The sequence below is a fragment of the Rhizomicrobium electricum genome, from assembly GCF_011762045.1.
GTDB classification, from domain to species: Bacteria; Pseudomonadota; Alphaproteobacteria; order Micropepsales; family Micropepsaceae; genus Rhizomicrobium; species Rhizomicrobium electricum.
On sequence record NZ_JAASQS010000001.1, the window covers coordinates 1 to 55594 of the forward strand.

A 55594-nucleotide genomic window follows, 5' to 3' on the forward strand; every position below is an offset into this window, starting at 1 on the left:
TGTTCGAGTTGGTTGACCAGATCGACCAGATTGAAGAAGCGCCCCCTGGCGCGGCTGCGGATCACAGCGGAAGCCACGGCAATGCACAGATGGGTTTTGCCGGTGCCAGTACCGCCGATGAAGATGGCGTTGCGCTTGGCATCGAGGAAGGTGCCGGTGGCAAGTTCGCGGACCAGCCCTTCATCAACCGTGGTGTCGGCGAAGACAAACGCATCAAGGTCCTTGAGCACCGGGAACTTGGCGCCGGTGATGCGGTAGCTGATGGAGCGGGCCTGACGGTGAGTGCGCTCGGCCCGGATCAGGCTGGCGATCAGGGGATAAATCTCATCGCGCCGGGCAAGGCCCTTGCCGGCAACCTCGTCGAAGCTGGCGCGCATGCCGTAAAGCTTCAGTTCGCTCATGGCTTCCAGAATCTCGTGACGTTCCATCAGGCGATCTTCCTTATGCTGTCGTAGCGGCCACAATCGGCCAGGGGTTCGATCTTCAAGCGCAACGCATCGGGCGTGGTGATGCTGGGCGGCGGCGCGGGCTGGCGACGGCGTGCCAGCACGGTGAGGATCACGTCGCCGCTTGCGATCCCGGCCAACAGGGCCTCGTCGCAGGCGGCCTCGACGGCCTCCAGCCCGTAATCGGGCACAGCGCCCAGCACCTTGACGAACTGGCGGTCGCCGTCGGCGTGGCTCTTCAGCTTGGCGCGGACTTGGCTCAGCGCGGGCGGCAGCGCCCAATCTTTGAAGGGAGCGCCGTTGCGCAAGGCGCCGGGCTTCTTCATCAGGACCGGCAGATAATGCCAGGGATCATAGACAATCTGGTCGCGCCGGAAGTTCCGCGGATGATCGGCGACAATCTCGTCGCCGAGCAGCACGACGATGTGTTCGGCGTGGGTGCGTACCAGCACCATCCGGCCTGCAGCCCGCGCATCGACGCTGTAGCGATTGTGATCGGCCATGATCAGGCAGGTGGTGGTGGCGCGTACCGCCTTCTCGACAAAGCCGTCGAAGGGGCCGCGCAGTTCCATCAGGCTGGCGCGCTCTTCCTGGTACACCTCCCAGATCGTGCGGTCCTTGAACTCCGGATGCTGGTTGCGCTTGGCGTAGGCGATGCATTGATCTTCCAGCCAAGCGTTCAACTCGGCCAGGCTCTTCACCCGTGGCTTGGGCCGGAACAACTGGTCGCGCAGATTACCGACCTGGTTCTCGACCTGGCCCTTCTCCCAGCCCGAGGCCGGGGTGCAGGCCACCGGCTCGATCAGGTGATGCGAGCACATCTGCAGGAAGCGGCGATTATACTGGCGCGCTTTGCCGATGAAGATCGCCTCCACCGCCGTCTTCATATTATCGTAGATGCCGCGCCGGCAGACCCCGCCATAAAACCGGAACGCCTTGTCGTGGGCGTCGAACACCAACTCCTGGGTCTCCCGGAAGTAGACGCGCACGAACGGCATGCGGCTGTGCGATAGCTTCATGTGCGCCGCCTTCACCGTGACCGGAAGGCCCTGCAGCGTGATCACCTCGTGGCTCCAGTCGAACTGGTAGGCCTCGCCGGGCGCAAAGCTCATCGGCACATAGGCGTGCGCGGGAACTCGGGCGCGCTCGTTGCGCCAAGCCTTCACAAAGCGATGCACGCTGTCGTGGGCGCCGTCGTAGCCGCGACCGCGTAGCTCTTCGAACAGGCGCTGGGTAGAACGCCGTTCCCGGCGCGGCAGCTTGGCTTCCTTCTCCAGGATCGCCGTCAGAACCTCGACCCACTCGCCAAGCTTCGGCGTCGGCTGGATCTCGCGCTCGTATTTGAACTCTGTCTCGTGGCCGCGGATGACCTTGCGAACCGTGCCGCGCGATACCGACAGCGTGCGCACGATCTCTTTGATCGGGCGATGTTCCTCAAAATACGCGCGCCGGATCGCCCCGATCATGTCCACGCCGATCATCCCCTCCAGTCCTTCCCGGCCTCAATGGCCTGCCGGAAGGACGCTGACACAATTGGTCAGAGGGGTCGGTTTTGGACGCGAAAATCACCCCTCAGGGGGTCAATATTGCAAGCGATTTCACAGGCTGACCTGTTCCAAAAAATGCTGAAAGCGATCCCGGCCTAAGGACTGGGCCATCGCCTGCTCATTGGCCGGTAATGGCGGCGTGATGCCGAGTTCGTAGCGGATGAAAAGTGCCAGACTCTCGATGGTGACGTGCTGGTTGCGCTCTAGCCGGTCGAGGCACTCGTTCATCCGCTCCAACCGCATCCGAAACATCCGCTCCAACTCGCTCGCGCCCTTCGCCGCGAAATAGGATCGGAGCGCGGCATTGACGATCGCCGAACGGGTCGTCCCCGGCTCGCGACACAGCCGGTCGAGTTCTTCTTGAATCGGCGGGTCGAGATAGAATTGATGGCGCGGTTTCATGGTTGTCCTCAAAAATCGGGAAGTAGGTCGTCATTGGCCCGGCGATGGCCATCGCCTTCGTTCATGGCATGCGCGACACCGATCACTCCCAGCCCGCGAATGCCCGCGCTGTCCGATGCCGGATCATCAGCGGGCTCAAGCTCATCGGGTCCGGCGGCTCCGGCTCCGTCACCTTCTGGAGCGGGAGATTGTTCGGGCAGGCCAGGATGGCGCTGTTGCTGCAGACCGCCCTCTTCCGCGAACAGTGGACCGGGATCGCTCGCGCGCTCCTCCAATACCGGGGCGGTATGGCGGACCTGGCCTGTCCAATCGTCTGGGCGCGCTGGTGGCCGGTCGCGATATGTACCGTCCGCCAATGTTGGGGCCGGGAGCACGCGTTTGGTGAAGTTGCGGTCGACGTAGTAGCGCAGCTTTTTCGCCCGGATCGGTGGCTGACCGGAGACCAGGACCAACTCGTCGCTGTGCGGCAGCTGCATCACTTCGCCGGGCGTCAGAAGTGGCCGCGCCGTCTCCTGGCGGCTCACCATCACATGGCCAAGCCATGGCGAAAGACGATGGCCAGCATAGTTACGTTGGGCGCGAAGTTCGGTGGCGGTGCCCAACGCATCCGATATGCGCTTGGCCGTCCGCTCATCATTGGACGAGAACGCGATGCGGACATGGCAGTTGTCCAAGATGGCGTTGTTCTCGCCATAAGCCTTCGAAATCTGATTGAGGGATTGGGCGATGAGATACGCGCGGATGCCGTAGCCGGCCATGAACGCAAGCGCGGTCTCGAAGAAGTCTAGCCGCCCCAAAGCCGGAAACTCGTCCAGCATCATGAGGAGTTTGTGCTTCCGTCTCTTGGCCGGATCGCCTTCCAACCGCTCCGTCAAACGTCGGCCGATCTGATTGAGGACGAGGCGGACCAGCGGTTTGGTGCGCGAGATGTCCGACGGCGGGATCACGAGGTAGAGCGAGACTGGGCGCTGCGCATCCACCAGATCGGCAATCCGCCAATCGCAAGCTGCCGTGGTGCGCGCAACGGTGGGGTCACGGTAAAGCCCAAGGAATGACATCGCCGTCGACAAGACACCGGAGCGTTCGTTCTCGGATTTGTTGAGGACTTCGCGAGCGGCCGAGGCCACGACGGGATGAACGACCGGGTGCTCGGGCGTGCCGAGATGGTTCGTCGCCATCATGGCGCGTAGCGTGTGCTCGAATGAGCGCAGCGGATCGGAGAGAAAGCTCGCCACCCGCGCCAGCGTCTTTTCTTTCTCGGCATAGAGGACATGCAGGATCACGCCAACGAGAAGCGAATGGCTGGTCTTGTCCCAATGATTGCGCCGCTCCAGCGCGCCTTCCGGGTCGACCAGAATGTCGGCGATGTTCTGGACATCGCGGACTTCGTTCTGGCCTTTGCGTACTTCCAAAAGCGGATTGTAGCGGGCGCTTTTGTCCTCGGTCGGGTTAAACAAAATGCAGTGCGAGAACTTGGCGCGCCAACCGGCGGTCAAATGCCAGTTCTCGCCCTTGATGTCGTGAACCACCACACTGTCGGTCCAGGAGAGCAGCGTCGGCACGACCAAACCGACGCCCTTACCGGATCGGGTTGGTGCGAATGCCATGACATGCTCGGGGCCATCATGACGGAGATAGTCTTCGCGGTAGCGGCCCAGGAACACGCCCGCCGGGCGGAAGAGACCGGCCGCTTCGATGTCCCGCGCATTGGCCCAGCGCGACGAGCCGTAGGTCGTCGATAGGCGTGCCTGCCGAGCCCGCCACAGAGAACCGATCACGGCCGCGATACAGCCAACGATCCCGCCGGCTGCAACCATCATTCCGGCTTTGTTGAAGATGCTCGGCGCATAGGCGTCGTAGGCATACCACCAGCCGAACAGCGACCACGGGTGATAGACCGGATGTCCAATGAACCCGAACCACGGTGCACCAAGTTGCGGCTGATAGCCGAGTTTCCAGGCTGCCCATTGGGTCGCAAACCAGAGGCCACTGACAACAATCGTCAGCACGATCAGGATCTGGCCGAGAAGGAATTTGGTTGGCGTCATCCGCGTCTCCTCACGGATGAGCTTCAGCCATCGTTCCCGGATTCCAAATCGCCTTTCTGCACACAAACGCCGCCAAACACCGCCACTGGCACTACGGTGGGGGCTTGGCCGGTCGACAATCGTCGCCTAGACTCGATTTTGGAAGGGAGCTGACTGCGCACGGTCGAGGCCAAAGAAGGCCTCGATCAGGAGTGATCGGCGATGATCTTGGCTCTGTTGGGCATAGGCATCTTCTGCCTGCTGCTGGTCCGGTTTGCGATTTACGCCTTGCCGGCTTTTGTTGGGATCAGTGTCGGCTTTTGGGCTCTCAAGACAGGAGCTGGAGCGCTCGGCGCGATTTGTGCAGGTATTCTTGCGGGTTCTATTGCCTTCGGCATAGGGCAAGTAGTTTTCACCACTAGCCGTTCGATGGTGACGAGAACCGTGGTGGCCGGGCTCTATGTCATACCTGCGATTTGGGCTGGCTACAGCACAATACTTCAACTTTCAGAATTAGCAGGTACTACATCAAGCCTCTGGCGGCATGCCTTCGCCATCGTTGGCTCTCTCAGCATCGGCTACATGGCGTTTACCAGACTCGCCACACCGCTGGACGATATGCCCGCGCCAATGGCCAGTCCCCCGCCTCCACCAATGGAACCAGAAACACCTATCACGAAATTGACGGCCCGCCACGCTGACGCCCGAACGTCCAGGAGATGGTCTCGTCGCGCATGATCCCTGAGACCGGCTTGTTGACGGCGCGCTGAAGCACCGGGCGCCACGGCACCAGCGTGAACTCGCGGCTCTTCTCGATCACCGCAAACCGGCCGCTTTCAAGATCGATATGGCGACGGTAAATGCCGTCGATCCGCTCGCCAGACTTTGCCTCGGCATACGGCGCACCCAACTCACCCATCAGCGCCGTTCCTGCCCGCGTCAGCTCCCGCCGGCGGAGTTCGGCGAGGAGCCGCGCCCGATACACCGTCTGTCCTTGCTCCTCCCGAGCCAGTCCCTGCTCGATCAACCATTGCCGGCGTTGCTGAAGCGCTGCGGTCACCTCCCGCCCAAAACCCGTGTCGCGAACAGGCAGTTGGCTATCGCCGACCAGCTCGCGGTCAAGCCAAGTTGCGGCCACAACCCGCGCCTGATGGTTGGGCGGGGTTCGGGCTATGGTCTCGATGATGACCGGTGCGGCGCGCGACCGTCGCGCCTCCAATTCCCCCACCCGCTTGAGGTAATCCGGTGGAATGAACCAATTTCCATCGGCGTGGCGTTCAACAACGCCGGCCCGGCGCAAATCTTCGAGGCGGCGGACGTGGGCCTCGATATAGCCAGCCCGGGCTCGCGGATCGTGGTCGCGGTGTAGGTCGGCGCTGTAGGTTCCGTCGTGGTGTCCGGCGATTTCGGCAATCACCCTATCGGCTCGCCGGGGGCCGGTCTCCCGCGGCTGGACCGCCACCACCGTTCCCTCGCGCGCTGGCTCGTCGCGGTCGGCTTCGCCGATGTCGACATAGTGAGCGCAGCCATCGACGCCATCGACAATGAGGTAATAGCGGTCCTTAAGCTCGTCCGCCAAGCCGCGCGATACCACCCGGCCAACCACGGGGCTGGCGGTGTCGCCCTGCACCGCATAGCTCTCGAACGAGCGCTCCAGCCCTTTGGCCTTCATCTCGCGATGGATCGTCTTGATGATGTCGCCTCGCTCGCCCAAATCCCGGAGCGCACGTTCCATCCCGCCGTCGAGACGCCATGTCCCCGGCGCGGTCTCTTCGGCCAACCCCAACCGTTCCAACTTCTGCAGCCGGCCGATCCGCACTGCGGTGCGGAAGGAATCCCGGCCGGCGGCATTCACGAGCCCGTTCTCGTCCCGGTCCCGTAACAGCTCCCGGTCGATGCTGGTGAGGCGTTCCTGGTCGATCTCCTGGCGCAGGCGGTTCTCGATCTCTCGGTCTGTGCGCAGCCCCAAATCGAGCGAGACGATCTCGACAGCCCGCTCGCGCATTCCATGGGCGATGTATTCTCTGGCGATGACGAGGTCCTCACCACGGTCATCCTTGCCGCGCACGACCACATGGGTATGGGGGTGACCGGTATTCCAGTGATCGACCGCCACCCAATCGAGCCGGGTGCCGAGATCCTTCTCCATCTGCTCCATCAGCCGGCGGGTCACCGGCTTGAGGTCGTCATAGGACGCACCATCCTCGGCCGAGACAATGAACCGGAACTGGTGACGATCGCCCTCGCCCCGTTCCAAAAATTCTCGGCCCTCCGCACGGTCGTTCTTGGCGTCATAGAGCTCACCAGCGAGCCCCTCTCGGGTGACGCCGTCCCGCTGAAGATAGCGAAGGTGCATCCGCGCCGCATTGAGCCCCGAGGCCTTAAGGCGGATGACACGCGCCTGGATCACGACGCGCCGGCCTCGAAACGCACCGAACCGATCGCGGGACTTGAGGATGCGCCCTGTCCCGCTGCCCCGCCCGATCCGGCTGCCGTCAAACTGAACGCCCTTGCGCTTCGTCGTTCCCGTCGTCCGCGCCACACCCCGGAGCACGCCGCTCAGATAGCGGTCCTTCGGAGCGTTCGACCTGATACGACCGAGCCGCGGTTCGAAGTCGTCGTCCTTCGCCATGTCAGCCTCGCTATGATTGCGCACCCATCAGAAGACGGTATGCAGCACAGATTCGCCATTGGCGGCATCAAATTGGCGGAATTCCGCGCCTTTCGCGGGTCATGGCGGCAGGCGTTAAGCGCATGCCGCCAAACATTGAGATGTGCAGACAAGGAGATAGGCGCCCTTTGCCGCCATCGCTTTTATCTTGCCGACCATCTCTCTCCCGCCGCTAACCGCCATCTCTACGCTTCTCTACGATTGTCAGTTTTCCGGCTTGTGCAGATCGCGGCTCAAAGGCACGAACAAAACCGCCTCTGCTCGCGTGTTTTTGACCTGAGTTGGCGCTGTCACTTCTACATTTTCTGATGCGCTGCGCGCGCCAGATTGAACGAAAAACAGGGCGTGTTTCCCACCCGTTTCGTCCTTCTTGATCTTCGAAACCGGGAGCACTGGATCGGGTTCAAACGGGTGAACTTTGCCGTCCAAACGGACGCCGGGCAGAATCTTTTCGACGTAAGCGCGCGTCTCGGATGGGAGGGGCTTACCGGTCTTGAGATAGGCGTTAAAGCGTCCCGGTCCCGCACTATATGCCTCGAACAAATGCGGATATCCGTAGCGCTCATACATCTGCCGCAGATAGGCTGCTCCGGCGGTGATATTGTCATGCGGATCGTAAGGATTGGTGCCAAGGCCATAGCGCTGGCGCATATCATCATAGGTGCGCGGCATAAGCTGCATGAGCCCCATGGCCCCTGCTGCCGAGGTGATTGGCCGCCCATTCAGCGTCGTGTGGCCGCCGCTTTCCGCTCCCATGACGGTGCCGATCCAGGCCTCAGGCATGCGAAACTGTTCCGAGGCCTGCGCAATCTCGCCTTGCCATTTCGAGACGCCCGATTGGCCGTTGCCCACCGTAAGTTGGCGCTGACTGGGGGCTGATGCCTGCAATGATGAAGTGGCGCAACGAAGCCCCTCCGGTCCCGGCTGAAAAACTAGCGAGCAGGCCGTGAGGAGGCTCAGCGGGTCCATAACGGCACCAATCGTCCTTTGATTGTCGTAACTGGAAGTGGACCGAAATACCGCCCATCGAAAGAGCCCGGCACGTTCTCCATGGCCAAAAAGACTTCACCAGAGCCGAGACGATGACAGCCTGACCACGATGGCAGAGGCAGGAGTTGCCCATCCAGGCGTCGGCGTTTCAGGAACACTCTGCCGTCAATCCTGACGGTGTCGCCCGCGCCGCAGATAGTGCTTCCCGAGAGCGCCATCACTCGCTTGATGAGCGACACTCCGAGGGGAAGATAGTGCCGTTTATCCGCAAACCGGGCCAAGTTGCGTGGTGGCTCGACCAACACAAGATCACCGAGAGATACCGCGCTCTCATCCCCGCGAATATAAAGTCCGACGGGCGCCGACGCGCTGGCATTCCAGACCAAGAGCGGCCGGGGGCTGGCGTAATTTCTGCAAATAGCGGCGGCGAAGATGCCTGCCGATGCCAGCGCTACGACCGTCAACCATCGCCTCGATCCCTGTGAAATCGCGGGTGATGAAAGAGCGTCACGCACGACGGCGCTCATTATCACCACCGGGATTGTTGCTGGTCGAGTTACGCCTCTGCTCGGCCGACCAGATATCCAAATCGACGATGAGATAACGAACACTATTGCCGTGTTTGCAGTAGGCCGGGCCACATCCGAGCGTGCGCATGCGCTCCAAGGTGCGTGGCGAAAGGCCCAAATAGTGGGCTGCTTGGCCGGTGTTGAGATAAGGGCTGCCGGTCCGCGCTTGGGCCGCGCGGGCGCTGAGATCGTCCATACGCCTCTCCATTGTCGGGAAGCGCGGGCTAGGTCTTCGCGCCCCCAGCTAAAGAATCATGTGCGTAAATCTGGCGGCGCGGGACGGGCGAAAACGGCAATTGGCGATTTCGCCCGTCCGTGTACGGATAAGACCCAGCGCACCTTGCGATGCGCTGGGTAATCGGGTGTCAATCGGGCGGATTCCAGATGACGGCGAAGACGTTTTCATCGTCCTGACCGGCGGCCTGACCGAGATTGGCGAAGAGCTTGCGGCCACCAAAGGCGGGATCGGCAAGACTGAGACTGACGTAATCCTTGCCGGAGCTTTCTGCGGTTTTGATCCAGCCGGCGCCGATTTCGACGGATTGGCTGAAGATGCGGAAGTCGGGCTGGGCGTCGGCGGTCTTGGCGGTATTCGGCAGGATTTCAATCGGGGCGCGTACCGAAAGCGTCTTGATCTGGCCCTTGTACGACTTGCCGTCCTTGGATTTCGTGACGTAACCGATAGCTGGCATTGCTGGCTCCATTGAATTGCGGGAGACCATTCTCCCTTGCGATGGCAGACCGTTGTTGGGCGGCGGACGGGCACCCGAACCCGAAAGGGCCGCAGCATCGCGAAGGACCGGAGCGGCGGGAAATTTGAAGCGAAGCGGCCCGCGAGGAGCGCGTGAAACGCGCGGGGAAATTTCCCGTCCGCGATGGTTTCGGCAGGACCGGGCCCGCCCATAGGTCTTCGCACCAGAGCAAAGGGGAATGGGCACAAGCAGGCATTGGACCAGCAATTTGCGAAGAGACGGCGCGCTCCAATGGCAAGGAAGTTAAGGCAGCCAAGCACGCCCGCGCTATGACACAACTCATACAGCAACACCTGCTGCGTCGCTGTACGTCAAGCACCTTATGGAAATCACCACCGGATGAGGCGCACCAACAGCATCCGGCTCGCCAGTGTCACCCAGGCTATCGGCAGGCCATAGGCGACAACCACGAAGCTCGGGCTGTCGATCGGACAGTGGATGGAATAGCCGACAGCCCCAGCCGCGGCGGCGGCAAATCCGATGGCAGCGGCGGCGCGGCGCTCGTCGGCCGGGGCGTAGAACCGCATCAGTCCCGTCAAAGCACCGGCGGCAGCCGCGCCATAGATCGTCACCGCACCGAGGCAGAATGGAAAATTCGGCAAGACGAACGAATGCAGGATCGCGGTCGGCGCGGCGTGGCTCCATTCCCAACCGAGCGAACCTGCCACCAGTAAGGCGAACAGGACCGCAGCGATTACGCCCTGGCCCGCCGTCGCGACGGGACGGGCAACGCGCGCCAGTATTCCACCCGCTATCACGGCAAGCGTCAGCAGCACGACACTCTTGTAGGCCATCGATAGCGGCGGCATCGCAATATCGGGCCGCAATCCCAGCACCAAGGTGTTCACGACCATCGTCACCGCGATCGCGACTACGACAGCGAGGGATAACCGCAGCGGCGGCCGCCGCGGCGGCGTCTGGCTGAGAAGCGTGATCAAATCATCCGTTCGCATGATCAGGCGCGCTCCTTTGCCATCATCTCGGCGAGGCGGCGTAATCCGCGGTGAACAACGATCTTGATATTGCTTTCGCTCATGCCGTATTGCGCGGCCAAGGCCTTGACCGATGCTCCTTCCACTTTCAATGCCTGAATGATCTCTCCGGCGGGCGGCTTCAATTGCGCAAGCAATTGCGCCAGATCGCGCTGTGCCAGCGGAGCCTCGCCACCGCCATCGACGACGTCTGCCGCTTCTTCAAGCGGCACGTGATGCATGCGCTCACGGCGCAGCGCATCGATGATCTTGTGCTTGGCAACAGCATAGAGCCAAGCGAGGAACGGCATGGCGTCGTCATAGGTATGCAGTTTCAGATGCACCGTCAGCATAATTTCCTGCACCATATCCTCGGCCCAATCGCCACGGCCGTACCGCGCCAACTGCGAGGCGCAATAGCGGCGGAGGAGCGGCACCAGTTCAGTGAGGAGAAGGCCCATCGCTGCGCCGCCGCCTGCAGCCGCTATGGCCAGGGCGCGCCAGCGCGCGTTGCCTCTCTCGTCGGTGTCGCTGCCTGACATGATGACGTTGCGTCGTCCGTAACGGTTACATCGCGGCCAAAAATAAGTTCCAGCCGTAACTTTGTAACAGAGCCCTTCGTAATGCACAGCAGGAGATCACACGATCGTCCTCTGAAGTCATCCAAACTGGAGAATTGTCATGTTCACGCCCAAACTCTTTCCCCTGTTCGCCGCGGCGTTCCTGACCTGTGCGTATGCCGTGCCGGCCAGCGCCAACGACAGCATGGCGACACCCGTAGCCCAATCATCGGCGATGACCGGCGGATCGGCACCGATGAAGGCTGCAGCGATGCCCCATAAAAAGAAGACCACCAAACCAATGGCCAAGGCCGGCGCGATGTCGACCTCAGCCGGCATGTCAACGGGCGCGATGGGCAGCATGTCGTCCGATCATATGGCGACCAAGCCCGCCGACACCGCAATGAAAAGCGACATGTCCTCTCATTGACTTGTGCCGCGGTGGTGCCGCTGCCGCGGCCGCATTCGTCGGAACATACGCAGCATGCGTGATGCCGGTTACAGCCGACGGAAATAAATATTCCAAGGGCCGGGTGGAACTGCACGACGCACCGGCCGTAGCAAAGACGCACTGAATTCAACAGGAGGTGGAACGTATGGCACATCGAAAATTACTAGCTGCAGCCGTTGCAACGATTGCCTTGGCACTCGCACCGGCGGCACACGCCGGTCAGATCAAAATCACCATCCGCAATCTTTCGGCGGTGGGGGGCGTAAACCTCTCACCACTATGGGTCACGCTGGGGAACGGGTCGTTCGACGTCTTCAATGCCGGCTCCTCGGCGACGCCGGGTCTCGAGCCGTTGGCCGAGATGGGCAATCCAAGCGGTCTCGCGGCACGACTGGCATCGACCGATCCGGGCGCCGTCACCGGCTTGATCCCTGTCCCCGGCGCGAGCGGACTGGCGCAAATCGAACCGGGCGAAACCGGCACCATCATTCTCAACGTCAATCCGAGTACCAACCGCTTCTTCAACTTCGCGGCCATGGTCGTGCCATCCAACGACGCCTTTACCTCGCTCGACAATGCCCTCGCCTTGTTCGACAGCGCCGGGCATTTCCTGGGTGATAAGACCCTGACCCTGACCGGCAACGACATTTGGGATGCCGGCACCGAGGTGAACCAGTTGTTTGGCTCAGCCTTTGTCGTCGGCCAGAATGCCGGGCTCGGCGACACGGAGAACTTGGCGGTCGGATTACACCCTGGCTTTGGCACCTTTGACGGCCAGATCGAGCCCAACGGGCACACCTTCAATGCGGCCGATGCCGACGTCGCCAAGCGGGGCGGCTTTACGTTCGCCAGCATTACCATCAGCGAGGTGCCGGAGCCGGCGAGTTGGACGCTGATGCTGGCCGCTACCATGCTGGGCGGCTTTGCTGTCAGCCGTCGCCGTCGGCGAAACGGGAGGCAAGACGCCCACGCGGCTTGACCAACATCGCAACGACTACGAGGCGGCCGGGCACCTGCTCGGCCGCTTTTTTGGTCTGCCAACCAGCCACCATCACTACTTACCGTAGCGTGGAGGGCTGCAATCGTCGGCTTCGCTCTTTCCTCGGCAGGCCAAAGGTCCTCAAATAGGCCCCGACGAAGCGGGGGCTTTCATGATCGCGTTGTGCGGCTTTGCCGTCAGCAACTACTACAACAAACTCAAATTGGTTCTCTTGGAAAAGACGATCCCATTCGAGGAAAGGCTGGTCTATCCCTGGCAGCGCAGCGCGTTTCGCTCGGCATCGCCGCTCGGCAAAATTCCCTATATCGAAACCGAGCATGGCTGTCTTTCCGAATCCCAGGCGATCCTGGAATATCTGGAAGACACCTATCCGCAGACGCCGCTCTATCCCGCCGACACGTTCGCGCGCGCCAAATGCCGAGAACTGATCCAGCACCTCGAATTCAATGCGGAATGGGTCGCCCGCCGGCTGTACCGGGAAGCCTTCTTTGGCGGCACGGTTTCGGACGAGACCAAACATGACGTCCATAAACAACTGGCCGCCGGGCTGAAGGCCATCGCCAGCCTTGCGTCTTTTTCACCTTATATATTGGGACCGTTTTCGGCAGCAGACTGCGTTGCCTACGTGCATTTTTCGATGATCGCGAAGGCAACGGTGACGATCTATGGCGAGAACATGGTGGAACAGCACCTGCCGAATACCGGCGCCTTTATGCAGCATATGGAGCAGCGCCCGCATGTGGCGGCGGTCAACGCCGATCGCGCCAAGGCCCTCGCCGCCTTCCAAGCACTGAAGGTCAAGTACAGCGGCTAGAAGCCGAACGCCGACAGCCCCGGATGATCCAAGGGCCTCGGCCCCGGCGCATCCCAAAAGAACTTGCGCTCGCCGGGCGCGATCGGCGCATCGTTGATGCTGGCAATACGCCGCCGCATCAGGCCATGCTCGTCGAATTCCCAATTCTCGTTGCCGTAACTGCGATACCACTGACCGCTGTCGTCGTGCCATTCATAGGCAAAACGCACGGCGATGCGATTTTCGCGGCAACCCCAGACTTCTTTGATCAGCCGGTAGTCGTGCTCCCGCTCCCATTTGCGGGTCAAAAACGCTTCGATGGCCTCGCGGCCTTGAAGAAATTCCGTCCGGTTACGCCACACGCTATCGGGCGTGTAGGCGCGAGCGACGCGCACCGGATCACGCGAATTCCAGGCATCCTCGGCAAGACGAACCTTTTCGGTCGCCGTCTCCAGCGTGAATGGGGGCAGTGGCGGACGGACTTCCTCAGTCAATGGGACTTCTCCATCTAGGCAGTTGGGAGTTCAAATTCCGGCGTACCATTCATAACCGCGGTCTTCCCAATAACCGCCACGCCCGCCCGCGATGCCAGAGAGACGATCGGTGATATGAATGCGCTGAACGTATTTGGCGCTTTTGTAGCCGAGCTGGCGTTCGATACGGATGCGCAGGGGTGCGCCGTGCGCGACCGGCAATGTCTGACCGTTCATCGCATAGGCAATCAAGGTTTGCGGATGGAAGGCATCTACCAGCGCGATACTTTCGTAGTATTGGCCGGGGCTCTGCTCGCCACCCTTGGCAGGCTCGCCCTCGAGATTGTCGGCGCAGTAAAACACCACGTATTTGGCACCCGCCGCGACGCCAGCAGCCTTCAGCACCAGCCCGAGCGGCACGCCCGTCCACTGGCCGATCGCGCTCCAACCCTCGACGCAATCATGGCGCGTGATCTGCGTTCGCGACGGCAGCTTGCGGATTTCGGCGAGCGACAACGCCATCGGATTGGCCACCATGCCGTCGATCTTGAGCCGCCAATTGACGAACCCCTCATCGACATGGCGCATATAGTCATCGCCGCCGGGGTTCAGTGTGCCGTTGGCCTTGAACTCTTTGGAAATGTCAGAAGGCTTGAATTCCCGAGCCATGCGATTGCCCGCGAGCAACAGCCGCTGGTTCATTCGCGTCCAGTCTTCCACGCTGCGGAAAATCCGTTGGACGTTTTGGCTTTGAGTAAGCCGGTCACAGCCCGACAAAAGAAGTCCGGCACCACTGAGACTGCCGATCAGCGCGGCGCGGCGCGACAAGAAAGAGGTCATTTGTGGTCCTTGGGCACAGAAAAATAGCCTGTCAACATGGACCGCACTTCATTGATAGGCCCGGCGAGAATGACTTCCACCAGATGCACAAAAACAAACAGAACGATCAGCCATGCCGCGATGAAGTGTATGGTGCGAGCGGATTGGCGCCCGCCAAGCAAATCGGGCAGCCACGGCGCAAAGGCGTCAAACCCCGGCGACATTGTGAGGCCGGTCACGATCATTAGCGCGATCAAGGTCAAGACGCCGAGATAGGCGAGCCGCTGCAGGATGTTGTAGCGCTTCGCCGCCTCGCCGGTGGGATGCTTCAGCCGCAGATGATCGACCACAGACTGGCCGAAGGTTTTGAGGTCGCTGCGTGTCGGCCAGATATCGGTTTGGAGATGGCGCTTCCAAAGTCCCCAGGCGAGATAGGTTGCGCTGTTCAGCGCCAGGATCCAGGCAAACAAGAAATGCCAGTGGCGGGCATCGGCCAAATCTTGAAAGCTTGGAATGGTAATCCAGCTCGGCCACGCCCGCGCGGTATCGACGCCATCGACCTTGGACCAGCCGAGAACGCCGGTCGTGTTGATGTGCCAGGAACCAATGGCGATGAGACCCTTGGGGCCGGTTTCGGTATCGATCGCGCGAATGGCCAGGACCGGGGAATCGTACTCGTCGCCCTTGTCGCCCCAATAGAGTTGCGGATGCGCATTGAAGATGTTCAGCCCGCTGCCCAGAAGGAAGAACAGCGCCAGCACGTTGAGCCAATGCGTCAGCCGGACGACCAGCCGATGGCGATAAAACACCTCCGGCCTGGTGGGTACATCGGTATTCGCGGTTTCGACATCCACGCTCATGACGGCTCCGCGTCGGGCTCGCCAATGGCATATAGAGTGCCGATGCCGGCGAACAGGGTCGCGCGTCCGCCGCCATGCAATAAAAGCAATGTAACAACGAAGCCGCCACAATCCCCAACGGCAACTAATCGGCCAGTTCCGCAAGCCTGGCTTTCAGGCGCGGCGCCGCGAAGTCGATGAAGGCGCGGATCTTGAGCAGCAATGGTCCCTGCCCGACATAAACCAGGCTGACCGGCGACGGCACCGGCTCAAAGGACTGCAGCGCCGCGACCAGCTTGCCGGCCCGCAAGGCAGCGACCGCTTGATAGGAGAGCACGCGAGTGATGCCGACACCGGCAATCGCTGCATCGACCGCGGCTTCGGCCGAATTGACGATCAGCCGCGAATGAACCTCGACCGCTTCCTCGTCGTCGCTGCGCCGGAACATCCAGACTTCCGGCGACATCAGAACATCGAAGGTTACGCAGTCATGCTTGGCGAGATCGTGGGGGGATTGCGGCATACCGTGCGCGGCGAAGTAATCAGGACTGGCGCACACCACACGGCGGATTTCTCCGACCTTGCTGGCGACAAAGCTGCTGTCGGCAAGCTCGCCGACCCGGATCGCCAAATCGATGCGATCGTCGACGATGTGCGCATTGCGGTCCGACAAGGCCAGTTGCAGATCGATATCGGGATAGGCTTTCAGAAAATCGACCGCGACGGGCAAGACATGCTGGCGGCCGAACGCAATCGGCGCTGCCAGGGCAAGACTGCCTTTCGGCGCACTGTATTCCCCCACCGCAACGCGCTCGGCATCGCTCACCAGATCCAGAATGCGTTTGCAGGCCGCGAAATAAATTTGACCGGCATCGGTCAGCGCCAGCTTGCGGCTCGAGCGATTGAGCAGCCGCGTTTGCAAGTGCGCTTCCAGATCGGACACTTTGCGGCTGACGGTAGCGAGCGGCGCATTGAGCCGTCGCGAAGCTGCCGACAAGCTCCCCGCTTCGACCACCGCGACCAACACCTTCATCGCTTCAAGCCGGTCCATGATCCTTCCATTATTCGAGAGGAAGCTTACCGATGATCATGGATATTCTCAAAGAATGGAAGCCCCTACCTTTCAAGCGTCGGCCAAACGGCCCCGCCCCATGAAAAGGAAGCCCTCCATGTCTCGCCTCTCCATCCCCGCCACGATTGATGCCGCACCGGTCGCCTCGCGCTCCTTCCTTGAAGCGGTGAAGAAGCAACTTGGCCTCGTGCCGAACCTCTTCCGCCTCGTCGCCAATAGCCCGGCCGCACTCGAAGGCTATCTCGGTCTGTCCGGCGCCCTCGGCAAAGGCACGCTGCCGGCCCCGACACGCGAGCGCATCGCACTGGCTGTCGCCGAGGCCAACGGCTGCGACTACTGCCTGTCGGCACATACCTATCTCGCCAAGAACCTGGCCAAGCTCGACGACGCCGAGATCACCGCCAACCGCAGTGGCGCCTCGAATGATCCCAAGGCCGATGCCGCCCTCGCCTTCGCGGTCAAGGTCGTGCGCGCCCGCGGGCATGTTTCCGATGCCGATGTCGCGGCGGTCAAAGCGGCCGGTTACGACGATGCCCAGGTGATCGAGATCGTCCAGCACGTCGCGCTCAACACCTGGACCAACTACATCAACAGCGTTGCCGAGACCGAGATCGATTTTCCGGTCGTCACCGTCCGCAAGGCGGCCTGACGGCCTGAGCCGGCAGCGCAAGCCCCCCCGCATGACGTTGCCGGCTCACTTATCTTCGTGCGGGTGCCTTCACCGCATACCGCGGTGCTACTCCTTCACTCAGCGACATTCCATATCGATACGAAACCAACGGCCGCCAACAAGCGGCTTTCAGGAGAACTCCCATGATCCGTTACCTCCAAATCACCGCCCTTTCGCTCGCCGTGTTCGTCGCCTCCTCCGCTGTGGCCTTGGCCGATCCGGCCGCGACTGGTGCGATGACCCATGCCGCAAAGTCGGACGACCATATGGCGACGGACTCCATGTCGAACGGCGACCACAAACCGGCCGCGACAGGCGGCATGACGAGCGGTGCCATGAGCTCCGATCACATGGCAACCAGCGCGATGGCTCCGGACAAACACGCAGCCAAGAAGGACAAGAAATCCAAGAAGAAGGCGGCCACCGCCGGGATGTCGACGGACGCGATGACGTCGCACTGACACCACCTACCACTGAACCTACGAAAAGGCCGGGAGCGATCCCGCTTCCGGCCATCTCGCCCCACCGGTGGATGTTCGGTCATGAGCGAAAGCGGCCAGTTTCATAGCCCGCGTAGGCAAACCGCAAACCTCGCCATCGCGCCGACCAGACTGCGCCGCGTCTGCGATTTCGTCCGCGCCCATCTTACCGATGATCTCGATCTCGCAACGCTCGCCGGCATCGCCCGCTTGAGCCGCTATCATTTCAGCCGGGCCTTCAGCAAGAGTATCGGGCTATCGCCTTACGCCTATGTCACCGTCTGCCGGATCGAACAGGCGATAGCACTTTTGCGCGATCCCAACTTGTCGCTCAGGGATATCGCCCGTCAAACAGGTTTCAACAGCGTCGCGCAGCTCTCGGCGATGTTTCGCCGCCGAACCGGTGTGTCGTCGAGCCGCTATCGCGCCGCATTGCTACGCAACCAACCGGCTGCAGAGATCCTCCCATCAGCGGTCGACCGAGCGAACAGCCTCGCCCGTCAGCCATCAGGCGACAGCGTTTTCTTTGACTGCAATCGCCAGGATGTAGTCAACGGCTTTTGACGCCAGGCTCGCGGCCTGGAAAATGGCGCGGGCATCGTTGCGAAGCGCGGTCAGCCACGCGCCGATATAATCTGCGTGACGCGCGGTTGGTGTGATGGATTGGCTGGCACAGAGAAACGCGCTTGCTATCTCCGCCACCAATTCCTCGCGGGCATATCCTTCGCTGCCGTGGCGATTGGCAAGATCGCGCGCTAGTCGCGATCCATGGCCGGTCCAATGGCCAAGTTCGTGAAACACGGTGCGGTAATAGTTGATCGGATCGAAGAACGCGGTTTGCGGCGGCACCTGGATATAGTCGTCGATGCGGTGATAGAAGGCCTCGCTGCCAGCAAAAGCATTACTATGGATCGAGCGGATCGGCGGGATCGATACGCGCAGATTCCGTAGCGGGACGAAAAGTCAGTTCCGTCGGAGACGAGCATTTTCCAATGGCGCCGGGTTGATAGCCCAGTTCGCGCGGATTGCGTTCATGGAATTCATCGCTGGTGATATAGGCAATCTGATCGGGATTGGAGACGATCAGCGCGTCCCGGTCGGCAGGGGCGTGCATGGCCGCGAGCAGCCGGCTCGCGTTGCGCAAATTAGTCGTCGTGTGGCGAGCATAAGGCTCCAGCACAATCGCCTCGGCCGGCACGCCGTAGCGCTCGATCAGGGCCCGACGCATTTCCACGGCTTCCGCAAAATGCGCTCCGCGCGGATGCACCATGGCGCCCGTCACGATGATGAACGGCGCCATGCCATCGAAATAGCGCTTCGCAGCCAAGCGCACATTGAGCTTTCCCCCGGCACTCAACGGCGTCGTCAGATCGTCCGGTCCAATACCCAAGAGGAGGATCGCCGTATAACGGTAACGCGACCAATCCAGCGTACGACTGCGCTCGATGACGGCGCGATTATGGGTCTCGTTGAGCGGCTCGAACGCCACGGCATCAAGCCGGCCGGCGACGTCGAGCAGCGACAGCGCCAGATCGATGCTTTTGTCGATGACCGGCACCGTACCACCGGCTTCGCTCAAAGCTGCCGCAACGGCGACCTCTTGGGCAAACCGCTCCTTGTCCTTCGCGGCATCCGGCCCGTCGATCTTGGGATAGCGCGGCACCGCGCCTTGGCCATAGACGCGCAGAATTGCGTTGAGACCATCGATCTCGCGCCGCAGACCGGCGCGCGCCTCGTTCTGCGCGATATGCTTGCTGCGCTGGAGCATAGCGGCACCGGCCTCGGCAAGTCCATCACGCTCTTGATCGCTCCAGATCGACGCCGACACTTTGCAGGCCGCATCGGCACCGCACGCTGCATATCGGTGATGGCGCTCTTTCAGCATCGCATGCATGGAGCCGAGCATGCCGGAACCATCAAGTTGCGCCAAATCCGGAAACAACCGCGTCTCCAGCACACGAAGCGTTCCGTCGACAGCCGGAGCACAAAGCCCCGGCTGCGCGACCATAGCGGCGAAAACAAATGAGATGATTGCCTTTTTCATCACCAGCTGGTCCCCACAATCAGACGGAAGCTGCGGCCGAAGATGGGACGACCATAAACCGCCGTCTTGTTGCCCTGCCCGCTCAACACGTCGGTACGAGGATTACCCTCCGTCAGGCCGTGAGCGTTCGCCAGGTTGTCGCCGACAAGCTGGATCTTCCAGTCGCCGTGCGTTGCGGTGATACCGGCGCCAATCGTGTCATACGACGGCAAGGCCGTCTGGTTGAAATAGTCGACATAGCGTTTGCTGGTATACTCATAGCGCCCGTATATCTCGAACTGATTATTGCCCCAATCGAAATTCACAGTCGGGCGGATGTTACCGAAGATCTTCGGTTCGCGCACGATCTGCTTGCCGTTGACGGCGTGCGGATCGGCGCCGGCATTGTTGAAAAGATCCTGATACTGCGGATCGTTGATCGTCAGGGATCCGGCAAACGACAGCCAACTTAAGGGGCTGTAATTGCCGTCGATTTCGACACCCATGACGGTCGCGGTGCCGATGAAATCCTCGGTCTGATCGTTGCGGCCGGTTTGCGGGTTATACGCGGTGAACGACGCATCAAGCGGGTCGAACTTGGTATAGAAACCGGTCACGTAGAGATACGACCGCTCGAACGCGGCCTTGACGCCGAACTCATATTGGTTGGCCTTGGTGATCGTCGTCGAGGGATCGTCGCTGTAGGCCTCTCCCGACGACGGCGGAACCTCGGTGTGCGATGCACGCCCATAGGTGCCGAAATTTGCGTTGAAGTCGTAGTTGAGGCCCACCGTCCAGTTGGTGGCTTTCGGCTTCATGGTGTGCGCGTAGCTTGCGCCGGTGAAATAGCGCGATGAATCGTCGGCCAGCGTCAGAGCGTTGCCGCGGTTCTGCGAGGCGACATCGGCACCAACACCGTTATAGTTGTACCACTCCTGACGAATGCCGGCGTCCAGGCGCAAGTTCGAAAAAACGTCCCAGGTGTCGTTGGCATAGAGCGCAATCATGCTCGCGTCGGTCTTTCCGGATGCGAGCGTACTGGCGTCGTTGAGAGCGCCGTGATCCGTCACATATCCCAGAACGCTGCCGTTCGCGGAATACGCCGCCAGGTCGAGCGTCCGCGGCTTACCGGCCACTTCGATAAGATAGACTTGATAGGCTTTGAAATTGGCCAGATGCCAGACAGCGTCGTACACGCCGACCTTGATGTCGTGGCTGCCAAACCCGGTTTCGAATTTGTGTCCCACGCTGAGGTCGGACTGACCGGAATAAAAGTTCGAGGTAATGGCGCGGTACTGCGCCTGCATCACCAGACCGGATGCCGTATAGGGATCATAGGGGACCGAACCGTTCGTGCCGGCCAGAGCAAAGCCAAGGCGCGCCACGCTGCCTTGGGAGGCGAACGCCGCCTGGGCGCGGGGAAGAAAATTGGCCTCGAACGCATTGGCGTCGTAGGGATTGGTGGTTGAATAGAGCGCATCGAAATCCAGCTTACCGACCGTATAACCGGCCTTGAACGAAACCAGCCAATCGTTGAAATTGCCCTCGTAGGAAGCAGCAAGGTTGCCGAATGTGATGTGACGGCCGTTGGACAGATCGCGATTGAGGCTGCGGGTGACGCCATTTCCGTCTTGATACGAAATCGTCACGTTGCGGAACGCTGGCGAATTCATCGTGCCGCTGAAGTAGTTGATGTACTTGTCGAGCGACACCGACGGGTTGTTCGGGTCGGCGATCGGGATCGGTAGATAGAAGACGTTGTGGTCATTGAGATAGGTGGCGCTGACCTTCAGCGTGCCATTGCCGAGATCGCGTGTGATGTTGGCACGCAGCTGGCCACCTTTGTCGGTGGGAAAACCGTTATCGCGGTAACCCGAATTGTAGCGAATAAAGCCGCCGATGGCGTAATGGGTGTTGTCGGTGAGCGCGCCGGACTGCATCCCATCCAGACGGTAGAGGCCGGAATCGCCGAGCGTCACCTGCCCCTTGCCACGGGACTTGTCGCTGCCGGTCACGGTGATGTTGTTGGCAATGGCCGCCGCATCGCTCGCATAAATGGCCGACGGACCTCCGCGCACCACTTCGACGCGTTCCGTCATCAAGTCGTACCGGTTCATGCCATCGCCGGAATTGAAGAAGTAGCCGTCGATTTCCTGAAAGAACGGCAGTCCATCCTGCTGGAACACGAGATAGCCGCGGTCATCCGGAATGCCGCGGACGCGGGTGATGTTCTGAACCTCGCCGCCTGTCGCTTCGACCTGAATGCCGGGAAGCATGCCCAGCATGTCGGCGTAATTGATCGGCGCGAGTTTCGCCACCTGATCCTGAGAAAGGGAATTCACGGCATAATCGACGTCGAACCGGCGCTCGGCGCGTGCCGTTCCGGTCACGATGACAGTCTCGGGCGTTTCCGCCGAACCCGACGTTTCGCGCTTCTGAATCATCAACACGCCGGATGCGCTGGGCTCGCTTTTGAGATCGGTGCCGGCGAGCAACACACCGAGCGCCTTGCCGGCCGTGTAATTGCCGCGAAGGGCCGGCGCCGTGTGACCTTTGGTCAAATCTTCCGAATAGATGATCTGCTGCGCCGAGGCCTGCGAAAATTCGGTCAAAGCTTGGCTCAGCGGCTGAGCCTGAATATCGAATTGATAGACCGGTTCGGTGGCGCCCATGGCACCGGTCGTTCCACAAGCCGTCAACGCGGTCGCAATCAATAATGCACTGCGCCAATTCCCAACCATTTTATTCCCCTCAAAACAAAGCCGCCCGCGATGGGCGCGCTGCTTTCAAGGGATAAAAACGGACCCCAGTGATAAACCGCAGGGAATTTTTGCGAAGATTTCGTTACGGCTTGGATTGCAACAGAATCTGATCGTCGGCCGTCGTCGTCGCCTGAACCGGAAAATAATTCGTCACGGCATTCACGAAAGCGGAGACGTCGCCGGCGTTGAAGACCCCGCTGATACGCAGGGTTGCAACCGAAGGATCTACCGCAATCGCTTTTTTTGTATAGCGATTTTCGCGCGCCGCGGCCTCTTCAAGCGACACATTCTTGAAGATCAGCTGCCCGGCTTCCCATGCCGTGGCCGTTTTCATATCGGCCTGTTTTACGACAGGATTGTTATCGCGCGCGACTTCGAACTCTTCACCCGCTTTGAGCGCCACCGGATTCTGGCGCGCCGTTTCCACTTTTGCTCCGGTCGAATTCTTGATCACCACCCGCCCCTGGATAAGGGTGACGAGCACCTTGGATCCGATCTTCTCGACATTGAAGGATGTTCCGATCGCGACGACCATCTCTGATCCCGCAGTTACGGTGAACGGCCGCGTGGTATCATGGGCGACATCAAATCGGGCGCGACCGTGCTCGAGAATGATTTTGCGAACGGCGTCGGTATAGCGGACCCGAACTTCGCTATCGGAATCGAGCGATATACGCGAACCGTCCGGCAGTGCCACGATGCGCCGCGTGCCGACGCCGGTTTCGTAGGTCACCGGCGAGACCATATACATATAGAGCGCGCTGCCACCGAGCACGCTGGCCAGGACCACCGCAGCCGCAGCGCGAAAGAGAAGCTTTCGTGGCAGTGTCCGGACCCTGCCCGGCTTTTGCATCTGGCGGATGGCCCGCGCCCGCAAGCCGAGGATCTCCGGGGCCGCACTGTGTATCGCCAGAGCCGATCGCCCTCGTTCGACGGCAGAAAACGCGCGCCGGTTAGCCGGTTCGGCGATCCATTCCCGGAATTCCGACGACAGTTCGCACGAAGGCTCCCGTTCCAGGCGCAGAAGCCAACCGGCAGCCTCCTCAAGCGCCTGCTGCTCGATGGCGGCACGTGAATCGAATGATGTCATGGCTTGAGGAACCTGGCACCCAGATAGGCGATGGCCTTCATAACGTGTTTTTCCACGGCACTGACCGAAATGCCAAGCTGATCGGCGATATCATGATGTTGCATGTTCTCGAGCCTGGACAGGATGAAGACCTCTCGCGTTCGCGCATTCAGATCGTTCAACCCCGTCAGAACCCTCTCCAGCGTTTCCCTAGCAACAAGAACGCGTTCCGGGTCTCGACCCTCAACCAGCTGTGGTACAAAATCGGCTCTTTCTAGAATTTCTCCCAGACTGTCGTGCTCTTTGGCCTTGCGGCTGCGTAAAGATCGCCCGCGGTCGGCCAAAAGATTGGCCGCAATCGTAAAGACATAAGCCTGCGCGCCGCCGCCATGCGGCTTATCGGGGTGCCGTGCGAGGCGCAGAAATGCCTCTTGTGTCAGATCTTCCGCTTCCGACCGGTTCTGCACCCGCCGCAAGAAGTACGCGAACAGAGGCGTCCGGAAGCGCAAATCCAGCTCCGCCCATCGCTGACTATCAAGATTGGCATCGATTGGCGCAGACATGTGGTTCAGCCTGAGACGCCGCGTGAAATACGCGAGCCGGGGCTACATCTAAAGCGATAAATTTGTTGCGGTTTCACGACGCGCTGACGTTCTAGCTAAATTGGTCATCAAGTGGCCAGGCACCATCCTCCGTCTGATCACCCGGTTGCGATGGCATCCCCGATGCCCACCATTGCGACGAACCAATGATATCGCAGGTGCTTCGTTCCCGAGATCAACCCGTTTATGCTGTAGTGATCCGGGGCTTCGGGTACCGGGGAGCACGCGAACCCACTGCGCGCCGGTACGCGAAGCCCCATTTGATTGACGTGAAACTCGACCCTTTTTCGCCGGCCTGCTGCCGGAAGAGAGCGTGCGTCAAGAGGTGGCCCGGGGCCTGGGACTATCCGAACACAACGATTTTGCGCTTCTGAAAGCGCTCGGTGGAGATATCACAGGCGCCCTCACGCTATGGCCGGAAGGCGAGACACCGCCCGTCCATGACGGAACGGGCGACCGCGAGCCATTGGGTGCCAACGCGCTGATCGATCTCCTGGACACCTTGCCCAAGCGTCCATTCCTCGCCGGCCGCGCGGGCCTGCGGTTGTCGCTCGCCGGTGCGCAGACGAAGCTTCCCGTCGTCGTGATCGACGACCAGATCGCGCTGCCTGCGCCGGGCGAGCCCACGACGCACATCCTGAAGCCGCCGCTGCAGCGCTATCCCGCCTTGACCGAAAACGAGGCCTTTGTCATGCAGCTCGCAGCCGCGATCGGGCTCGATGTCGCGCAAGCCATCCCGCGCAAGGTGAAGGACAGACCCTATCTGCTGATTAGGCGCTACGACCGTCACGTCGACGAACATGTACGACTTGCCGTCCCCGGATTTCGTGACATAACCGATAGCTGGCATTGCTGTCTCCATTGAGGCGCGGGAGACCATTCTCCCTTGCGATGGCAGACCGTTTATGGGCGGCGGACGGGCACCCGAACCTGAGAGGGCCGCAGCATCGCGAAGGACCGGAGCGGCGGGAAATTTGAAGCGAAGCGGCCGCGAGGAGTGCGTAAAATGCGCGGGGAAAATTCTCATCCCGATGGTTTCGGAACGCCCCGGCCCCCGCCCATAGGTCTTCGGCCGACGCAAAGAGAATGGTTGCGACGTTGAATCGGAGAGAAAACTGACAGCTATCCTATGATTATTCTTAAGTCCTGGAGCTGATCGCGGATATTGTATTTTGCCAACGTTATAGTCGCGGCGTTGCTGAAATAGTGCGCATTTCCTAGCGTGCCCTGACCAAAGGCAATAAGGGGCACAGGAATGTTCGGCAAATATATGGCTATCGCTTTGGCTGGATGTTTTGTTTCGCCTGCTGACGCCAATTCCAAGATCGAAACGGCCGGGACCGCAGTTGCCATTGCCATGCCGCTGGTGGCCGGTGGGATTACGGCCTACAAGCACGATTGGCAGGGCAGCGCACAGCTAGTCGTATCGACCGCCTTGACGGTCGGAACCGTCTACGGGCTCAAGCATCTTGTCAAAGAATGCCGACCATTTGCAAAGCCGTGTACTCCGCATGGAGATAATTGGGATTCATTTCCATCGGAAACGAGCGCTTTAGCCTCAGCGCCCGCAGGATTTTTGTGGCGGCGTTATGGATGGGAATATGGCGTCCCCGCTTTTGTCGCCTCCACCTTCGTCGGCTATTCGCGAGTAGATGCGAAAAAGCACCACTGGTGGGATACCGCGACCAGCACCGGCATTGCAATCATTTATAATCGCTTGGTGACGACGAAGTACCACCGCCCAACCGGCTACTATTCAAGCCTGGATGGCGGAGCCGACGGCGCCTTTTTGACCGTCGGTTACCGCTGGTGAACGCCCTCAAGGCGAAGAACTAACGTTTTCTGGATGTGATCCCGCGCGTTGAGGGATCAGAACGATACACCCGACCATGACGACTGCAATGATCGCTGTCGCCACCGGTCGTGAAACATTGAGCCCGCCTTGGGCAAAGGGTTTGTCGAAGAAATCGCCGACGGTGGCGCCGAGCGGTCGAGTAAGAATGAACGCCGCCCAGAACAACGCCACGCGCGACAGGCTGGTGGCGAAATAAGCCAGAGCAAGCAAGGCCAATCCCGCACCGAACACCGATGCGGCGCCAAGATAGCCAAGGCCCGAGGTGTCAGCCATCCAATCCCCCAACGCGGTGCCCAGCGTCTGGGAGAAGGTGATGGTCAGCCAATAAAACGCTTCCACCCGGGGCTTGTTGACCGAGGTGACCGAAACCGTTCCTTCGGCCCAATACCACAACGCCAGTGAAAGCAGAACGCACGCCAGCAGCACCGACGAGCCGCCGGTATAACCGATCCCGAGCGAGCGGTCGGCGAAATCAGCCAGGGTAGTGCCGGCCGTGGTCGAGGCAACGATGGTCGCCCAATAGAGGAAGGGATGAAACTTCCTGGCTATGATCTGAATGGCGACGAAAGCGATCAGCAGGGAAAAGAAAATCGCCGTGCCGATCAGGTAGCCGTTGGGATTGGCGTGGGTCGTCGTCTCGCCAAGCCAGCTCATGGTGACCGCGTCGCCGCCGGTTTCGCCCAAGGTGGTGGCGAGAATCTTGATGATCCAGAACCCGAGCGTAACCGCCGGAACCTTACTCAACACGGCATCTTTCGACATGGCACCCCTACTCACAACGTGAAGAGAATGGACGAATACCAATTGAAACGGGCCGTTTCGGCGGTGTTCTGCAAGCCCGGTCCCGCATAAGCCAGCAGATGGACGTTTTCGCTGATGTCGTAGATCAAGCCGCCGCCGATGCCGCTTGACGCGCGCCCGTTTTTGGTGTCGGCGCCCTGATGGACGATCTCGGCACCGATCAAAAGATCGGGCAACACGCGGCGGCTCAACGCCCAGCCCATCAGGCAATAATCTTGGCTGTCGCCGCCGCGGTTGATGACACATCCACCGCCGCCGAAGGTCGACCAGTCGCCCCAACTCCGTCCAGCCCAGATCGGCAACAGAAGCGAGAAGTGCTGGTCGCCGACATGGGCCGAAGCACTGGGCAGGAACAGTCGCGGGAAAATCGCCACGTCCCAGCCGATTTCTGCCTGATGCAGAAACCGGTATTTGGCGGCCAATTCGACATTGCCGATCCCCGCCACAGTCGGCCCGTCTGATGGCGCGGATACTTCCCACGGCACCACCGCGGTCAGTTGCAGATCGGGCGTGGCGCCATAGTTGAAATCGATGCCGTAAGACGATCCTGAGCCATCGAGCGCCTCGGAACCCTGCGCGAACGCGTAGATTTCATAGTGGCGGTAGTCAGTCGGCGCCGGATCATCCGAGACGAAAGGCGGCCCGGCAAAAGCAGCCGGCAGAATGCCAGCCAACGCAGCAGCGAAAACGAACCGACGCATGACCGCCTCTATTTCGCCGGCGCGAAGATCAACAGCTTGGCCGATCCGGGCTTGACCGTATAGCGATGGCGCACGTCGCTCGCAGGCACCGCCTCATTGACTGCGTATTCGCCCGTCACGAGAAAGAGCCGCCCACTTTGGGGATCGATGGCCATCGTGCGCGCACCAATGGGAGTTTTGATCGGTGTCAGCGCTTCGAATTTGTCGCCTGACGTTTCCGCAATAACCGAAAGCGAACCATCGCGGTTGGAACTGAAGGCGCGATGGCGGACCGGATCGAACACCGCAAAATCGGTGCCCTCGCCAATGGGAAGGCTCGCCACCATCGCGCCGGTATCGGCATTGACGATGGCCATCACCTTGTTCGCGCAACTGGCGAACAGGCGATGGTTGGAACGGTCGATGGCGAGCCCATGTGGCTTGAGACAGCCGGCCAGCGCCCAATGCGCGTCTACCGTGTTGGTGGCGGTGTCGATGCGAACCAGTTCATTCTTCTCGGCACCATCGACATAGAATTTGCCGTTCTCGCCCGACACACCGAATTCGAGACCGCCACCCGCGTCTATGGTTGCCACCACGGTATCGCTTTTGGGGGCGATCACCGTCAGCTTGCCGGAATCGCCATCGATGACGAAGACGTGGCGGCTTGTCTGATCATAGACGATGCCATCGGCATCCGGTTCGGCCTTCAGGGTTTTCAGCGGTTTGAAGGTGTTGAGGTCAAACACAACCGCCGTACCGGCCTTGCCGTCATCGGTATAGCCCTTTCCATCAACCACAGCGATCCCGTGTGGCCCGCCAGGTAGACCCTCGACCTCACCGATCCGCGCACCGCTCTGCCCATCCAGCACCGTCACACGGTCACCATGCGCAACGTAGACGCGCCCGGATTCGTACACGACGTAGTCCCAGCGATCGGGCGCCCCGAGCGGCACAGTCTTGATCAGCCTGTATAAAGGGCCAGCCACGGCCGCCGAAACCAGCAGGCTCGTCGTTACAGCCAGGGCGAAAACGGTCAGAAGCTTTTTCAAGGCGGCGCACTCCTCAGGAGACCGCCCTTTGATACCCCAAATTGCCCGCGGTGCGACGGCGGGCGAACATTGTATTTTCCCAACCAGAAGACAGCAGCAGCCAACCAGCATAGAATCGCAACGCAATCCCTTGGCCGCCTACTTTGAAGTTGCTGCTTATCGAAGACGATCAGGAAATGGCGCAGTTCGTCGCGACGGGCCTGCGCAAGGCCGGGCATTGGGTCGAACTCGCCAGCGATGGGGAAGCCGGGCTAACGCTGGCGCGAGGCAAGGCGTATGATCTGGCCCTGGTCGACCGGATGCTGCCAAAACTGGATGGCCTCACCCTCGTCAAGACGCTTCGCGCGGAAGGTCTCGAAATCCCGATCTTGTTCCTGACCACCATGAGTGGCATCCGCGATCGGGTTGACGGCCTTGAAGCCGGCGCCGATGATTATCTCATCAAGCCCTTTGCCATGGCCGAGCTGATCGCGCGCGTCAGCGCCCTTTCCCGGCGCACCAAACGCGTAGGGGCGGAAATCCAAACACAACTCAAGGCCGGTGACATCGAACTCGACACCTTGACGCAATCCGTGTCGCGCGCCGGCCAACGCGTGGAGTTGCAGCCGCAGGAATATCGCATTCTCGAATATCTCGCGCGCAATGCCGGCAAGGTAGTGACCCGCAGCATGCTGCTGCAAAACGTCTGGCAACTCCACTTTGATCCCCAGACCAACATCGTGGAATCGCATATGAGCCGGCTGCGCGCCAAGCTCGACCGCGGCTTTGACACGGCAGCCATTCAGACGATCCGCGGAGAAGGGTATATTCTTCGTGCTGACTAGACTGCACAAAAGCGAAAGCGTCCGCCTCACCGCCATCGTCGCCGCGGTCATCGTCGGGGCCATGATCGTATTGATGGCTCCGGTTTACATCATCATGCGCGACGCTTTCCGCGCTGAACTCTTCAATGGTGTCAATCAGGACATTTCCGCGGTCGAAGCCGGATATCGACACGAGGGCCTCGCAGAAGCGCACGAAGTCATAGATCAGCAACTTTCCAATCCCCGCACACGTGCCTTCATTGTGTTGCAACGCCTGCCGGCAGACAAAATCGCTGGCAACTTGCCGGCCATGGTGCAGCGCGTCGGCACCTTAACGCTCGATATGCCACCATCGCTTCTAGACGGCCGCAAGCAAAGCGATCACCGCATCCTCGGCAAGGGCGTCATGCTCGCTCCTGATCTATATCTCTTCGTGGGGCGCGATGCCTTTGTCGCCATTGAGGCGCGCGAGCATGTGTTGCAGACCTTCGCTTGGGTGCTGTTTGCCACGCTGTTGGTTGCCCTTGGCGGAGGCGCGCTGGTGAGCCGCAGCGTGCTGGGACGCATGGAAGCGATCACGCGGACCTGCCAGGCGATTATGGCCGGGCGCCTTTCGGACCGCGTCCCGGAACGCGGCAGCGAAAGCGAGTTCGACATGCTCGCCCGCGCCATCAATGCCATGCTCGACCGCATCAACGCGCTGATGGAAAACGTACAGCAGGTGTCCAATGATATTGCGCACGACCTGCGCACGCCGCTGAGCCGTTTGCGCAACCGGTTGGAACTGGCACTTTCGGAAGCGACGACGACCGACACTTACCGGCAAACCGTGACAGATGCCATTCGGGAATGCGAAACCATCCTGGCGACATTTACATCCCTTTTGCGGATCGGCCAGATCGAAGCCGCAGCAGGAACCACGCCGCGTGAACCGGTGGACCTTTCGGCACTGTTGAGCGAACTGGTCGAAATCTATCAGCCCGCCGCCGAAGACGGCGAATTCGCTCTGCAATCGCACATTGCGCCGGGTTTGACTGTGCCGGGCGATAGATCGCTGCTGTCCCAGGTCTTCGCCAATCTGATCGAGAATGCCATGGCACATACGCCAGCGGGCTCGACAATACTCGTCGATCTCGTGCCAGAAGAATCGGCAGTCACTGCCACGGTCGCCGACAACGGTCCGGGCATACCCGAGGACGAGCGCGAACACGCCCTGCGCCGGTTCTATCGCTGCGAACGCAGCCGGTCGACGCCAGGTAGCGGCTTGGGCCTGTCGCTCGTCGCCGCCATCGCGCGCTACCATGGCGCTGCACTCACGCTCGACGACAATAAGCCTGGCTTGCGCGTGACACTCTCATTTCCCGTCATCGACAGGCTTGCCCTTACTGAGACGCCGCATGGATTATTGCACTAGGGAGAGACGCTGATGTCCAATATTGGCATGCCGCCGTGGCTCATTTGGGCGCTGCTGTCCGCAACCTTTGCGGCCTTGACCGCAATCTTCGCCAAGCTGGGCGTGGAGCGCGTCGATTCCGATCTTGCCACCTTCTTGCGCACCCTCATCATCGCGGCAGTCCTGGGGCTCGCCCTATTCATCAGCGGCAAGCTGCAGCCCGCAACCAGGATTGGTCCGCGCACGTGGGCCTTCCTTATCGCATCCGGCTTGGCCACAGGCGCATCCTGGTTCTGCTATTTTCGTGCTCTTAAGGTTGGGGATGCTGTACGCGTTGCGCCCATCGACAAGCTCAGCGTGGTATTCGTCGCCATCATTGGCGTTGCACTGTTGGGCGAAAATTTGCCGCTGCGCGGCTGGGCCGGCATCGCCCTAATCGCCGCTGGCGCCGCCCTGGTGGCAACGGCATAATAGACTAACAGAATCTACGGCGCAGCCGGATCGAGCATCAGCAGTTTCGCCGATCCCGGCTTCAACGTGTAGCGGTGGCGCATATCGGCGGCGGACGGATTTTCTTCGAAATCGCCGGTGACCAGAAACAAGCGCCCAGTCTTGGGGTCGATCGCCATGGTGCGGGCGCCATACGCCGTCTTTACCGGCGGCAAGGCAACAAAGGTGTTCGCGTCCTTCTCAGCAATCACTGACAACGTACCATCGCGATTGGCGCTGAAAGCCCATTTGCGGACCGGATCGAACACCGCAAAGTCGGTGCCCTCGCCGATCGGCAGACTGGCAAGTAGCGTACCGTTGGCCGCGTCCACCACCGTCATCACTTTGTTGGCGCAGGAAGCGAACAGGCGCATTGCGGCCCGATCGATCGCCAATCCATGCGGCTTGATGCAGCCCTTCATCGGCCAGTGCGCATCGGCTTTGTTGGTTTTGACGTCGATACGAACAATCTCGCCCTTCTCGGCACCGTCGACATAGAATTTGCCGTTCTCGCCAGAGACGCCGAACTCGAGACCGCCACCCGCGTCCACCGTTGCAACGACCGTATCGGTCCTGGGGTCGATCGCCGTAATCTTGGCGGAATCGCCGTCGATCACCAGGATATGACCGCTGACCGGATCGTATACGATGCCATCGGCGTCGGGTTCGGCCTTGATGGTTTTCAACACCTTGAGCGTCTTGAGATCGAACACCAGAACCGTGCCAGCTTTGCCGTCATCGGTGTAGCCCTTGCCATTGGCAAAGGCGATCCCGTGCGAACCACCGTTCGTACCAAGAACATGGCCGACCACGGTGCCAGTCTTGTTGTCCACCACCGTCACCCGGTCGCTGTGGGCAACAAACACGCGATCCTGGGCGGCGTCGTAGGACACATAATCCCACCGATCCGGCGCGTCGAGCGCAACCTCCTTGACCACACGATAGGACAAACTCTGAGCAAAAGACGGGGAAAGGGCGAAGGCCACGAGCGCTGTGAAGGCAAGACACTTAGCGATGCGCATGAAAGTTTGTCCAAGCTGGGTTGATCGGATCAGCGAGCGGTCCTGACGGCGAAAAGCGGAGACATCGAAACGACTCCCTTTTCCGTATCGCCAGCATGGCCTAAATGTTCGGGAATACCAAAGGCGTCTTCAATGGTCCGGAGCAGAGAATAGTGATTGTAAGGCGTAGGATCCTTCGTCTGGTGCGGACCATGGTTGGTGATGACCAGTGTCATGATCCGGCCGCCGCCGAAATTGGCCGCACTGTTCGGATCGTAGCCGCAGCATCCTTGCGGACCGGAGAGGCGCTCATCACCGCCATTCTCATCGAAGGAAACCACGATGGCAGAGTTGCCCGGCGCGCTCCAGACCGGCGACGCCATGATGAGTTTCACCAAGCGACCGACTTCAGCATCGCCGCGGTGAATGAGGCCTTGCAGATTCCCGCTCCTGCAATCCTCCGGCACCACACCGCCGTCCTTGGCGCCTCGCCCGTGCATTTCATTGCACTGATTGGGCACGATGATCGCGAAATTCGGCATGGTACCCGAGGCGAGATCGGCATCGAGCTGGTTGAAGCCGACCAGAAGGGACATCAACTCGGAATAAGGCCGGCTGTTGACCGACCTGAAGTTGACAAACCCGCTATGTTTCGCGGCATAGAGCGCATTCGGCAGATTGGCGGCCGGATAGCCGGGCGACGGCCATGCCGGAACAAGAGAGCCCGGCCCGGGAATGTCCTCCATATAGGATTTCCAGGTGAGCCCTTTGTCGCCCAGTTGGTCCATCAAACTGCGCGCCGTGATGTTGTGGTCGACATAGCCGGACTGATCGGATTTGGCGCAAAACGCCGATTTCGGTCCCGGCTTGCAGAAGAACGCATCATCATCATGAACGCCAAAGGTGTCGCCGCCGAGAAGTGCGATGTAGTTGGCCTCGCTCGGATGCACTTCGGCATAGAATTGCGTGGCCAGGCCATACTCAGCAGCAAGCCTATTCAGATTAGGCGCCCAATCGGGATGCCCCATGATCTGCTCAATGCCCTTGTTCTCCTCCATGAGGACGAAGATATGGTCGTAATGGGGAACGGCAGGCTTTGTTGCGCCCAAGGCTGCAGACAGGACAAGGCATGGGAGCGCACCACACCGCCAGAGCCAATTTCGCAGTCCCATGTCCCACCCTCCGGTTCGCTTGAAGACCAATTACAGGATTACAGTTTCAGGCGGACGCCGCCCTCAAAAGTCTGATCGTAAAACTCGCGCTGGATCACCCAATTCGGCGCGCCAAGGAAGATGCGCAAGGGCGCATTGGTGATGTTCTTGACGTTGAAATAGGCCGTCACGTTGTCGGTGAAATCGTAACTCGACGTCCAGTCCAGCGTGAAGCGGGAGTCCTCGAACTGGTCCGTCGAGCGGTCCGTGCCCACCTGGTAAAGGCTGTGGGCGATGTACTGTGAGGCAAACCGGAGTTTCAGGCCGCAGGCCTCGTAGAACAGTCCCGCATTCATCGTAACCGGCGACGTACCCGGTAAGGAATGGCCTGCTTCACCCGTCCTCAGCGATCCGCTCGAGGTCACATAGGCGACATTTCCGTCGAAGCCAAAACCATCGAGAGGCTTGGGCAGGAACGTGAATTTCTGCTGGTAAGCGAACTCCAATCCGCGGGCGTACGAAGTGTCGAGATTGCCGTAGCTGATCAGTTTCACCGGTGTGGCGCCCGGAAGCCGCGGGTCGCCAGCAACGGTCATCGACGAAGTATAGATGTAGTTCCGAAATTCCTTATCGAACGCACCCAATTCGATGATGCCCCCGTCTTCGAGATAATACTCGATATCGAGATCGAAGTTGCTCCCCGTGACAGGCTTCAGCGTGGGATTGCCCATGGTAATGGTGTTGTTGTCGGAATTGACCGACGTGCCCAGCGCGACCTGCGCGAAGCCGGGCCGGCCGATCCCGGTCGAATAGGTCGCCCGGGCCTGAAGGTCGTCGGCAAAGCTGTAGCGCACCTGCACCGTCGGGAACACATCGACATAGTCGTGCCGCATCCGGGTATAGACCGTGTTGTCTCCGTTGGAGTCGGCATCGTAGAAAGCATACTTCGCGACAGTGTTCTCCACACGGACACCAGCGAGAACGCCCCACGGCCCCGCCTCGCCGGTGTACATCGCATAACCGGCATAGATGTTTTCGTCGGCGTCGAACCAAGTCGAATTGTCGACACTGAAGCCGCCATAGGTGATCGCGCTCGAGCCTTCCAGCGCCGGCATGTTGAGACCTGGGCCGTTGGTGTAACGACCATGATAGAACGAGGTGTCGGCTGCGAGCGGCGAAAGCGTGGCTAGAACCGGCTTGCTTCCGAACAAGGTGATCGATTGCGGCAATTCGTAAAAGGTCTTGTCGCGCAGACGAGCACTGAATCCGACCTTGATTTCATCTTTGTCGCTTAAGAAATCAACCGGAACCGCCACATTGGCGCTGTAGGCCCATTCCTCGTCGGCGCCCTTCGCCTTTTTGTTGCTGAACTTCGAGAGCTTGTAGAGTGATGGATCGTTGATGTCGGTTCCGTCGGTCACCGCCATGGCCGGAAAATTCGGGCTATCGATATTGTCATACGTGACAGCAACCGTCGGCCCTTTGAACGTCGTACCATAGTTGCGGCCGGTCGACAGCGTCGCGCGCGAATAAGACACCCGGTAATCGAGCTTGAAGGCATGGAAATCGTCTTCGCCGCCGACCGCATAGACGTTGTTGCGGACGATCTGGTCGACATCGGTCCCCTTGATGGTGAGATCGGAAGACGCCGAGACATTGTTTCCGGAGGCCGTCCCGCTCAGGGAATTGAAGATCAGATGATGCTTGATGATGGCTTCATCGTAGCCGAACATGTTGCCGCGGATGTACCAGCGATGCTCGTCATTCGGCGTGAAGTCGAATTCGCCGCCGACACCGAAACGCTTGCGGTGGGCATCGTAGAAGCGGAATTGGAGGTCGTCGTACACCTTCGCGGCAGCCGAGGTTGGGTTAGCCGGATTGTTGATGTAATCCTCTTCGATATCGTCGAAACCGCGCTTATCCTCCCGCCACGACGCATCCAATACGATGGAGAACGGCGTCGGATTGGAAACAAATCCCGGATTGACCCGCCCAAGGCTTTGGCCGCGCTCCATCACGACCGCGCCGTTCTCGATGCCGAAACGGCCGCCGATCGCGATATCAGCATTGAACGGACCGCCGTGATCGTGGGCCGGCTCCAGACCGTAGCCCAAGCTCAAATCGACAAACGGCTCGGTGATGTTCGCGGCGGTGCGTGGCGTCAACTCAACCGTACCGCCAAGACCTTCCGCGTCGTGATCGGGCGAACCCGTCTTGGTGACGATGATGCCGTCGATCGCGCCACCCGGGATGGTATCAAGCTCGACCGCACGACCGCCGCCCCCCTGGTAAGTGCCACCCGGATCGGTGTTGAGCAGGACAACGCCGCCGTACGTCGTTCCGTTGAGATTGCCGTCGATACCGCGGATCATCACAAAGCGGCCCTCGCCGGTGTCGCTCATCAGCGCGATCCCGGGCATGCGGGACAACGATTCCGCAGCATTGACGTCGGGAAACTTGAGCATTGTTTCGGCCGGTTGCACATTGACGATGTTCAACGCCGCCCGCTGTTGCAGTCGCGCCTGATCTTCGAACCGCGACGCCGACACAACAACGCTTTCAAAATCGGCCGACGTCTCGGCGAACGCCGGAGACAGTGCGATCAAGGCGCAGCCGCCAAGCAAAAAGCGGCTCATTTCCCTGAGATTCATGACGACACCCCATATTGGGCGGCGCATGCCCGCCGCTCGTTCATCCCAAGGGCATAAATGGACCGGCCGTTTGCCGGATCGCAGACGGTTTGGTGAACGCTCAGAGAACTTAGGTTGGGATATCCCAATGTGTGCGCATGAATTAGACAGATGCGCTGGACACGGGAAACCGGACGACAACACGCAAACCAGGGTTGTTATCCAGGAGTTCGAGTTCGGCCCCGTGCAATTCTACGACGGCAGCCACCAGTGCGAGACCAAGACCGCTGCCCGGCTGGGTGCGGCTCTGCTCCAGCCGATAGAAGCGGCGGATCACTTTGGTTCTGTCCGGGACGGGAATGCCGGGTCCGCGATCCGCCACGATCAGAACCGGCCGACCGTTCTCCATGCCGGACATCACAGCGATATCGGTGCGATCAGGGGTGTGCGCGATGGCATTGTTGAGAAGGTTCGATACCAGCTGCAACAGCAACTGTTCGTCGCCGCAAACTGCGACAGCTGCGCCTGCTTCCACCTTAAAATCGCGGACCGCATCTTCCATGACGGGCGCGTAGATATCGTGTGCCGATTTGATCACGTGCGCCAAGTCGACAGCGCGAAATTCCGAACGCCGGGCCCCCGCCTCGATCTGGGCAATCCTGAGAAGCGCGGTGAAGATCGCGAGCAGCTTGTCGCATTCGGCTGTCGCGCCATCCACCGCCGCAGCATATTCGTCCTGCGTCTGCGCTTCGCCCCGTATTCTGTCCAATCTGTGCCGCAAATGGGTCAGCGGCGTCCGCATGTCGTGGGCGATGTCGGTCGAAACCTGGCGAAGGGACTCCATCAGCGCTTGGATGCGATCCAGCATTTCGTTGATCGCCAGCCCGAGGCGGTTGAACTCGTCGCCGTGTTCGGCCGCCGGAATGCGCCTGCTCATCTGCCCGGCCATGATGCCGCGACAGGTCTGGGTGACGGTGTCGATGCGCCGAACGAAGCTTCGGCTCAGCAACAATGCAAATAATGACGCCAATACCAAACTGACGAGAAGAACAACGCCAAATGCTCGCAACAAACGCGTTTCGGTGTCCTTCAGCTGCTGCAGATCACGCCCAACAAAGGCATAGACGCCCGGTGCCAACTGTGCGCCGCGCCCCAATATTGTGTGACGCGAGGCCGGTACGGTCATCGCGAAAACACCCAAGCGAGGCGCCATAGAAGGCAAATTGCCGGCAACCCGCACGCGCCCCCGTTGCAGCAGGAAAACGTCGTCCGCATCGGGCGCCAAGAGCCGGTCCTCGACGATCTCCGCCGCTTCATGCAGCGCTTTTCCGGGCTTGGCGGTAAGGTACGCCGTTCGCATCGACGTCAAGTCGTCGTCAATCTCACGCATGAGATTGGCTTTGAACGACTGGTTCAGCATTACATAGGTGATGCCGATCAGAACCGCCATCGACAGGCCGAACAGCCCGCCATACAGAATCGCGTGCCGGAAACTATCGGTGCGGAACAGCCTACGGGGATACGACATAGCCGTGGCCACGCACCGTGTGAATCATCTCCGTGGAGTGGCCGCGGTCGATCTTGGAGCGCAGTCGCGACATGTGGGATTCGACAATATTGGTTCCGGGATCAAAATCGAGATTCCAGACGTTCTCGAGCAGCATCATGCGCGTGATCGTCCGTCCCGCGTTCTGCATCAAATATTCTAGTAATTTGAACTCCTGCGGCTGCAACTCGACCTGGCGACCCTCGCGCGAAACTGTACGCTCCAACAGGTCCATCTCGAGCGAGCCGGCCTTCAGGCGCGTCGACGTGCCATTACGACTCGTACGCCGGACGATGGCATTCACCCGCGCCGCCAGTTCCGACATCGCGAATGGCTTTGTGAGATAGTCATCGGCGCCGGCATTCAGCCCATCCACCCTGTCATCGAGGCCGCTCATCGTCGTCAGCATGAGCACCGGCGTATCGCAGCTTTCAGCCCGCAGCATACGCACCATCGACAGTCCGTCCATGCCCGGAAGCATGCGGTCGACGATCATCAGCGCGTAGTGCCCGGCGCGCGCCTGGCAAATTCCGTCCTTGCCGGTCGTGGCCCAATGCACTGCCTGCCCGAGCTTCTGCAAACCCTCCGTGACATAGAGAGCCGTCTCAGGATCATCTTCGACAAGCAGGATATCCATTGTGCGAGGCGCGACAGGAAAGTCACAGTGGGTGAGAAACTAGAATTATGTGATAGAGATCGATCTTGGCAGTTTTGTTACAGCGCCAACTCGGATTGCGCCGGAAGGCTCAGCCCCGCGTTCAGCCGGCGGGCAATGGTATGCATTTCAATTGATTGACTGCACTTTCGATATGCAGTTGACGGACATTACAAGAGAAGCCGCGCCGATTCTCCGATGCCGGCCATGACCGTCAAATCGGCTGCCGGTTAAATTTTCCCAACCTTCTGCCAAAAAAGCTTTGAAGAGCCCCTTTAGTAACCGCTGCGTTCCGCGAGCCGACGTTCAGTCAATCCAATGAACGGCGGCAGTGGACGTTCATCGCGGCAGGGACCGCATAACGAGGGGTAAAGTAATGTTTGCACGCAGCGATGCTGCGCGCCGTTTGGCGCGCACGACGTCCACTTTGGCTATTACGGCGGCCTGGTTCGCCACAGCGGCTTGCGCGGCCGAAACCCTCGGCGGCGTTGGTACCGGCGTCGAGACCGTGGTCGTGACGGGCACCCAATTCGACCCCGAAGTGGCCCCGGCCAAGGCCTCGCTCGACACCACCGAACCGCAGACCATCCTGACGCGGACCTATATCGAGAATTCGGTGGCATCGACTGCCGACTACACGACGCTTCTCGCCATCGTGCCGTCGCTCACGGGTCTTGATGTCAATGGACCGGGCCTGTCCGACGGCAACGTCAAGAACACCCTGCGCGGCATGCCAGACGGCAATTTCGGCATGACCTATGATGGCATTCCGTTCGGCGACACCAACGGTCCGACGCACCATTCCGCCTCCTATTTTCCGAGTGCGGTAATCGGCAGCGTCAATGTCGAACGCGGTCCCGGCAATGCCGGCAATCTCGGTGCCTCCACCTGGGGCGGCTCGATCAACATGTATTCCGAGGCACTGAACGACGATTTCGGGTTCAAGGCTAATCTGACGCGCGGCTCCTGGGCCACGACCCAAGTCGGTCTGAACCTTCAATCGGGCGACATCCCTGGTCTTGGCAAAACCCGCGTTCTGGCGAATGTGAACGGACTTCAGAGCGAAGGCTACCTCAGCAACCAGGGGCTGATGAAGGACAACGAACTCATCAAGATCGAAAGCGAATTCGCCCCCGGTTGGACCCTTACCCTGTTCACCAACCGCAACCAGTTGCATCAGCACGTCAACGACAAGAACGGCGCTACGGCCATTCAGATCGCCGATTTCGGCAAGCAGTATGCGCTGCAGAAGACCGACCCCACCCGGCCCGATTACTATTACTACAACTACGCCGACAAGATCACCGACATGGACTACATCCGCCTGCACGGCGCGGTCACCGACTGGCTCAGCATCGACGACCAGGCCTATACTTACGCTTACGTCAACAAGACGGTGACGACCACCAGCACGCAGCAGACGATCAGCAAGGGCAAGCTAACCTGGAAGACAATGGGCACGACGGTGGTGGATCCGGTCACCGGTGTCGTTACGCCGTCAGCCAATACGGCAAGCGACATTCCCGGCTACACCAAGCTCAACGCCTACCGGGTTTGGGGCAACGTGTTCCGCGCCACCGCCGATTTCGACGCCGGCTGGTTGACGGGCCAGGTGCGCGCCGGCGTATGGTGGGAAGGTCAGGCGACCGAGCGCCAGCGCTTCTATTACGACGTGACCCAATGCGCCGCCGCGGGCTGCAATCCCTGGAAACAGGCGTGGAACTTTGCCGATATCTCGAACAAGAACGCCTCCAACGATCCTTCGCTCGTTGCGGGCCGCTATGGCGTCGGCTATTACGAACACACCGGCTGGAACCAGGTCGAACCGTTTGTGGAAGTCGAACTGCACCCGCTGCCGGACCTGACGATCACCCCCGGCTTCAAATACATCGATTGGGATCATACCGTTGATCCCAACTCGGTGATCTCCGGCACCGCGACGGCGGCCACAAAGGGGTGCGCCGGCAAGTGCCAGGGCCCCACGCTCTACAACGGCAAGGTCGACACCTACACGACCAGCCGGCCGCTCTATTTCACGACGGTCAATTACAAGATTCAGCCGAGCTGGAGCGCCTATTTCCAGTATGCCACCGGCATCTACGTTCCCGACATCACCGATTTCGAACAGCAGAAGCCGGATTTATCCAAAGCGCCGTCGCCGATGACCACGGCCAACTACCAGTTCGGCACCGTCTATTACGCCGATGATTTCTCGGTTGACGCCGATGTCTACTACATCGCCGCCAAGCACAACTACACCTACGGGCCTTGCTCCTACGATACGAGCCTCACTTGCCCGACTGACACCGGCAATGCGACCTACAAGGGCATCGAGGGCGAAGCGAGCTTCAAGCTCGACGCACTTGTGCCCGGCATCACCGACGGCCTGCTGGCGTTTGCCAACGGCTCGGTCAATTCGGCCAAGTCCAGCTTTGCCCAGTTGAAAAACGCGCCGTATTGGACCGCGGCGGCGGGCCTCATCTATAAGCGCGACGGCTTCTCCTTCTCACTGGTCGACAAGACGGTGGGCCAGCAATATCTGGACAATGCGGACGCAACCGGCCATCGCACCACAATCGGCCAGGACGGCATGCCGTTCTTCCGCCTGCCCGCCTATTCGACCGTCAACTTCATCACCGCTTATGACTTCGGCAAATGGGAGCTGTCGGTGGCCGTCAACAATCTGCTCGACGACCGCAGTCTCGTCAGCATGAGCGGCACGGACGGGAAGGATACCGCCACTGCCGCATCGGCGTCGGATTACATGAATCGTCCAACCAGCTCCGATCAGTACTATTTCCAATCTTCGCGCAGCTTCCAGGTGACCTTGAAAGCGAAGATCTGATCACCGGCGACTTAACGGGGGCGGCTTGGCCGCCCCATCTTCCTTGAGAGGACCTGACATGATGAAGCGCACAATCTTGGCGGCCGCAACGGCTCTCGTCCTGATGCTGCCGGGTTTCGCTGCGGACACACAGCTCCTGCCGGCAACGCCTCCAGCCCAACTGCTGCCTTCACCGCCCACCGACGGCTCGGCAGCACAAAAGCGCGAACTTGACGAAATCCATCAGGCCCAGCAGGGCATGACGGATGCCGACTTTGACCAGGCTGCCGCCGACGACAAAACCGAAGACGCCTCGGTCTTCAATGGCGTTGTCGGCATTGATCTCAAGACCCTGCCGAAAACCTGGGCGCTGCTCGCCACGGTGCGCAACGAGGAGAAAACCGCCGCCAAAATTGCCAAGAACACTTTTTTGCGCAACCGGCCCTGGGTGCTCGATCCGGCGCTCAAGACCTGCACCCGCGGCGATGCTCCGCGGTCGTCCTATCCCAGCGGTCATTCCACCATGGCCTACAGCATGGCAGTCATCTTGGCCGCGATGATTCCGGAAAAGGCGCCGGCCATTCTCGACCGCGCCAAGGCCTACGCCGAAAACCGCATCGTCTGCGGCGTGCATTATCGCAGCGACATCGTTGCCGGTCAGGTGCTCGGCACGACCGTTGCTGAGGAGTTACTTACAGTTGGTGCCTTCCAAGCCGATTTCAAGCTCGCGCAAATGGAATTGCGGACGGCCCTCAAGAGCGGCAGATAGCGGATACAGAAACGGCACAGTATTAGCATAGATCCTATCTGTTACCTTTCGGGGCGATAATAACTTCGATGCACCTCGCTGAAATACTGCGCGCGCAGGATGCCCCGCGCCCGCAGAACGGTAGCGCTCACGCAAAAATGACCATCGTTGTAATAGCGGGATGGGCATTTGGCGGGCGCACCGCCCGGAATTTGTCAGGCGAAGGAGTCGCTTCGCACCTCACCGGCAGCGCATCCAAGGACAAAATCAGCCGATTTCGAGGCCATACTGGCGGCCTGGAAGATGGCACGGGCATCGTTGCGCAGAACGGTCAGCCACGCGCCGATATAATCTGCGTGGCGCACGGTCGGCGTGATGGATTGGCTGGCACAGAGAAAGGCGCTTGCCATCTCGGCCACCAATTCCTCGCGGGCATATCCTTCGCTGCCGTAGCGGTTAGTAAGGTCGCGCGCCAGCCGCGATCCGTGGCCCGTCCAGTGGCCAAGCTCGTGAAACACGGTGCGGTAATAGTTAATCGGGTCGAAGAACGCGGTTTGCGGCGGCACCCGGATATAGTCCTCGGTGCGATGATAGAAGGCCTCGCCTCCGCCGGTACGGATATCGGCCCCGGTTGCGGCAATCACGGCTTCGGCAGCGGGAACGATCTCGGCTTCGCGCAAGCTGGCCTGTGTGTTCGCGGCCGTCTCCGGCAAATTCTCACATTGCTCCACATTAAACACCGTAAAGCGCTTCAAGAACGGAATGGCGGCGGGTTCCTCGCCACTTTCGGCGGCGCGCTGGCGTTCGTCGCGCGGAATGAAGCGGTCAGCATAACAGATGGTAGTGCCGCGCTCGCCCTTGCGCACATTGCCACCCGCGGCCAAGGCTTGGCGAAATGTCAGCCATTGCTGGGCGGCAAAGCCGCGAACAATCACCGCATCCCAGAGAATAAGCACATTGATGCCGGAATAGGTCCGACTGGTGACGGCATTGCGCGGCAAACCGAGACTACAGCTTGCGCCATCCCAAGGCTGCACCCAAGGCACCCGCCCCTCTTCCAACTCACGAATGATGCGGTCGGTGACGTCCTGATAAAGCGTGTTCCGTCCCGATGAACTTTCCAAAGAGTTGCGCATGCGGCGTCTCCTGCCTCGATCTCAAAACCACCGCGCCTTCCCCGGAAATGCGGAGCGGGCGGCGAAATGCGACCGAAGAGGCCCGCCATCGAAGGCGGGCCGCACCTAAAAGGCCGAAATGCAATGGAGGACACGCGATGAGCGTGTTGCGGCCTGCCGCGGCGGGCCTACAAGGGAGCGCCGCCTGCCCCGCGGTTCAGGGGAGGCCCTTAAAAGAAAAGTCCCACTTTCGCGGTACGCGAAGGTGGGTCCTGATGAGGATCGCGTCCGTCAGCGCTGCGACAGAAGCCGACAGTGTCGGTCAAACCGCCATGTCTGCGCAGCGCTGGCGGGAACTGGCACCCAGCCTACAACGACAGATTGGAGAGAACGCTCGCGGGAATTCCGTGGAAAACTTTGAAAATCGCCTATTCGTTGATCGCACCAACCGCGCAAACTGATTATCGTTCGCTTCACTGACTATATATGCAGTCCGCCTACGGACTGTCTGTCGTGGGGCACAATGGGACGCAGGATCGAGATCGCAGACGATGTTCCCATGTCGGATCACGTCACCGACTATGACCGCGAACACTTCACGATTTACATCCGTTTGCTCGATGCCGAGCGTGACGGTGTCTGCAACGAGGATATGGCGCGCGGTATCCTCGGCATCGACCCGGTTGCAGAGCCGACCCGAGCCAAGCGAGCGCTCACCAGTCACTTGAACCGTGCACACTGGATGACCACACAAGGCTACAAAGACTTGCTCAAGTAGATCAGTCGAGCAGCCGGCGGTAACCGCTTTCCATCATTTCACGTCCGCTTAAGACGGCGCGACGGATATGATCGCGCATGTGATTGCCTGGGTCTGACCACTCCGTCGCAACCCGCTGGGCGCCGAATAGTCGGATTGCAATATCCCGGTAATGGGCCTTTGCGAGCCAACCATCGAGCGCCAGAAGCTTGGTTGCCAAGCGCACGGCGCGCCCTTCTGGCGGATAGAGCTCTGGCCGCAGGACACCATGGGTGACCACATCGTTCAAGCGCTTCATCGCTGTGAGCCGCCCGCTGGCGGTCTTACTGAGAAACAGCGCCGGGGTCAGAAGCACGGCTCCGGTCATGGGGCCATGCACTTCCAACTGTAGCCATCGGCCTTCCTGGCTAAGGAGCACGTGATGGACGTCCCCTTCGTCGATCACTGTGACGCGACACTGCACGCCATCAAGCGACAAGGAACGCGCTAGCTCGTCTGACGAGCGCGGCGCACTTGCGAGCGGCAGTACCGAGACACACGCCTCTTTGCGCCAAAAAACCTCGGCGAAGAGCGCATCCTGTGAGGGATCGGTCAGCCGCAGCAGTGGCCAACACGAAGGTTCCGCAGCTACGGGCGCATCCCCATGCCCGGCAGAGAAGTCCGCGCGATATTTGGGGTTACGGCGCAGAAACTCCCAAGCCCAGGCAAGACTGGGTAGCTTGTGTGTCCACTCATAAGGAGCAGGATCGGTTTTATCGGCAGCTCCCGCGGGCTGCCCATGTCGATGGATACTCATGCGCCACGCTCACCATTTCCCGTTTCAGGTTGGTTGCACGGCAATGTTGTTGATGACTGCTGCGATGCCAGCAAGACAGTAACCGTACAACGCCGCCATCTATACGAATTTTAACCTGCGAAGCCAAGATGCGCACGATTGTAAGTACAACATTTTATGCGAAATTAGTCCGTAGACGGCATAAACCGCCTATCGGTCGCCCAGCAGACGCGGGTATCCGGCGTAAACGTACAGCCGCTTTTAGTCGGAACTAGATTCCGTGTCGTTGGCATCGTCGCGCTGGGCATTGTTCATGACAGTCTCGGCGCGTTCTTTGATGGCCGCGGCGAACGTGTCGACCCACTCCGTGCCCGTCGGCATGGCCGTTACTTCTTCGATTGCAGCAGGCAATTCGGCAAGCAGCTTCGACACCAATTGGCCGACGCGGCGCACGGTGCCGGTTTCCGAGAGACCCGCCGCTGCTGCCATCCGCCGCCAATGGCGCTGATAGATATGCCGGCCTCGGCGCTGCCCGCCGATATCTTGGGCGTGATTTAGGGTAATGTTCGCCCAGACCATGCCGGACATCAGATCGTAAAGTGGCGCCAACTCAGCCCGCTTTGGCTGCAGAAGGATGGAATAGTTCTTGGCGTGGGAATCGACGTTGCCGATGGCGATGTTGAAAACCACCGCGTCGAGCAAGCGGGTGATATCGCGCGCCGTCATATGCGCCCGGACGAGCGCGAACATGTCGGCAAGGGATGGCCCCGCTCGCCCGGTTCCGTTGTGCTCATATTTGGCGGCGGGAGCCCTACCAAGTGCTTGGCAGAAATCCTCTTGATGCAGGCGCGAAATCCGCTCGCCGTCGCGGCCACGATCAAAGCGCTCCACGAGGAGATAGCTGCGGGCCCCAGCGCGCCCCGTTGTCACGTGAGCCACCGAGAGACCGCAGCGCCGCGCCAGCACCATACAAAGCGCTTCGTTCGGGACACTGCCCGCGAGCCGCGGATTATCGGGCTTCAAGATGTGGGTGGACGGCGTTCCGTTAACCGGGATGGCGAGCTTGCCGTCGAGCAGCGCGAGCGGCAGCTTCTCCTGCGCCCCGGCAAGGCTCATCGACACACCCTCTTCGCCAACCAGAAACGGCTTGGCGGGAAGCTCTTCGATAATGCGTTCGAGCTGATCGGCCCCGGCAATGGCGATTGTTTCATCCTTCTCCACAGGGCGAGGCTTGCCGATGGTCAGCGCGCCGGCGAGATCTCGCCCGGTCTCGGCAATAAGCCCCATGACGTCGTCCTGGGAGACCCCGAGGGCTTGGGTCATGGCGCGCAACGGCTCGCCTTCCGGCAAGAGGTTCATCAGCCAGGGCGTTGTGACCGATGGCCCCCAATCGGCGGCGCTGAGCGGCATGCTCAATGAGATCGGAAAAGTACCGGCCGCGCTTCGCCAATCGGCATCGTAGCGAATGTGCAGACCGTCGTCGGAGGCAGCAATCGTCGCCACTAGCGTTTGGCGGAAGAAGATGGGCGTGTCGGTCATGACTGCGCCCGCCCATCAACGAGATGGATACCAACTGCCTGCGCGGCGGCGAGCGCCTTGCCGAGCTGCGCGGTGGGCTTTCCGGCTTCCAGATCGACGATGAAACGTTCGCCAGTGTTGATGGCCAAAGCCAAGTCGCGCTGTGTCAGACCCAACGCCTTGCGGGCCCGCGCGACCATTCTACCGAAAGCTTGTGCATCCATGGAAGTTTCTTTTCTTACCGATCGGTAAGATAAACACATGGGAGGCACTGCGCAAGAAGTATTCTTCCCGATCAGTAAGAAATTGGAGCGTCAGCACTCCAAAATCGCCATTTCTTACCGATCGGGAAGCATTCCCAAATAAAACAGACGAATAGGCCCACGGTTTCGATCATCGGACTTCTTGAAAGATGGCCAATCCGCCATTGCGACCACCAATTGTTTACTGACCAAAATGGCAATGTTTTTTGTGAAGCACACCACATTCAGCCACTCTCCGAAGGCGGCGCGGATACACCATCAAATATCTCCTGCATTTGCCCGAGCCACCATCGCGAAGCGCACTTCGGAAAGCACGCCCGTGAAATTCGCCCTGCGCTCGAAGGCATCAGGGCGGCGGAAAATGGAACGCATGTGCCTCCTCCGGTTACAGAAAGCACGTAGTGTAGGCGCTTTTCGTGACTTTCGTAACGTGTTGATCCAACTGGGTCTGCACTACTCCAGTTTTTCCTGTAAAGGCCCGTGCGCAGTCGAGACTTCGCCGCTTCCCAAGCTGCATACGAGGGTTCGCTTCCCTTCGCCCGCTCCATGGCTTAGCTGAGAACGAACCGAGTTTTTAACTGCGGATTTAACAGCTTTTGTTCCGATTTCGCCCCCGCGTGCGCCCCGGCGGACCATCGTTAGAACCCATATCGGCTCAGGGCCGCCGATTAGAAACGTTCATGCCGCGCTCGGGCTGTCGCGGCGGGGTCGTGGACGCAATTCCCGTCGCTGACGCAAGGTCTGCCAGCGCGCGTACCTGTGCGGCTTGCAAGCGATCAAGGACCGAGGTGAGTCTTCGGGAAAATTCGCAGTCCCTTGCGCCATAACTTAAGCGCTTGCCAGTGAATGGCGGCGGTTACCTTAAAGGTTTGCAGGGGAATGGCGAAGAACAGCTTCAGCAGATTGCGATCGGTCAATGGCTGATGTTCGCCGGTCAGCACGGCACAAAGCATTAACTGATCGTCGTGGCTGACATTGATGCCGATGTTAATCCGATCATCATCCTGAGCGACGCGGAAATCATATCTCATTGCCATGCCAAGAAACGGCGAAACATAAAAACTTTTGCGGCAGGTTTGCTTGACCGGTCCCGATGCGCCGTCGACCGGCAGAAGATAGGTGTGCCGTTCGCCAAACGTATTGTGCACTTCGTAGCGGATAGCGGTTAGTACGCCGCCGGCGTCGTAACAGAAGAATGTGCTGAGGGGATTGAAGGTGTATCCAAGCACCCGCGGCATCAGGAGAACGAAAATCTTCTCGGCGGCAATGCCGGCATTTTTCGCCTCTTCGCGAATTTGATCGGTCAGCGGCACGGAGCTGCCGTTGCCATGGTCGCGGTCGTAGAGGCTGAAGAGATTGGGCTTGTTATAGGAGAACCACCGCAGCGAGCGGCTATGGGCGGGAATTTCATCGAGATCGAGAAACAGCCAGAACGCCTTATAACGGAAATGATGGCGGCGCGGCGCCAACCGCCGGTGCATCACCGAACCCACACAAAGCGTCGAGGCAAATGCCATCACGCGGGCTCCAAAACGTCTTTCGAGGCAATGACGATGCGGCTCGATTCATTGGCGACCTGCCAAGGCCGGCGTACGCCGCCGAGCTGTTCGGCAACGGCCAGTCCGGCTTGCAATCCGTCCTCGTGGAAGCCGGCGCCGAAATGGGCGCCGCAGAACCAGGTGTTGCGCTTGCCCTGCAAATGCCAAAGCTTGCTTTGAGCGGCATGGGTGTTGGCGTCGAACAGCGGGTGCTCGTAGATTTGGCCGTGTATAAGCGTTCCGGCGCGCGGTGGCCGTATGGGGTTGAGGGTTACGAAGTATTGCCGGTTGCCCTTGATGTTTTGCAGTCTGTTCATCCAATAGGTGACGCAAAGCCTGCCGTTCTCCTCGCCCATATAATTCCAGCTCGACCATAGCTGTCGCCGAGTCGGCATCAGGCTTTCGTCACTGTGCAAGACGGTGTGATTTCGGCTGTAGCGGAATGCCCCGAGCAACCGCTGTTCGTCCGCGTCGGCGTCGGCAAGCATGGCGAGCGCCTGATCGGCGTGCGACGCAACGACGACATGATCGAAGGTTTCACTTTGTCCGGCGCTGTCCTTGATGGTGACGACGCCGTTCTGGCGTGCAATTGCTTCGACGCCGGTATTGAGGCGGATGCGGCCGGCAAGCGGCTTCATCAAGCGGCGCACATATTCGCGCGAGCCGCCGCAGACCGTTTCCCACGGAGGGGCCTTGCCAAAGCGCAGCAATTGATGATTGGCCTGAAAGCGGACGAAAGCGATGGCGGGATAGGCGAGCATTTCACCGGGAGCGCACGACCAGATCGCGCTCGCCATCGGCAGCAGGCAATTGTCGCGAAACGCATCGCTGAAGCCGCGCAAACGAAGATAGTCGCCGATGCTGAGCGGTTCGGCCGCAAGCAGGGCGATATCGGATTGGGCTTGCTGGTGGAAGCGCCTGAGGTCGTAAAGCATTTGCCAGAAGCGCGGCTGGACGAAGTTGTGGAGCTGCCCCCAAAAGACTTCCGAGGAGTATTCCAGCCGGCCCTGGTTCAGGGATACGGAGAACGACATCTCCGACAATTCCGTCTTCACCTCCAAATGCCGGAAAAGGGCCGAGAGATTGGGGTAGGTGACGTGGTTAAAAACGATGAAGCCAGTATCGATGGGCACCTCCTGGCCGTCGCTTTCAACACTCACGGTATTGGAATGGCCGCCCACCCGGTCGGCGGCCTCAAAAACGGTAACCTCATGCCGAGACGACAGCAGCCATGCGGCTGAGAGACCGGAAATTCCGGTCCCGACCACGGCAATCTTGAGCGTCGAGGGCATCGAGCATCCTTCTTCCCATTAGGCCCGCTTAGAACGTGGGCTGGTTCCCACTGGATCACTGCTGGTCCGGTGATCCGATGTCCGCAAGCCCCCGTTATTGGAACATGGAGCCAGCGCTAAAACAGGATATTCTGCCGGCGTCGTCCGTGATACGCCCGTATGTGCCGTCTTGGGACAGGACGCTGATGGGACAAGGGATGGGCCTGGACAGGGATGCCATTCGGCCGGATTGGGCCGTCCTGATCGTGGCGGTGTCCGCTCGCGGCGACCGCGCCGCGTTTGCCGAACTGTTCGCCTTTTTCGCGCCCAGGATCAAATCCTTCATGCTGCGCTCGGGCGAAAGCGAGGTGCAGGCCGAAGAGCTCGCACAAGAGGCGATGCTGATGGTGTGGCGCAAGGCGGCCTTGTTCGATCCGGCTGGCGCGAGCGCCTCGGCGTGGATTTTTACGATCGCCAGAAACCTACGGATCGATGCCAAGCGGCGCACCCGGCGCGAAAGTGCGCTGGTGGCGGGCGATGTCGATGACGAGTTTCACATCGACGAGGCCCCATTGCCCGATGCCCGCCTCGCCGAAACACAAACCGAGGCCAACGTGCGCAATGCTCTGGCCCAGCTACCGCCCGACCAGCTCCGGGTGGTGGAAATGTCGTTCTTCCAGGATCGGCCGCATGCGGAGATCGCCGATGCGCTGAAAATTCCGCTTGGAACAGTGAAGTCCCGTTTGCGCCTTGCCATGAGACGTCTGCGTTCTCTTCTGGGTGAAGAAACATGAGTATCGCTCATCATCCGTCCGAGGCGTTGCTCGCCGCGTATGGGGCGGGCCGGCTTGATGCTGGCGAACATATCGCAATCGCAACGCATCTTTTGGCGTGTGCGCAATGCCGCGCCTTCGTCCGGGCGGTGGAACAGGCCGGTGGTTCCGTTTTGGCGGAGCTGACGCCGGTGCCGCTGTCCGCCGATGCCTTGGCCTCGGTAGAAGCACGCTTGCAGCAGGCGCCGGAACGCTTTTCGCCCGCCAAGGCGCCTCCGCATCAAAAGATGGCGGGGTTGCCGCGCTTTGTGCAGACGTATCCATTCGACGAATGGCGTTCTGTGGCGCCGGCGCTGCAGGCCCGCACCATCCGCTTGCCGCATGCGAGCCTAGCGCGCGTTTTCCTGCTCAAGGCGGGACCGGGAACGCGGCTTTTGGAACATACCCATAGCGGTGTTGAAATGACCTGCGTGCTCGAAGGCGGCTTCAGTCACAAGGATGGTCATTTCGGTCCTGGTGATTTCGATTTCGGCGATAGCAGCGTTGATCACCGGCCGCTGATCGACGACGGCGTCGATTGCGTCTGTCTCGTGGCGATGCGCGGCAGGCTCGATATCAACGGCATTCTGGGCCGGCTGATACAGCCTTTCGTGCGCTTATAGGCGTCTCATGGATGCTGCCAGATTAGCCTTGCTCGTAGTGTCGGCCGTTGCCGGCATGGCGGTCCTGATGGCCGCCGCTTGGCTGGTCCAGCAGCGGCATCAAACATCGCGTTGGGTGGACTCCAGTTGGACGTTTTCGGTCGGCTTGGTCGGCGCCATTGTGGCGCTCGTTCCCTTTGACGCTGATCCCCTCCGGCAAGTGTTGCTGGCGGTTGTCGCGCTGTTTTGGTCGGTCCGCCTCGGCGGCCATTTGATGAAGCGCAACGCCAAAATTGCCGATGATCCGCGTTATGCCCATCTGGCGCGGCAATGGGGGGCGGCGGCGGCGCAGCGGATGTTCTTCTTTTTGCAGTCGCAAGCGCTGGTCGGTGCCGTGTTGGCCATCGCCGTGGGGCTTGCGGCGCATCATCCCGGCCGGTTTGGACGGGTGCAGGACATCGTCGGTGCCGGGTTGGCGCTGATCGCGGTCGGCGGCGAGGCGCTGGCCGATTACCAGCTGGCGCTGCACCGGCGCAGCGGCAATGGCGCGATCTGTGAACGCGGGCTGTGGTCCTGGTCGCGCCACCCCAATTATTTCTTCGAATGGCTCGGCTGGCTGGCGATCGCGATCATCGCCGCGGATGGCGATGGGTCCTATGTTTTCGGTTCTCTGGCGTTCGCCGCGCCCGCGGTGATGTATTGGACGCTGGTCTACGTGTCCGGCATCCCACCGCTGGAAATGCACCTGCAGAAAACTCGCGGCAGTACTTTTGCGCACTATCAATCGCGGGTTTCGCGCTTTTTTCCCTGGCCGCCTAAGCGGGGGCGAGACGCAAGCTGATCGCGTAAGAAATTGCCGAACTGGCGGCGATCAGGACACTGCCCCACAGGATATCGATCAGCGACAATTGCCACGTCCAATTCCGCAAGGTTGCTTGATTGGTCAGATCGTAAGTGCCGTAGGTGAAGGCGCCAAAAAGTGCCCCCAAATAAAGCGCTTGCTGCCAGGATTGCGATTTTAAGCTGGGATTGACGACGAACAGCACCATGCCGATCGGAAACAGCAGATAAAACGCGACGGCGGGCAAAATCCGAAAGCCGGACAGCGCAATATCATTCATGATCGGCTTGTAGAAGCGCGGCGCCATTTGGCCCAGCCAGATCATGTCAATCAGGAAAAATGGCACTAGCGCCGAGATATAGCGGGTCAGGAAGCTGCTCATAGCTTATCGCGCTCCTTTAGTTGGTTTTTTTACGAATGTCGGGCATTCCCCGGCGGACATAGTCTCTTTTCCGGACGCTAGAACGAGTTTGGGCGTCGATTGGATCAGTGCCGACATAATCGTGGAATGGCCGGCATAGGCGGCTCATTTTGTTGATCCAACCGTATCCCGCCGCCGTTATAATTCTGTGTTGGACGTCATGCGGAGCAACGCGAATGTGATCTGCTCCCCGCAAATTGGATTGTTTTGAGGTAGAGTTTTCCGGCAACTTCCGAAGGGCTTGGGAGGAGCGGAAGACGATGAATGCCTCGAAGTTCACGGACGCCCAGAAGGCGTTTATCCTGAAGTAGGGTGCGGATGGGATGCCGGTCGCGGACATCTGTCGCAAGGCCGGGATCAGCCAGGCGACCTACTTCAATTGGAAGAAAAAGTACGATGGCTGCTGCCGGACGAGATGCGCCGGCTGAAGCAGCTTGAGGATGAGAACACGAAGCTGCGGAAGGTTGTGGCCGATCTGAGCCTCGACAATGCCATACTGCAGGATGCCCTTCGCCGAAAACTTTGAAGCCTGCCCGGAGGCGGAAGCTGGTCGACGAGATGCGTGGGGAGTGGGACGTATCCATCAGGCGGGCGTGTCGTGTGTTCCTGTGCATCATCCGGGGAGACACCAAGCGCTTGGGTCATGGTCCGCAATGGCTCGCCTTCTGGCAGTAGATTAATCAGCCAGGGCGTCGCGATGTCCCCCAATCGGGGGCGCTAAACGGCATGCTGAGCGAGATCGGAAATGCACCGGCTGCGCCCCGCCAATCGGCGTCGTAGCGGATACGCGGACCCGCATCGGAGGCCGTGATTGTTGCCACCAGTGTTTGGCGGCAGAAGATGGGCGTGTCGGTCATGACCGAGCGCGATCATCCACCAGACGAATGCCGACCGCGTGGGCGGCGGCGAGCGCCTTGCCGAGCTGGGCGGTTGGCTTGCCGGCTTCGAGGTCCACAATGAAGCGCTCGCCGGTATCGATGGCCAAAGCCAAGTCGCGCTGTGTCAGATTCAATGCCTTGCGGGCGCGCGCGACCATTGCGCCAAAAGCCTGAGCGTCCATTTTGGGCTCCATCTTACCGATCAGTAAGATCGGCAATGATGGCGGGACTTTACAAGCAATTTCTTCCCGATCGGTAACATTCCAGAACCAAAGACCTGCTCGTCTTAAGCTCGTCGCGGTGGTGCAGCTCATTGAATTTTATGCCTAGTTCGTACCTTAGCACCTATTTGAGTGTATTTTTTGATGCACTCCTGGTTATCATTGAATTTTATGCTATATTCGCATCATGACTACGTTTCCACAGCATAAACTGAAGACTGTTTTGCAGGACTGGACCCCGCATGCCGTGGTGACCCACGCGTGGCTCAAACAGCGGGGGGTCTCGCACGATCTGGCGCGTGAATACGTCAACAACGGTTGGCTGGAGCGGCTTGGGCCCGGCACCTTCAAACGTCCTAAGGATGCGGTGACGTGGCAAGGCGCACTCTCCAGCCTGCAGACCCAACTCGGGCTCAAAGTCCATGTCGGCGCGTTGACAGCTCTCACGGCCGACGGTGGCTCGCATTATGCCCGCCCCGGCGGCGAAACCGTGTTTCTCTTTTCTCAAACCGGCACCACGCTGCCGAAGTGGTTTCGCGAACACGCCTGGCCCGCTCCAATAAGCCTGACCCAGACCAACCTGCTGCCGCCCGACATGGGCTTGCGGGAAGGAGCCAACGCCGGCTTTCAACTGCAAACCTCGGCCGCTGAGCGCGCCGTCCTCGAGGCGCTTCACCTCGCCCCTAAGGACATCGATCTCATCGAACTTTTCCAGATCGTCGAGGGGCTTCGAACACTGCGCCCCAAGCTGATGCAATCGCTTCTCGAGGCCTGCAACTCGATCAAGGTGAAGCGATTATTCCTGTTCATGGCCCAAAAAGCATCGCTCCCTGTTCTGGCCCATCTTGACCACAAAGCGATCTCGCTGGGGAGCGGCGATCGCATGCTCGTACCCGGCGGAACCTATGTCGCCGAATTCGGTCTGATCGTACCGAAGGAGTTGGCCCCGGCATGAACGAGACCTATCGCGCCCAGGTTCGCCTCCTTCTGGATGTCTTGCCGTTGATTGCCGAAGAAGACGTCTTCGCATTGAAAGGCGGAACGGCGATCAATCTCTTTGAGCGTGATCTGCCGCGCCTCTCGGTGGATATCGACCTCACCTATTTGCCGCTTGCAGACCGCGACACGGCGCTGTCGAACATTGCTGCGGCGCTTACCCGGATCAAGGGGCGGATTGAGGCGAGTTTGGCCGGCGGCCGGACAACCTTGGTGCATCAAGAGGGCGGCCTGGAGGTGAAACTCCAAATCCAGCGCGCGCGCACGCAGATCAAGGTCGAAGTGAACCCAACCTTGCGTGGGGCCCTCTTGCCCATTCGGACCACGGCCTGCGCCAAACGTGTCGAGGATATGTTTGAAGCCTTCGTCGAAATGCCCGTTCTGGCGCACGGCGAGTTGTTCGGCGGCAAAATCTGCGCCGCGCTGGATCGCCAGCATCCGCGCGATCTCTTCGACGTGCGCTATCTGCTCGATGAAGAAGGCCTCACCGACGATGTCAAATACGGGATGATCGCCGCGCTTGCGAGCCACAACCGCCCGATCGCCGAACTCCTCGCGGCACACCTGCAGGACCGCCAAGCCGCGTTCAATGCCGAGTTTTCCGGCATGACGCTGGAGCCGTTCGACTACGACTGCCATCAGGCGACGTTTGAGCGGCTTCGCCATGACATCCATGCCGCACTCAACACCGAGGATCGCGCCTTCCTAATGAGTTTCGAAGCGGGCGAGCCGGACTTTTCTTTGTTTCCCCTGCCCGGCCTTCAGGCCCTTCCCGCCGTACAATGGAAGCTGCTCAATATTCGAAAGCTCAAGCAATCCAACCCGACAAAGCACGCAAAGACCCTCACCGCCTTAAAATCCGTCCTGAGCAACACCGACTAATATCCGCGCGCACGCGGTGTTGACGCCAGCCCTACGATCCCGCCACACACCGCCATCAGGCACCTAATACCGCCAAACACCCGCGCGGCCGGCCTCAGCGATTGACCGCATGGGGCCTGGTCGCGCAGGGTTTTGGTGGGAAGGGATTAGCGCGCCAAAAAGCGGGAGAATGAATCTATGCGGCGTCCACAAAACCCAATGGCCCATCAAGAGGCGCGGGTCTTCGCCAACCCGCAAAGCAACGGACCAGCAGCAACATATGCGGGACTGAACGCTCGCTATGTCCGCATCAACAAGTTTGCGGAACTTACAGGGTATACGGACAAAGCCGTTCGCTGCAAAATCGCCGAAGGCGTCTGGCTGGAAGGCCGGCAATACCGACGGGCGCCGGACGGTGCAATTCTCGTTGATTTGGCAGGATACGAACAATGGGTCGAGGGAAATCTGGCGCCGGTGTAGAAGTCCGTACGACCTCTATCCGGCTTCGTTTCTATTTCGAAGGCAAGCGCCGCACCGAAACCCTCAATCTGAAGCCCACGGCCACCAACATCCAGGCGGCGTATCGCCTTGCTCACGAAATCCGCCAAGATATTGATCGCGGCATCTTCGACTACGCTGCGACCTTTCCGGACTCAGAGTATGCGCTCGCGCGCAAGCGTGAGCTTGAGGCGCTGCAGCAAAACGAAGAGTTGGCGCGCAAAGAGGCCGAAGAGAGGATGCCCCTGTTCTCGGACTATGTTGCGACATGGCTCGCCACCCTTGCCTGTGAAAAGGCGACCGCGGACGGCTATCGCACCCAACTGACGAACTTCTGGATTGCGGAGTTCAAGGCTAAGCGCCTCGACGAGATCAAGCACACCGACATCGCCAAGGCGGCGGCGAAGAAGGCTCTGGAAGTGAGCGCCAAGACGGTCAACAACCTCCTCATTCCTCTGCGCGCCTTGTTCGCAGCGGCGGTTGCCGACGACTTGGTCGAAAAATCACCTGTTGACCGGGTTCACAACCGCAAACACCAGCGTCCACCCATCGACCCATTCGAGCGCGAGGAGATGGAAATGATCGTGACCCGGATGCGCGAGTGCTATCCGG

55 protein-coding genes and 5 pseudogenes (1 of these 60 cut by a window edge) are annotated in these 55594 nt (G+C 60.2%); 23 read left to right on the forward strand and 37 right to left on the reverse strand.

Going from position 1 to position 55594, the window contains the following annotated elements; all coding sequences use genetic code 11:
• The 11 genes and pseudogenes from FHS84_RS00005 to FHS84_RS00055 all read right to left on the reverse strand — a co-directional run.
• Positions 1 to 428: ATP-binding protein (locus FHS84_RS00005; RefSeq protein ID WP_166928969.1), on the reverse strand; the 428-nt coding region annotated here is incomplete at its 3' end.
• A pseudogene (istA, locus tag FHS84_RS00010) lies at positions 325 to 1927 on the reverse strand (IS21 family transposase). The pseudogene istA and the gene FHS84_RS00005, both read right to left, overlap by 104 nt.
• 117 nt (positions 1928 to 2044) lie before the next feature.
• Entirely contained in the window at positions 2045 to 2395 is a 351-nt protein-coding gene (locus FHS84_RS00015; protein WP_166928973.1) for a CopG family transcriptional regulator, read from the reverse strand.
• A gap of 8 nt (positions 2396 to 2403) precedes the next feature.
• Positions 2404 to 4443 (reverse strand): conjugal transfer protein TraG, encoded by a 2040-nt coding sequence (locus FHS84_RS00020; protein WP_166928975.1) that lies wholly within the window; start codon positions 4441 to 4443, stop codon positions 2404 to 2406.
• Positions 4444 to 5095: 652 nt separating this feature from the next.
• Positions 5096 to 7054 carry a relaxase/mobilization nuclease RlxS gene (rlxS, locus tag FHS84_RS00025; RefSeq protein WP_166928977.1) on the reverse strand — a complete coding sequence of 653 codons (1959 nt, stop codon included), beginning with the start codon at positions 7052 to 7054 and terminating at the stop codon, positions 5096 to 5098.
• Between the two features lie 243 nt (positions 7055 to 7297).
• Complete coding sequence (locus FHS84_RS00030) at positions 7298 to 8062, reverse strand: lytic transglycosylase domain-containing protein (protein ID WP_166928979.1); 765 nt, start codon at positions 8060 to 8062, stop codon at positions 7298 to 7300.
• On the reverse strand, positions 8050 to 8610 hold the full coding sequence (locus FHS84_RS00035; protein ID WP_166928981.1) for a S26 family signal peptidase: 561 nt from the start codon (positions 8608 to 8610) through the stop codon (positions 8050 to 8052). The genes FHS84_RS00030 and FHS84_RS00035 overlap by 13 nt, the downstream gene beginning before the upstream one ends.
• A complete protein-coding gene (locus FHS84_RS00040; protein WP_166928983.1) occupies positions 8591 to 8848 on the reverse strand; it encodes a helix-turn-helix domain-containing protein in 258 nt (85 codons plus the stop codon). The genes FHS84_RS00035 and FHS84_RS00040 overlap by 20 nt, the downstream gene beginning before the upstream one ends.
• A 169-nt stretch (positions 8849 to 9017) precedes the next feature.
• Positions 9018 to 9344, reverse strand: a complete 327-nt coding sequence (locus tag FHS84_RS00045; protein WP_166928985.1) for a DUF736 domain-containing protein — start codon at positions 9342 to 9344, stop codon at positions 9018 to 9020.
• Between the two features lie 389 nt (positions 9345 to 9733).
• Positions 9734 to 10357, reverse strand: a complete 624-nt coding sequence (locus FHS84_RS00050) for an NrsF family protein (protein WP_166928987.1) — start codon at positions 10355 to 10357, stop codon at positions 9734 to 9736.
• Positions 10358 to 10359: 2 nt separating this feature from the next.
• Positions 10360 to 11004: a sigma-70 family RNA polymerase sigma factor gene (locus FHS84_RS00055; protein WP_166928989.1), complete on the reverse strand. Its 645-nt coding sequence runs from the start codon at positions 11002 to 11004 to the stop codon at positions 10360 to 10362.
• A 52-nt stretch (positions 11005 to 11056) separates the two neighbouring features.
• On the opposite strand from FHS84_RS00055, the gene FHS84_RS00060 reads away from it, so the two are divergent.
• From FHS84_RS00060 to FHS84_RS00070, 3 genes are all read left to right on the forward strand, one after another.
• Positions 11057 to 11365: a hypothetical protein gene (locus FHS84_RS00060; protein WP_166928991.1), complete on the forward strand. Its 309-nt coding sequence runs from the start codon at positions 11057 to 11059 to the stop codon at positions 11363 to 11365.
• Positions 11366 to 11531: 166 nt separating this feature from the next.
• On the forward strand, positions 11532 to 12365 hold the full coding sequence (locus FHS84_RS00065) for a spondin domain-containing protein (RefSeq protein ID WP_166930085.1): 834 nt from the start codon (positions 11532 to 11534) through the stop codon (positions 12363 to 12365).
• A gap of 172 nt (positions 12366 to 12537) precedes the next feature.
• Positions 12538 to 13200, forward strand: a complete 663-nt coding sequence (locus tag FHS84_RS00070; protein ID WP_166928993.1) for a glutathione S-transferase family protein — start codon at positions 12538 to 12540, stop codon at positions 13198 to 13200.
• Here FHS84_RS00070 and FHS84_RS00075 read toward each other — a convergent pair.
• From FHS84_RS00075 to FHS84_RS00090, 4 genes are all read right to left on the reverse strand, one after another.
• Positions 13197 to 13673: a nuclear transport factor 2 family protein gene (locus FHS84_RS00075; RefSeq protein ID WP_166928995.1), complete on the reverse strand. Its 477-nt coding sequence runs from the start codon at positions 13671 to 13673 to the stop codon at positions 13197 to 13199. The genes FHS84_RS00070 and FHS84_RS00075 overlap by 4 nt on opposite strands.
• Positions 13674 to 13703: 30 nt before the next feature.
• The gene (locus tag FHS84_RS00080) at positions 13704 to 14492 is read right to left on the reverse strand and encodes a molybdopterin-dependent oxidoreductase (protein WP_166928997.1); all 789 of its coding nucleotides are present in this window, start codon (positions 14490 to 14492) and stop codon (positions 13704 to 13706) included.
• Positions 14489 to 15331, reverse strand: coding sequence for a cytochrome b/b6 domain-containing protein (locus tag FHS84_RS00085; protein WP_166928999.1), 843 nt, complete (start codon positions 15329 to 15331; stop codon positions 14489 to 14491). The genes FHS84_RS00080 and FHS84_RS00085 overlap by 4 nt, the downstream gene beginning before the upstream one ends.
• A 124-nt stretch (positions 15332 to 15455) precedes the next feature.
• Positions 15456 to 16361: a LysR family transcriptional regulator gene (locus tag FHS84_RS00090; protein WP_166929001.1), complete on the reverse strand. Its 906-nt coding sequence runs from the start codon at positions 16359 to 16361 to the stop codon at positions 15456 to 15458.
• Positions 16362 to 16479: 118 nt separating this feature from the next.
• Here FHS84_RS00090 and FHS84_RS00095 point away from each other — a divergent pair, with 118 nt between their 5' ends.
• The 3 genes from FHS84_RS00095 to FHS84_RS00105 all read left to right on the forward strand — a co-directional run bounded on the left by FHS84_RS00095 (position 16480) and on the right by FHS84_RS00105 (position 18095).
• Positions 16480 to 17031, forward strand: coding sequence for a carboxymuconolactone decarboxylase family protein (locus FHS84_RS00095; RefSeq protein ID WP_166929003.1), 552 nt, complete (start codon positions 16480 to 16482; stop codon positions 17029 to 17031).
• Positions 17032 to 17195: 164 nt separating this feature from the next.
• Positions 17196 to 17513, forward strand: coding sequence for a hypothetical protein (locus FHS84_RS00100; RefSeq protein WP_166929005.1), 318 nt, complete (start codon positions 17196 to 17198; stop codon positions 17511 to 17513).
• An 81-nt stretch (positions 17514 to 17594) separates the two neighbouring features.
• On the forward strand, positions 17595 to 18095 hold the full coding sequence (locus FHS84_RS00105; protein ID WP_166929007.1) for a helix-turn-helix domain-containing protein: 501 nt from the start codon (positions 17595 to 17597) through the stop codon (positions 18093 to 18095).
• Here FHS84_RS00105 and FHS84_RS00110 read toward each other — a convergent pair.
• The 5 genes and pseudogenes from FHS84_RS00110 to FHS84_RS00130 form a co-directional block, all read right to left on the reverse strand.
• Positions 18039 to 18422: pseudogene (locus FHS84_RS00110) on the reverse strand (zincin-like metallopeptidase domain-containing protein); the annotation flags it as partial. The gene FHS84_RS00105 and the pseudogene FHS84_RS00110 overlap by 57 nt on opposite strands.
• 13 nt (positions 18423 to 18435) lie before the next feature.
• Complete coding sequence (locus tag FHS84_RS00115) at positions 18436 to 19575, reverse strand: YdcF family protein (RefSeq protein WP_243850576.1); 1140 nt, start codon at positions 19573 to 19575, stop codon at positions 18436 to 18438.
• The gene (locus FHS84_RS00120) at positions 19575 to 22295 is read right to left on the reverse strand and encodes a TonB-dependent receptor (protein WP_166929009.1); all 2721 of its coding nucleotides are present in this window, start codon (positions 22293 to 22295) and stop codon (positions 19575 to 19577) included. Before FHS84_RS00120 ends, FHS84_RS00115 begins: the two co-directional genes overlap by 1 nt.
• Before the next feature lie 103 nt (positions 22296 to 22398).
• Positions 22399 to 23193 carry a FecR family protein gene (locus FHS84_RS00125; protein ID WP_166929012.1) on the reverse strand — a complete coding sequence of 265 codons (795 nt, stop codon included), beginning with the start codon at positions 23191 to 23193 and terminating at the stop codon, positions 22399 to 22401.
• Positions 23194 to 23402: 209 nt separating this feature from the next.
• Entirely contained in the window at positions 23403 to 23948 is a 546-nt protein-coding gene (locus FHS84_RS00130; RefSeq protein WP_166929014.1) for an RNA polymerase sigma factor, read from the reverse strand.
• A gap of 307 nt (positions 23949 to 24255) precedes the next feature.
• On the opposite strand from FHS84_RS00130, the pseudogene FHS84_RS22000 reads away from it, so the two are divergent.
• A pseudogene (locus FHS84_RS22000) lies at positions 24256 to 24852 on the forward strand (HipA domain-containing protein); the annotation flags it as partial.
• 390 nt (positions 24853 to 25242) lie between these two features.
• A complete protein-coding gene (locus FHS84_RS00140) occupies positions 25243 to 25800 on the forward strand; it encodes a phosphatase PAP2 family protein (RefSeq protein ID WP_166929016.1) in 558 nt (185 codons plus the stop codon).
• 6 nt (positions 25801 to 25806) lie between these two features.
• Here the strand turns inward: FHS84_RS00140 and FHS84_RS00145 are convergent, their stop codons facing one another.
• From FHS84_RS00145 to FHS84_RS00155, 3 genes are read right to left on the reverse strand one after another with little or no spacing between them, the layout of a single operon-like run.
• Positions 25807 to 26604 (reverse strand): COG4705 family protein, encoded by a 798-nt coding sequence (locus FHS84_RS00145; RefSeq protein ID WP_166929018.1) that lies wholly within the window; start codon positions 26602 to 26604, stop codon positions 25807 to 25809.
• 11 nt (positions 26605 to 26615) lie between these two features.
• Positions 26616 to 27344 carry a transporter gene (locus FHS84_RS00150; protein ID WP_166929020.1) on the reverse strand — a complete coding sequence of 243 codons (729 nt, stop codon included), beginning with the start codon at positions 27342 to 27344 and terminating at the stop codon, positions 26616 to 26618.
• A gap of 8 nt (positions 27345 to 27352) precedes the next feature.
• Complete coding sequence (locus tag FHS84_RS00155) at positions 27353 to 28375, reverse strand: YncE family protein (RefSeq protein ID WP_166929022.1); 1023 nt, start codon at positions 28373 to 28375, stop codon at positions 27353 to 27355.
• A 143-nt stretch (positions 28376 to 28518) separates the two neighbouring features.
• Between FHS84_RS00155 and FHS84_RS00160 the strand changes: the two genes are divergently transcribed.
• The 3 genes from FHS84_RS00160 to FHS84_RS00170 are packed head-to-tail and all read left to right on the forward strand — an operon-like array spanning position 28519 to position 31042.
• Positions 28519 to 29199 (forward strand): response regulator transcription factor, encoded by a 681-nt coding sequence (locus FHS84_RS00160; RefSeq protein WP_166929024.1) that lies wholly within the window; start codon positions 28519 to 28521, stop codon positions 29197 to 29199.
• On the forward strand, positions 29189 to 30592 hold the full coding sequence (locus FHS84_RS00165) for an ATP-binding protein (RefSeq protein WP_166929026.1): 1404 nt from the start codon (positions 29189 to 29191) through the stop codon (positions 30590 to 30592). Before FHS84_RS00160 ends, FHS84_RS00165 begins: the two co-directional genes overlap by 11 nt.
• Before the next feature lie 12 nt (positions 30593 to 30604).
• Positions 30605 to 31042 carry an EamA family transporter gene (locus FHS84_RS00170; protein WP_166929028.1) on the forward strand — a complete coding sequence of 146 codons (438 nt, stop codon included), beginning with the start codon at positions 30605 to 30607 and terminating at the stop codon, positions 31040 to 31042.
• Positions 31043 to 31056: 14 nt separating this feature from the next.
• On the opposite strand, the gene FHS84_RS00175 is transcribed toward FHS84_RS00170, so the two are convergent.
• The 5 genes from FHS84_RS00175 to FHS84_RS00195 form a co-directional block, all read right to left on the reverse strand.
• The gene (locus tag FHS84_RS00175; RefSeq protein ID WP_166929030.1) at positions 31057 to 32082 is read right to left on the reverse strand and encodes a YncE family protein; all 1026 of its coding nucleotides are present in this window, start codon (positions 32080 to 32082) and stop codon (positions 31057 to 31059) included.
• Positions 32083 to 32111: 29 nt separating this feature from the next.
• Positions 32112 to 33233 (reverse strand): alkaline phosphatase family protein, encoded by a 1122-nt coding sequence (locus FHS84_RS00180; RefSeq protein WP_166929032.1) that lies wholly within the window; start codon positions 33231 to 33233, stop codon positions 32112 to 32114.
• 38 nt (positions 33234 to 33271) lie between these two features.
• Entirely contained in the window at positions 33272 to 35863 is a 2592-nt protein-coding gene (locus FHS84_RS00185) for a TonB-dependent receptor (RefSeq protein ID WP_166929034.1), read from the reverse strand.
• A gap of 142 nt (positions 35864 to 36005) precedes the next feature.
• A complete protein-coding gene (locus tag FHS84_RS00190) occupies positions 36006 to 37370 on the reverse strand; it encodes a sensor histidine kinase (RefSeq protein WP_166929036.1) in 1365 nt (454 codons plus the stop codon).
• On the reverse strand, positions 37354 to 38025 hold the full coding sequence (locus FHS84_RS00195; protein WP_166929038.1) for a response regulator transcription factor: 672 nt from the start codon (positions 38023 to 38025) through the stop codon (positions 37354 to 37356). The genes FHS84_RS00190 and FHS84_RS00195 overlap by 17 nt, the downstream gene beginning before the upstream one ends.
• Before the next feature lie 394 nt (positions 38026 to 38419).
• On the opposite strand from FHS84_RS00195, the gene FHS84_RS00200 reads away from it, so the two are divergent.
• Both FHS84_RS00200 and FHS84_RS00205 read left to right on the forward strand, forming a co-directional pair.
• Positions 38420 to 40888, forward strand: a complete 2469-nt coding sequence (locus FHS84_RS00200) for a TonB-dependent receptor plug domain-containing protein (protein ID WP_166929040.1) — start codon at positions 38420 to 38422, stop codon at positions 40886 to 40888.
• 58 nt (positions 40889 to 40946) lie between these two features.
• Positions 40947 to 41636: a phosphatase PAP2 family protein gene (locus tag FHS84_RS00205; protein ID WP_208393577.1), complete on the forward strand. Its 690-nt coding sequence runs from the start codon at positions 40947 to 40949 to the stop codon at positions 41634 to 41636.
• Positions 41637 to 41830: 194 nt separating this feature from the next.
• Here FHS84_RS00205 and FHS84_RS00210 read toward each other — a convergent pair whose 3' ends face one another.
• A complete protein-coding gene (locus FHS84_RS00210; RefSeq protein ID WP_166929042.1) occupies positions 41831 to 42751 on the reverse strand; it encodes an ArdC family protein in 921 nt (306 codons plus the stop codon).
• A 538-nt stretch (positions 42752 to 43289) separates the two neighbouring features.
• On the opposite strand from FHS84_RS00210, the gene FHS84_RS00215 reads away from it, so the two are divergent.
• Positions 43290 to 43508: a DNA -binding domain-containing protein gene (locus tag FHS84_RS00215; RefSeq protein ID WP_243850556.1), complete on the forward strand. Its 219-nt coding sequence runs from the start codon at positions 43290 to 43292 to the stop codon at positions 43506 to 43508.
• A gap of 1 nt (position 43509) precedes the next feature.
• Here the strand turns inward: FHS84_RS00215 and FHS84_RS00220 are convergent, their stop codons facing one another.
• The 3 genes from FHS84_RS00220 to FHS84_RS00230 all read right to left on the reverse strand — a co-directional run bounded on the left by FHS84_RS00220 (position 43510) and on the right by FHS84_RS00230 (position 46004).
• Positions 43510 to 44283 (reverse strand): DUF2285 domain-containing protein, encoded by a 774-nt coding sequence (locus FHS84_RS00220; RefSeq protein ID WP_166929045.1) that lies wholly within the window; start codon positions 44281 to 44283, stop codon positions 43510 to 43512.
• 240 nt (positions 44284 to 44523) lie between these two features.
• Positions 44524 to 45801 carry a type II toxin-antitoxin system HipA family toxin gene (locus FHS84_RS00225; RefSeq protein WP_166929047.1) on the reverse strand — a complete coding sequence of 426 codons (1278 nt, stop codon included), beginning with the start codon at positions 45799 to 45801 and terminating at the stop codon, positions 44524 to 44526.
• The gene (locus tag FHS84_RS00230; RefSeq protein WP_166929049.1) at positions 45798 to 46004 is read right to left on the reverse strand and encodes a helix-turn-helix domain-containing protein; all 207 of its coding nucleotides are present in this window, start codon (positions 46002 to 46004) and stop codon (positions 45798 to 45800) included. Before FHS84_RS00230 ends, FHS84_RS00225 begins: the two co-directional genes overlap by 4 nt.
• A gap of 216 nt (positions 46005 to 46220) precedes the next feature.
• On the opposite strand from FHS84_RS00230, the pseudogene FHS84_RS22315 reads away from it, so the two are divergent.
• A pseudogene (locus FHS84_RS22315) lies at positions 46221 to 46298 on the forward strand (hypothetical protein); the annotation flags it as partial.
• Positions 46299 to 46819: 521 nt separating this feature from the next.
• Here the strand turns inward: FHS84_RS22315 and FHS84_RS00240 are convergent.
• Together FHS84_RS00240 and FHS84_RS00245 are read right to left on the reverse strand one after the other, a co-directional pair.
• Complete coding sequence (locus FHS84_RS00240) at positions 46820 to 47560, reverse strand: DUF1365 domain-containing protein (RefSeq protein ID WP_166929051.1); 741 nt, start codon at positions 47558 to 47560, stop codon at positions 46820 to 46822.
• A complete protein-coding gene (locus FHS84_RS00245; RefSeq protein ID WP_166929053.1) occupies positions 47560 to 48873 on the reverse strand; it encodes an NAD(P)/FAD-dependent oxidoreductase in 1314 nt (437 codons plus the stop codon). Before FHS84_RS00245 ends, FHS84_RS00240 begins: the two co-directional genes overlap by 1 nt.
• 77 nt (positions 48874 to 48950) lie before the next feature.
• On the opposite strand from FHS84_RS00245, the gene FHS84_RS00250 reads away from it, so the two are divergent.
• The 3 genes from FHS84_RS00250 (at position 48951) to FHS84_RS00260 (ending at position 51107) form a co-directional block, all read left to right on the forward strand.
• Entirely contained in the window at positions 48951 to 49646 is a 696-nt protein-coding gene (locus FHS84_RS00250) for a sigma-70 family RNA polymerase sigma factor (RefSeq protein ID WP_208393581.1), read from the forward strand.
• Positions 49643 to 50287: a ChrR family anti-sigma-E factor gene (locus FHS84_RS00255; protein ID WP_166929055.1), complete on the forward strand. Its 645-nt coding sequence runs from the start codon at positions 49643 to 49645 to the stop codon at positions 50285 to 50287. The genes FHS84_RS00250 and FHS84_RS00255 overlap by 4 nt, the downstream gene beginning before the upstream one ends.
• Positions 50288 to 50354: 67 nt before the next feature.
• Entirely contained in the window at positions 50355 to 51107 is a 753-nt protein-coding gene (locus FHS84_RS00260; RefSeq protein ID WP_208393583.1) for a DUF1295 domain-containing protein, read from the forward strand.
• On the opposite strand, the gene FHS84_RS00265 is transcribed toward FHS84_RS00260, so the two are convergent.
• Entirely contained in the window at positions 51082 to 51489 is a 408-nt protein-coding gene (locus tag FHS84_RS00265; protein ID WP_166929059.1) for a DUF2177 family protein, read from the reverse strand. The genes FHS84_RS00260 and FHS84_RS00265 overlap by 26 nt on opposite strands.
• A gap of 299 nt (positions 51490 to 51788) precedes the next feature.
• Here FHS84_RS00265 and FHS84_RS00270 point away from each other — a divergent pair.
• A pseudogene (locus tag FHS84_RS00270) lies at positions 51789 to 52131 on the forward strand (transposase); the annotation flags it as partial.
• 77 nt (positions 52132 to 52208) lie between these two features.
• Here the strand turns inward: FHS84_RS00270 and FHS84_RS22320 are convergent.
• Both FHS84_RS22320 and FHS84_RS21070 read right to left on the reverse strand, forming a co-directional pair.
• The gene (locus tag FHS84_RS22320) at positions 52209 to 52385 is read right to left on the reverse strand and encodes a HipA N-terminal domain-containing protein (protein WP_425061549.1); all 177 of its coding nucleotides are present in this window, start codon (positions 52383 to 52385) and stop codon (positions 52209 to 52211) included.
• On the reverse strand, positions 52382 to 52720 hold the full coding sequence (locus tag FHS84_RS21070; protein ID WP_208393585.1) for a helix-turn-helix domain-containing protein: 339 nt from the start codon (positions 52718 to 52720) through the stop codon (positions 52382 to 52384). Before FHS84_RS21070 ends, FHS84_RS22320 begins: the two co-directional genes overlap by 4 nt.
• Positions 52721 to 52814: 94 nt before the next feature.
• Here FHS84_RS21070 and FHS84_RS00280 point away from each other — a divergent pair, with 94 nt between their 5' ends.
• The 4 genes from FHS84_RS00280 to FHS84_RS00295 form a co-directional block, all read left to right on the forward strand.
• Positions 52815 to 53582, forward strand: coding sequence for a type IV toxin-antitoxin system AbiEi family antitoxin (locus FHS84_RS00280; protein ID WP_166929061.1), 768 nt, complete (start codon positions 52815 to 52817; stop codon positions 53580 to 53582).
• Positions 53579 to 54505 (forward strand): nucleotidyl transferase AbiEii/AbiGii toxin family protein, encoded by a 927-nt coding sequence (locus tag FHS84_RS00285; protein ID WP_166929063.1) that lies wholly within the window; start codon positions 53579 to 53581, stop codon positions 54503 to 54505. The genes FHS84_RS00280 and FHS84_RS00285 overlap by 4 nt, the downstream gene beginning before the upstream one ends.
• Before the next feature lie 177 nt (positions 54506 to 54682).
• A complete protein-coding gene (locus tag FHS84_RS00290) occupies positions 54683 to 54964 on the forward strand; it encodes a hypothetical protein (protein ID WP_243850558.1) in 282 nt (93 codons plus the stop codon).
• On the forward strand, positions 54934 to 55594 hold the 5' portion of the coding sequence (locus FHS84_RS00295) for a site-specific integrase (RefSeq protein ID WP_166929065.1). The gene runs 560 nt beyond the window's last position; only the first 661 of its 1221 coding nucleotides appear in the window; the start codon lies at positions 54934 to 54936; the stop codon falls past the right edge of the window. The genes FHS84_RS00290 and FHS84_RS00295 overlap by 31 nt, the downstream gene beginning before the upstream one ends.

Excerpts from the sequence above, each read along its gene's own strand:
- FHS84_RS00015 (WP_166928973.1), bottom strand. The coding sequence starts at position 2,395 with ATGAAACCGCGCCATCAATTCTATCTCGACCCGCCGATTCAAGAAGAA.
- FHS84_RS00020 (WP_166928975.1), bottom strand. The coding sequence starts at position 4,443 with ATGACGCCAACCAAATTCCTTCTCGGCCAGATCCTGATCGTGCTGACG.
- rlxS (WP_166928977.1), bottom strand. The coding sequence starts at position 7,054 with ATGGCGAAGGACGACGACTTCGAACCGCGGCTCGGTCGTATCAGGTCG.
- FHS84_RS00030 (WP_166928979.1), bottom strand. The coding sequence starts at position 8,062 with ATGGACCCGCTGAGCCTCCTCACGGCCTGCTCGCTAGTTTTTCAGCCG.
- FHS84_RS00035 (WP_166928981.1), bottom strand. The coding sequence starts at position 8,610 with ATGAGCGCCGTCGTGCGTGACGCTCTTTCATCACCCGCGATTTCACAG.
- FHS84_RS00040 (WP_166928983.1), bottom strand. The coding sequence starts at position 8,848 with ATGGACGATCTCAGCGCCCGCGCGGCCCAAGCGCGGACCGGCAGCCCT.
- FHS84_RS00045 (WP_166928985.1), bottom strand. The coding sequence starts at position 9,344 with ATGCCAGCTATCGGTTACGTCACGAAATCCAAGGACGGCAAGTCGTAC.
- FHS84_RS00050 (WP_166928987.1), bottom strand. The coding sequence starts at position 10,357 with ATGCGAACGGATGATTTGATCACGCTTCTCAGCCAGACGCCGCCGCGG.
- FHS84_RS00060 (WP_166928991.1), top strand. The coding sequence starts at position 11,057 with ATGTTCACGCCCAAACTCTTTCCCCTGTTCGCCGCGGCGTTCCTGACC.
- FHS84_RS00065 (WP_166930085.1), top strand. The coding sequence starts at position 11,532 with ATGGCACATCGAAAATTACTAGCTGCAGCCGTTGCAACGATTGCCTTG.
- FHS84_RS00070 (WP_166928993.1), top strand. The coding sequence starts at position 12,538 with ATGATCGCGTTGTGCGGCTTTGCCGTCAGCAACTACTACAACAAACTC.
- FHS84_RS00080 (WP_166928997.1), bottom strand. The coding sequence starts at position 14,492 with ATGACCTCTTTCTTGTCGCGCCGCGCCGCGCTGATCGGCAGTCTCAGT.
- FHS84_RS00085 (WP_166928999.1), bottom strand. The coding sequence starts at position 15,331 with ATGAGCGTGGATGTCGAAACCGCGAATACCGATGTACCCACCAGGCCG.
- FHS84_RS00090 (WP_166929001.1), bottom strand. The coding sequence starts at position 16,361 with ATGGACCGGCTTGAAGCGATGAAGGTGTTGGTCGCGGTGGTCGAAGCG.
- FHS84_RS00095 (WP_166929003.1), top strand. The coding sequence starts at position 16,480 with ATGTCTCGCCTCTCCATCCCCGCCACGATTGATGCCGCACCGGTCGCC.
- FHS84_RS00100 (WP_166929005.1), top strand. The coding sequence starts at position 17,196 with ATGATCCGTTACCTCCAAATCACCGCCCTTTCGCTCGCCGTGTTCGTC.
- FHS84_RS00105 (WP_166929007.1), top strand. The coding sequence starts at position 17,595 with ATGAGCGAAAGCGGCCAGTTTCATAGCCCGCGTAGGCAAACCGCAAAC.
- FHS84_RS00115 (WP_243850576.1), bottom strand. The coding sequence starts at position 19,575 with ATGAAAAAGGCAATCATCTCATTTGTTTTCGCCGCTATGGTCGCGCAG.
- FHS84_RS00120 (WP_166929009.1), bottom strand. The coding sequence starts at position 22,295 with ATGGTTGGGAATTGGCGCAGTGCATTATTGATTGCGACCGCGTTGACG.
- FHS84_RS00130 (WP_166929014.1), bottom strand. The coding sequence starts at position 23,948 with ATGTCTGCGCCAATCGATGCCAATCTTGATAGTCAGCGATGGGCGGAG.
- FHS84_RS00140 (WP_166929016.1), top strand. The coding sequence starts at position 25,243 with ATGTTCGGCAAATATATGGCTATCGCTTTGGCTGGATGTTTTGTTTCG.
- FHS84_RS00145 (WP_166929018.1), bottom strand. The coding sequence starts at position 26,604 with ATGTCGAAAGATGCCGTGTTGAGTAAGGTTCCGGCGGTTACGCTCGGG.
- FHS84_RS00150 (WP_166929020.1), bottom strand. The coding sequence starts at position 27,344 with ATGCGTCGGTTCGTTTTCGCTGCTGCGTTGGCTGGCATTCTGCCGGCT.
- FHS84_RS00170 (WP_166929028.1), top strand. The coding sequence starts at position 30,605 with ATGTCCAATATTGGCATGCCGCCGTGGCTCATTTGGGCGCTGCTGTCC.
- FHS84_RS00175 (WP_166929030.1), bottom strand. The coding sequence starts at position 32,082 with ATGCGCATCGCTAAGTGTCTTGCCTTCACAGCGCTCGTGGCCTTCGCC.
- FHS84_RS00180 (WP_166929032.1), bottom strand. The coding sequence starts at position 33,233 with ATGGGACTGCGAAATTGGCTCTGGCGGTGTGGTGCGCTCCCATGCCTT.
- FHS84_RS00185 (WP_166929034.1), bottom strand. The coding sequence starts at position 35,863 with ATGAATCTCAGGGAAATGAGCCGCTTTTTGCTTGGCGGCTGCGCCTTG.
- FHS84_RS00190 (WP_166929036.1), bottom strand. The coding sequence starts at position 37,370 with ATGTCGTATCCCCGTAGGCTGTTCCGCACCGATAGTTTCCGGCACGCG.
- FHS84_RS00195 (WP_166929038.1), bottom strand. The coding sequence starts at position 38,025 with ATGGATATCCTGCTTGTCGAAGATGATCCTGAGACGGCTCTCTATGTC.
- FHS84_RS00200 (WP_166929040.1), top strand. The coding sequence starts at position 38,420 with ATGTTTGCACGCAGCGATGCTGCGCGCCGTTTGGCGCGCACGACGTCC.
- FHS84_RS00205 (WP_208393577.1), top strand. The coding sequence starts at position 40,947 with ATGATGAAGCGCACAATCTTGGCGGCCGCAACGGCTCTCGTCCTGATG.
- FHS84_RS00210 (WP_166929042.1), bottom strand. The coding sequence starts at position 42,751 with ATGCGCAACTCTTTGGAAAGTTCATCGGGACGGAACACGCTTTATCAG.
- FHS84_RS00215 (WP_243850556.1), top strand. The coding sequence starts at position 43,290 with ATGTCGGATCACGTCACCGACTATGACCGCGAACACTTCACGATTTAC.
- FHS84_RS00220 (WP_166929045.1), bottom strand. The coding sequence starts at position 44,283 with ATGAGTATCCATCGACATGGGCAGCCCGCGGGAGCTGCCGATAAAACC.
- FHS84_RS00225 (WP_166929047.1), bottom strand. The coding sequence starts at position 45,801 with ATGACCGACACGCCCATCTTCTTCCGCCAAACGCTAGTGGCGACGATT.
- FHS84_RS00230 (WP_166929049.1), bottom strand. The coding sequence starts at position 46,004 with ATGGATGCACAAGCTTTCGGTAGAATGGTCGCGCGGGCCCGCAAGGCG.
- FHS84_RS00240 (WP_166929051.1), bottom strand. The coding sequence starts at position 47,560 with ATGGCATTTGCCTCGACGCTTTGTGTGGGTTCGGTGATGCACCGGCGG.
- FHS84_RS00245 (WP_166929053.1), bottom strand. The coding sequence starts at position 48,873 with ATGCCCTCGACGCTCAAGATTGCCGTGGTCGGGACCGGAATTTCCGGT.
- FHS84_RS00250 (WP_208393581.1), top strand. The coding sequence starts at position 48,951 with ATGTCCGCAAGCCCCCGTTATTGGAACATGGAGCCAGCGCTAAAACAG.
- FHS84_RS00255 (WP_166929055.1), top strand. The coding sequence starts at position 49,643 with ATGAGTATCGCTCATCATCCGTCCGAGGCGTTGCTCGCCGCGTATGGG.
- FHS84_RS00260 (WP_208393583.1), top strand. The coding sequence starts at position 50,355 with ATGGCCGCCGCTTGGCTGGTCCAGCAGCGGCATCAAACATCGCGTTGG.
- FHS84_RS00265 (WP_166929059.1), bottom strand. The coding sequence starts at position 51,489 with ATGAGCAGCTTCCTGACCCGCTATATCTCGGCGCTAGTGCCATTTTTC.
- FHS84_RS22320 (WP_425061549.1), bottom strand. The coding sequence starts at position 52,385 with ATGACCGACACGCCCATCTTCTGCCGCCAAACACTGGTGGCAACAATC.
- FHS84_RS21070 (WP_208393585.1), bottom strand. The coding sequence starts at position 52,720 with ATGAGCTGCACCACCGCGACGAGCTTAAGACGAGCAGGTCTTTGGTTC.
- FHS84_RS00280 (WP_166929061.1), top strand. The coding sequence starts at position 52,815 with ATGACTACGTTTCCACAGCATAAACTGAAGACTGTTTTGCAGGACTGG.
- FHS84_RS00285 (WP_166929063.1), top strand. The coding sequence starts at position 53,579 with ATGAACGAGACCTATCGCGCCCAGGTTCGCCTCCTTCTGGATGTCTTG.
- FHS84_RS00290 (WP_243850558.1), top strand. The coding sequence starts at position 54,683 with ATGCGGCGTCCACAAAACCCAATGGCCCATCAAGAGGCGCGGGTCTTC.